Source organism: Acinetobacter sp. RIT698 (assembly GCF_009668065.1).
GTDB lineage: Bacteria > Pseudomonadota > Gammaproteobacteria > Pseudomonadales > Moraxellaceae > Acinetobacter > Acinetobacter guillouiae.
This window is the reverse complement of record NZ_WJYH01000005.1, coordinates 1-57671: the sequence shown is the minus strand read 5'-3', so window position 1 is coordinate 57671 and position 57671 is coordinate 1. Positions and strand designations below refer to the sequence as shown.

The 57671-nt window shown below is 38.6% G+C and carries 45 protein-coding genes, 8 tRNA genes and 3 pseudogenes; 23 read left to right on the top strand and 33 right to left on the bottom strand.

Annotation, left to right across the window (positions count from 1 at the left end):
• Positions 1–165: 165 nt before the first annotated feature.
• Positions 166–504 (top strand): hypothetical protein, encoded by a 339-nt coding sequence (locus GJV03_RS03570; protein WP_004722439.1) that lies wholly within the window; start codon positions 166–168, stop codon positions 502–504.
• 212 nt (positions 505–716) lie between these two features.
• Here the strand turns inward: GJV03_RS03570 and GJV03_RS03565 are convergent, their stop codons facing one another.
• On the bottom strand, positions 717–1091 hold the full coding sequence (locus GJV03_RS03565) for a diacylglycerol kinase (protein WP_004722437.1): 375 nt from the start codon (positions 1089–1091) through the stop codon (positions 717–719).
• 141 nt (positions 1092–1232) lie between these two features.
• Positions 1233–2381, bottom strand: a complete 1149-nt coding sequence (locus GJV03_RS03560; RefSeq protein WP_105713088.1) for a glycerophosphodiester phosphodiesterase — start codon at positions 2379–2381, stop codon at positions 1233–1235.
• Between the two features lie 273 nt (positions 2382–2654).
• Between GJV03_RS03560 and GJV03_RS03555 the strand changes: the two genes are divergently transcribed.
• Together GJV03_RS03555 and mgtE are read left to right on the top strand one after the other, a co-directional pair.
• Positions 2655–5753 carry a multidrug efflux RND transporter permease subunit gene (locus GJV03_RS03555; protein ID WP_154129480.1) on the top strand — a complete coding sequence of 1033 codons (3099 nt, stop codon included), beginning with the start codon at positions 2655–2657 and terminating at the stop codon, positions 5751–5753.
• 167 nt (positions 5754–5920) lie between these two features.
• On the top strand, positions 5921–7258 hold the full coding sequence (gene mgtE, locus GJV03_RS03550; protein ID WP_154129479.1) for a magnesium transporter: 1338 nt from the start codon (positions 5921–5923) through the stop codon (positions 7256–7258).
• Positions 7259–7303: 45 nt separating this feature from the next.
• Here mgtE and GJV03_RS03545 read toward each other — a convergent pair whose 3' ends face one another.
• The 7 genes from GJV03_RS03545 to GJV03_RS03515 form a co-directional block, all read right to left on the bottom strand.
• On the bottom strand, positions 7304–7753 hold the full coding sequence (locus tag GJV03_RS03545) for a DUF2726 domain-containing protein (protein WP_096733454.1): 450 nt from the start codon (positions 7751–7753) through the stop codon (positions 7304–7306).
• A gap of 62 nt (positions 7754–7815) precedes the next feature.
• Positions 7816–7891: transfer RNA gene (locus GJV03_RS03540), tRNA-Asn, on the bottom strand.
• A 242-nt stretch (positions 7892–8133) separates the two neighbouring features.
• A tRNA-Asn gene (locus GJV03_RS03535) sits at positions 8134–8209 on the bottom strand.
• A gap of 5 nt (positions 8210–8214) precedes the next feature.
• Positions 8215–8290: transfer RNA gene (locus GJV03_RS03530), tRNA-Asn, on the bottom strand.
• 74 nt (positions 8291–8364) lie between these two features.
• Positions 8365–9033 (bottom strand): hypothetical protein, encoded by a 669-nt coding sequence (locus tag GJV03_RS03525; RefSeq protein WP_154129478.1) that lies wholly within the window; start codon positions 9031–9033, stop codon positions 8365–8367.
• Positions 9034–9087: 54 nt separating this feature from the next.
• Complete coding sequence (locus GJV03_RS03520; protein WP_004722425.1) at positions 9088–9714, bottom strand: superoxide dismutase; 627 nt, start codon at positions 9712–9714, stop codon at positions 9088–9090.
• 220 nt (positions 9715–9934) lie between these two features.
• A complete protein-coding gene (locus GJV03_RS03515) occupies positions 9935–10693 on the bottom strand; it encodes a Nif3-like dinuclear metal center hexameric protein (RefSeq protein WP_056514277.1) in 759 nt (252 codons plus the stop codon).
• Positions 10694–10864: 171 nt separating this feature from the next.
• Here GJV03_RS03515 and GJV03_RS03510 point away from each other — a divergent pair, with 171 nt between their 5' ends.
• The gene (locus tag GJV03_RS03510; RefSeq protein ID WP_004722420.1) at positions 10865–12040 is read left to right on the top strand and encodes a trypsin-like peptidase domain-containing protein; all 1176 of its coding nucleotides are present in this window, start codon (positions 10865–10867) and stop codon (positions 12038–12040) included.
• Positions 12041–12120: 80 nt separating this feature from the next.
• On the opposite strand, the gene GJV03_RS03505 is transcribed toward GJV03_RS03510, so the two are convergent.
• The 3 genes from GJV03_RS03505 to radA all read right to left on the bottom strand — a co-directional run bounded on the left by GJV03_RS03505 (position 12121) and on the right by radA (position 15569).
• Positions 12121–12447, bottom strand: a complete 327-nt coding sequence (locus GJV03_RS03505) for an EF-hand domain-containing protein (protein ID WP_151956177.1) — start codon at positions 12445–12447, stop codon at positions 12121–12123.
• Positions 12448–12629: 182 nt separating this feature from the next.
• Positions 12630–13631, bottom strand: a complete 1002-nt coding sequence (locus GJV03_RS03500) for a Tim44-like domain-containing protein (RefSeq protein WP_154129477.1) — start codon at positions 13629–13631, stop codon at positions 12630–12632.
• A gap of 552 nt (positions 13632–14183) precedes the next feature.
• Complete coding sequence (gene radA / locus GJV03_RS03495) at positions 14184–15569, bottom strand: DNA repair protein RadA (protein WP_004722416.1); 1386 nt, start codon at positions 15567–15569, stop codon at positions 14184–14186.
• Between the two features lie 279 nt (positions 15570–15848).
• On the opposite strand from radA, the gene GJV03_RS03490 reads away from it, so the two are divergent.
• The 5 genes from GJV03_RS03490 (at position 15849) to GJV03_RS03470 (ending at position 20352) form a co-directional block, all read left to right on the top strand.
• Positions 15849–17249: an amino acid permease gene (locus GJV03_RS03490; RefSeq protein ID WP_004722415.1), complete on the top strand. Its 1401-nt coding sequence runs from the start codon at positions 15849–15851 to the stop codon at positions 17247–17249.
• A 155-nt stretch (positions 17250–17404) separates the two neighbouring features.
• Positions 17405–17635, top strand: a complete 231-nt coding sequence (locus tag GJV03_RS03485; RefSeq protein WP_004722414.1) for a hypothetical protein — start codon at positions 17405–17407, stop codon at positions 17633–17635.
• A gap of 33 nt (positions 17636–17668) precedes the next feature.
• Positions 17669–18913 (top strand): diaminopimelate decarboxylase, encoded by a 1245-nt coding sequence (gene lysA, locus GJV03_RS03480; protein WP_154129476.1) that lies wholly within the window; start codon positions 17669–17671, stop codon positions 18911–18913.
• Between the two features lie 13 nt (positions 18914–18926).
• A complete protein-coding gene (gene dapF, locus GJV03_RS03475; RefSeq protein WP_004722412.1) occupies positions 18927–19772 on the top strand; it encodes a diaminopimelate epimerase in 846 nt (281 codons plus the stop codon).
• Positions 19773–19923: 151 nt separating this feature from the next.
• Positions 19924–20352, top strand: coding sequence for a hypothetical protein (locus tag GJV03_RS03470; RefSeq protein ID WP_151956181.1), 429 nt, complete (start codon positions 19924–19926; stop codon positions 20350–20352).
• Positions 20353–20611: 259 nt separating this feature from the next.
• On the opposite strand, the gene GJV03_RS03465 is transcribed toward GJV03_RS03470, so the two are convergent.
• The 3 genes from GJV03_RS03465 to GJV03_RS03455 form a co-directional block, all read right to left on the bottom strand.
• Positions 20612–20989 carry a VOC family protein gene (locus tag GJV03_RS03465; RefSeq protein WP_154129475.1) on the bottom strand — a complete coding sequence of 126 codons (378 nt, stop codon included), beginning with the start codon at positions 20987–20989 and terminating at the stop codon, positions 20612–20614.
• 256 nt (positions 20990–21245) lie between these two features.
• Complete coding sequence (gene lon / locus GJV03_RS03460) at positions 21246–23675, bottom strand: endopeptidase La (protein WP_004722406.1); 2430 nt, start codon at positions 23673–23675, stop codon at positions 21246–21248.
• A 147-nt stretch (positions 23676–23822) separates the two neighbouring features.
• Positions 23823–24407 carry a 5-formyltetrahydrofolate cyclo-ligase gene (locus tag GJV03_RS03455; protein WP_056514265.1) on the bottom strand — a complete coding sequence of 195 codons (585 nt, stop codon included), beginning with the start codon at positions 24405–24407 and terminating at the stop codon, positions 23823–23825.
• A gap of 378 nt (positions 24408–24785) precedes the next feature.
• On the opposite strand from GJV03_RS03455, the gene GJV03_RS03450 reads away from it, so the two are divergent.
• Both GJV03_RS03450 and GJV03_RS03445 read left to right on the top strand, forming a co-directional pair.
• Positions 24786–25976, top strand: a complete 1191-nt coding sequence (locus GJV03_RS03450) for a putative solute-binding protein (protein ID WP_252720676.1) — start codon at positions 24786–24788, stop codon at positions 25974–25976.
• A gap of 198 nt (positions 25977–26174) precedes the next feature.
• Positions 26175–26792 carry a YiiX family permuted papain-like enzyme gene (locus tag GJV03_RS03445; protein WP_228722787.1) on the top strand — a complete coding sequence of 206 codons (618 nt, stop codon included), beginning with the start codon at positions 26175–26177 and terminating at the stop codon, positions 26790–26792.
• 85 nt (positions 26793–26877) lie between these two features.
• On the opposite strand, the gene GJV03_RS03440 is transcribed toward GJV03_RS03445, so the two are convergent.
• The 9 genes from GJV03_RS03440 to pyrC form a co-directional block, all read right to left on the bottom strand.
• A tRNA-Glu gene (locus tag GJV03_RS03440) sits at positions 26878–26953 on the bottom strand.
• Between the two features lie 42 nt (positions 26954–26995).
• A tRNA-Glu gene (locus GJV03_RS03435) sits at positions 26996–27071 on the bottom strand.
• Positions 27072–27204: 133 nt separating this feature from the next.
• Positions 27205–28104 carry a hypothetical protein gene (locus tag GJV03_RS03430; protein ID WP_105713079.1) on the bottom strand — a complete coding sequence of 300 codons (900 nt, stop codon included), beginning with the start codon at positions 28102–28104 and terminating at the stop codon, positions 27205–27207.
• A gap of 132 nt (positions 28105–28236) precedes the next feature.
• A complete protein-coding gene (locus GJV03_RS03425; RefSeq protein WP_056514257.1) occupies positions 28237–29661 on the bottom strand; it encodes an amino acid permease in 1425 nt (474 codons plus the stop codon).
• 334 nt (positions 29662–29995) lie between these two features.
• Positions 29996–30071: transfer RNA gene (locus GJV03_RS03420), tRNA-Glu, on the bottom strand.
• Between the two features lie 271 nt (positions 30072–30342).
• Positions 30343–31770, bottom strand: coding sequence for an amino acid permease (locus GJV03_RS03415; protein WP_154129473.1), 1428 nt, complete (start codon positions 31768–31770; stop codon positions 30343–30345).
• Between the two features lie 162 nt (positions 31771–31932).
• A tRNA-Glu gene (locus GJV03_RS03410) sits at positions 31933–32008 on the bottom strand.
• Positions 32009–32028: 20 nt separating this feature from the next.
• A complete protein-coding gene (rnt, locus tag GJV03_RS03405) occupies positions 32029–32688 on the bottom strand; it encodes a ribonuclease T (RefSeq protein ID WP_004722393.1) in 660 nt (219 codons plus the stop codon).
• Positions 32673–33707 (bottom strand): dihydroorotase, encoded by a 1035-nt coding sequence (gene pyrC, locus GJV03_RS03400; protein WP_154129472.1) that lies wholly within the window; start codon positions 33705–33707, stop codon positions 32673–32675. Before pyrC ends, rnt begins: the two co-directional genes overlap by 16 nt.
• Positions 33708–34232: 525 nt before the next feature.
• Between pyrC and GJV03_RS03395 the strand changes: the two genes are divergently transcribed.
• The 3 genes from GJV03_RS03395 (at position 34233) to GJV03_RS03385 (ending at position 36418) form a co-directional block, all read left to right on the top strand.
• Positions 34233–35264, top strand: coding sequence for a L,D-transpeptidase (locus GJV03_RS03395; RefSeq protein WP_154129471.1), 1032 nt, complete (start codon positions 34233–34235; stop codon positions 35262–35264).
• Positions 35265–35429: 165 nt separating this feature from the next.
• A complete protein-coding gene (locus GJV03_RS03390; protein WP_105713077.1) occupies positions 35430–36011 on the top strand; it encodes a DUF4112 domain-containing protein in 582 nt (193 codons plus the stop codon).
• A gap of 53 nt (positions 36012–36064) precedes the next feature.
• Positions 36065–36418, top strand: a complete 354-nt coding sequence (locus GJV03_RS03385) for a hypothetical protein (RefSeq protein ID WP_004722385.1) — start codon at positions 36065–36067, stop codon at positions 36416–36418.
• Here GJV03_RS03385 and GJV03_RS03380 read toward each other — a convergent pair.
• The 3 genes from GJV03_RS03380 to GJV03_RS03370 form a co-directional block, all read right to left on the bottom strand.
• Positions 36415–36609, bottom strand: a complete 195-nt coding sequence (locus GJV03_RS03380) for a hypothetical protein (RefSeq protein WP_154129470.1) — start codon at positions 36607–36609, stop codon at positions 36415–36417. The two genes, GJV03_RS03385 and GJV03_RS03380, sit on opposite strands and share 4 nt — an antisense overlap.
• A gap of 69 nt (positions 36610–36678) precedes the next feature.
• Positions 36679–37584 carry a protease HtpX gene (gene htpX / locus GJV03_RS03375; protein WP_004819720.1) on the bottom strand — a complete coding sequence of 302 codons (906 nt, stop codon included), beginning with the start codon at positions 37582–37584 and terminating at the stop codon, positions 36679–36681.
• A 315-nt stretch (positions 37585–37899) separates the two neighbouring features.
• Entirely contained in the window at positions 37900–38796 is an 897-nt protein-coding gene (locus GJV03_RS03370) for a lytic transglycosylase domain-containing protein (protein WP_056514242.1), read from the bottom strand.
• 493 nt (positions 38797–39289) lie between these two features.
• Between GJV03_RS03370 and ttcA the strand changes: the two genes are divergently transcribed.
• Positions 39290–40198 carry a tRNA 2-thiocytidine(32) synthetase TtcA gene (gene ttcA, locus GJV03_RS03365; protein WP_004722379.1) on the top strand — a complete coding sequence of 303 codons (909 nt, stop codon included), beginning with the start codon at positions 39290–39292 and terminating at the stop codon, positions 40196–40198.
• Between the two features lie 225 nt (positions 40199–40423).
• The gene (locus GJV03_RS03360; RefSeq protein WP_004722377.1) at positions 40424–40807 is read left to right on the top strand and encodes an SCP2 sterol-binding domain-containing protein; all 384 of its coding nucleotides are present in this window, start codon (positions 40424–40426) and stop codon (positions 40805–40807) included.
• An 83-nt stretch (positions 40808–40890) separates the two neighbouring features.
• On the opposite strand, the gene GJV03_RS03355 is transcribed toward GJV03_RS03360, so the two are convergent.
• Positions 40891–42000 carry a transglycosylase SLT domain-containing protein gene (locus tag GJV03_RS03355; RefSeq protein ID WP_154129469.1) on the bottom strand — a complete coding sequence of 370 codons (1110 nt, stop codon included), beginning with the start codon at positions 41998–42000 and terminating at the stop codon, positions 40891–40893.
• A 554-nt stretch (positions 42001–42554) separates the two neighbouring features.
• Here GJV03_RS03355 and greB point away from each other — a divergent pair.
• Positions 42555–43028 (top strand): transcription elongation factor GreB, encoded by a 474-nt coding sequence (gene greB / locus GJV03_RS03350; protein ID WP_004722375.1) that lies wholly within the window; start codon positions 42555–42557, stop codon positions 43026–43028.
• Between the two features lie 111 nt (positions 43029–43139).
• Positions 43140–43229 (top strand) — tRNA-Ser (locus tag GJV03_RS03345).
• A 168-nt stretch (positions 43230–43397) separates the two neighbouring features.
• Here GJV03_RS03345 and GJV03_RS03340 read toward each other — a convergent pair.
• From GJV03_RS03340 to GJV03_RS03330, 3 genes are all read right to left on the bottom strand, one after another.
• A complete protein-coding gene (locus tag GJV03_RS03340) occupies positions 43398–45548 on the bottom strand; it encodes a TonB-dependent receptor (protein ID WP_154129468.1) in 2151 nt (716 codons plus the stop codon).
• 86 nt (positions 45549–45634) lie between these two features.
• Positions 45635–47860, bottom strand: a complete 2226-nt coding sequence (locus GJV03_RS03335) for an Ig-like domain-containing protein (RefSeq protein ID WP_154129467.1) — start codon at positions 47858–47860, stop codon at positions 45635–45637.
• A 313-nt stretch (positions 47861–48173) separates the two neighbouring features.
• On the bottom strand, positions 48174–48935 hold the full coding sequence (locus GJV03_RS03330) for a type 1 glutamine amidotransferase domain-containing protein (protein WP_252715946.1): 762 nt from the start codon (positions 48933–48935) through the stop codon (positions 48174–48176).
• 396 nt (positions 48936–49331) lie between these two features.
• On the opposite strand from GJV03_RS03330, the gene GJV03_RS03325 reads away from it, so the two are divergent.
• The 4 genes and pseudogenes from GJV03_RS03325 to GJV03_RS03310 all read left to right on the top strand — a co-directional run bounded on the left by GJV03_RS03325 (position 49332) and on the right by GJV03_RS03310 (position 54966).
• Positions 49332–50438, top strand: coding sequence for an acetoacetate decarboxylase (locus GJV03_RS03325; RefSeq protein ID WP_151956192.1), 1107 nt, complete (start codon positions 49332–49334; stop codon positions 50436–50438).
• Positions 50439–50826: 388 nt separating this feature from the next.
• Positions 50827–51333 carry a sigma-70 family RNA polymerase sigma factor gene (locus tag GJV03_RS03320; protein WP_154129465.1) on the top strand — a complete coding sequence of 169 codons (507 nt, stop codon included), beginning with the start codon at positions 50827–50829 and terminating at the stop codon, positions 51331–51333.
• Positions 51334–51337: 4 nt separating this feature from the next.
• A complete protein-coding gene (locus GJV03_RS03315; RefSeq protein ID WP_154129464.1) occupies positions 51338–52345 on the top strand; it encodes a FecR domain-containing protein in 1008 nt (335 codons plus the stop codon).
• A gap of 74 nt (positions 52346–52419) precedes the next feature.
• A pseudogene (locus GJV03_RS03310) lies at positions 52420–54966 on the top strand (TonB-dependent siderophore receptor).
• A gap of 331 nt (positions 54967–55297) precedes the next feature.
• On the opposite strand, the gene GJV03_RS03305 reads toward GJV03_RS03310, so the two are convergent.
• A complete protein-coding gene (locus tag GJV03_RS03305; protein ID WP_354666831.1) occupies positions 55298–56269 on the bottom strand; it encodes a zinc-dependent alcohol dehydrogenase family protein in 972 nt (323 codons plus the stop codon).
• A gap of 116 nt (positions 56270–56385) precedes the next feature.
• Here GJV03_RS03305 and GJV03_RS03300 point away from each other — a divergent pair.
• Positions 56386–57281, top strand: a pseudogene (locus GJV03_RS03300) (LysR family transcriptional regulator).
• 162 nt (positions 57282–57443) lie between these two features.
• Here the strand turns inward: GJV03_RS03300 and GJV03_RS21695 are convergent.
• A pseudogene (locus tag GJV03_RS21695) lies at positions 57444–57610 on the bottom strand (integrase); the annotation flags it as partial.
• Positions 57611–57671: the final 61 nt, after the last annotated feature.

The window sequence follows — 57671 nt, the reverse complement described above, 5'->3', positions numbered from 1 at the left end:
ATTGGTATGATGTAATATCGTTTCGAACTAGATCAAAAAAATCCTCGCTTTATGCGGGGATTTTTTATGCAAGTTGTTTCATCCTTGTCTTTTTGTATATTTTTTATTATGCTTTTGTACTGTTCGGTAAATATAAATACAACACGAAAACTGAGGAGAACTAAAATGAAAAGATTAATCTTCATTATTGCAATCACCCAGATGCTAACGGGATGTTTAAGTATCATGGGGCAAAGACCCGAAACAAGAAATGATTTGATGCAGTCTTGGGTGGGGAGTACAGAAGAAGAACTGATCAGTAAATGGGGCCCACCGTATAGAAGCTATGCACTCCCAAATGATGCAAAAATTATTTCATATAACGATGGCTGGAATGCTTGTACAAGGAAATTTATGTTTGAACAAGGCAAGGTCACCAAATGGGGATATAGCGATTGTTCTATGCATCTCAATCGACCTGGCAAAATTGACAAGAATATCCCAATTCCAAAACCATCACTTTAATCAATTATTTATAGAGATAACTTTAAACTGAAAGTCGCTGTTCGAGTTAAAATGTCGTGGTGCTTAGACTGGAGTAGCGCAGTAAAGCAAAATTAGGCTGTTATAAATTTTTATGGATTGACATTTTACCTGTGGTGGAATGTCACTATGCTCTCTAATTTTTTTTAAAAGAATAACTTAGATAAAAAGGTTATTTGATCTAGAAAGAATACTTACCTAAAAAGAATAATGATCCAGGTAAAGAAAATAATCGCCTGAGCTACGAACTGTGCGGCACTTCCCATATCTTTGGCATTTTTAGAGAGTGGATGACGTTCTAAAGAAACACGATCAACTACAGCTTCTAATGCTGAATTAAACAATTCTACAATGATTGCCAATAAGCAGACACCTATCATCACTGCTTGTTCAACAGAAGAGACATCAACAAAGAATGTAATCGGAATTAAAACGATATTAATCCAAACAATTTGACGGAAAGCCGCTTCATTTTGGTATGCAGCTTTAAATCCTGCTAAAGAATAGCCTGTTGCATTGAGAATGCGTTTGAAACCCGTCGTACCCTTAAATGGAGAATAATCACTCATAAATCAAAGCAGCTAAAGTTTTTAAGAAGTGTATTATTCTAAACTTAAATTGGGATTAATTTTAAACAAAAAACACCAAGTTTAGAAAAAATTAAGCAATCAGTTGAATTGGTTGCTTAATTTTTTTGAATAAATCAGCTGTTACTTGGTATTTGGATTGGCTTTTAAGTACGCATCTAAAGCTTTACGACCTAAACCAGGATCATCGGTAAATACACCATCCACACCAGCTTTAAAATACATCTCATATTCTTTGTTCGCTCCAGCTTCACAACGCTTGGCTGCATCTGCTTCAGCTGTACTACATTTTAAATTGTTGGCAAGGAAGTTATTTTCAGGACGGAAAGTATACGGATGGACTTTTAAGTTCACAGCATGTGCATCTGTAACGAAAGAAGAGGGTGCAGTATAGCTATCATTAAAAATATACGGTTTCCATGGACCTACACCATCAGCATATTTGGCGACGTCTTTTAAACCTTGTGCTGTTGCCATATCGCCATAAGTGGTTTTAATCCCTTGTGCGGCATAATCTGCTGGACTGATTTTCTTATCATCATAAAGCTGAATAATTTTGGCATGCTTTAAGCTTTTATGTGCTGTCAATTGGTCTTTAAAGTACTTTAAATTATTGACTTCAAATGATTGTAGATAAATTGGCGCAATTTCACGGCTATATTGGTACTTTGCCAAAGTTTTAAGCAATGGATCTTCCATGGCTAAATTTAATTTTTGAAAATATGTTGGGTGCTTGGTTTCAATATAGAGCCCAACCACTTTACCGGTTTTTTTATAATTCTTTTCCGCCAGTTCAATAATTTGCTCAAGGGTAGGGATATTCAACTGATCATTGTATTGGGTATTGTTCGGGCGTAAAGCTGGAATACGCTCGCGTGCTTTAAGTTGATTTAACTCACTTAAAGTAAAGTCTTCTGTAAACCATCCCGTTAATGATGTCCCATCGATGATTTTTGTTTTCTTACGATCTGCAAATTGGCTGAATGTGCTGACATTGGTTGTACCACCAATTTCATTTTCATGGCGTGCAACCAATACGCCATCTTTGGTCGATACCAAATCTGGCTCAATAAAATCAGCACCATCATCAATGGCTTTTTGATAACTTTCAAGGGTATGTTCAGGGCGTAAAGCACTTGCCCCTCGGTGACCAACAATAATGATTTTAGGTTCTTTGTATTCTGGTGTGACGTTTTCTGATTTTTTATCGTCATCATTACAAGCGGTTAATAACGCCATAATACTGATCATTAACCCAGTATTTTTAATCATATTTTTCTCAAATTCTTATATGGAAACTGGCTGTAGTCTAAGTGGTTAAATTGACACTGTGATGACATCAAGATGAAAAATTGATGAAATGCTTTTGGTTGATTTATGTCTAGAAGAAAAAAATTCTTCATAGTTTCTTCATATTTAAACTTATCATTCGCTTTTCTGTTATTTTTCCTTGAGTTTTTAGTTTAAGTCACAGAATATCCATATAAAGTCGATTTAATTGCTACAACAACTTTACCTCAATCCTTTGACGCAGAACCTACTCTGATGCTCTCAAAATTTTTTATTCAACGTCCTATTTTTGCCTGTGTACTTGCAATTATTGTCATGGCTTTAGGCGTATTTTCAGTCTTGAATTTACCGATAGAGCGATATCCAGATATTGCTCCGCCAAGGATTAGTGTTTCTACAACCTATACAGGTGCAGATGCTGAAACTGTTGAAGAGAGTGTTACTCAGGTTTTAGAGCAGCAAATTAAAGGGATCGATAATCTGCTGTATTTTAGTTCGAGTAGTGACTCATCTGGTCGTGCCAGAATTAGTATCAGTTTTGAAAACGGAACGGATCCAGATACCGCACAAGTCCAAGTACAAAATAGTATTAATGGTGTACTGAACCGCTTGCCAGATGATGTACAGCGTCAAGGTGTAACGGTGAATAAATCACTTGGCGATACATTTATGGTGGTGGGCTTGTATGATGAAACAGGTAAAAGTAACAATATCGAATTAGGTGACTACTTATCTGATCATATAGAACAAGAATTATCACGGATTGAAGGGATTGGTGAAGTTGATGTTTTCGGCTCTCAATACGCCATGCGAATTTGGCTGAATCCGAATTTACTGCGTCAATATCAATTGATGCCGAGTGATATTCGCACAGCAATAGAAGCACAGAATACACAGGTTGCAGCTGGTGGCGTCGGTGATTTACCAGTAACTGCTGACCAATATTTAAATGCAAAAGTCACGGCTGGTTCACGTTTAAGAACAGTCGACGAATTTAAAAATATTATTGTTAAATCCAATACAGATGGTAGCTATATCTATTTAAAAGATGTGGCGCGTATTGAGTTGGGTGCAGAAAATTATCAGTCTTTTAATACCATTAATGGTTACCCTTCATCGGGCATGGGGATTTCTTTATCCTCTGGTGCAAATGCTTTAGCAACATCTGCACTCATCAAAGCTGAATTGGCGAAGATTTCTGAAAAATTACCTCAAGGTTATAAGATTGTTTATCCACGTGATAACACGCCGTTTGTGCAAGAATCAATTAAAGAGGTGGTCAAAACCTTATTAGAAGCCATCGTATTGGTGGTTCTGGTCATGTTTATTTTCCTACAAAGTTGGCGTGCCACGTTGGTTCCAACCATTACTGTACCGATTGTGATTTTAGGTACTTTTGCGGTACTCAATGTGCTGGGCATGAGTATTAACACATTGACTTTATTTGCCTTGGTGTTGGCAATAGGTCTGTTGGTCGATGACGCCATTGTGGTGGTGGAAAATGTTGAACGTTTGATGCATGAGCAGGGCTTAACTGCAAAACAGGCATCTATCGAGTCTATGCAGGAAATGACAGGAGCTTTGATTGGGATTACCGTGGTCTTGACCGCAGTATTTATTCCGATGGCGTTCTTTACAGGTTCGACAGGTGTAATTTATCGTCAATTCTCCATCACCTTAGTGGCGGCAATGGCCTTGTCATTGCTGGTTGCATTGATCCTAACCCCCGCACTCTGTGCCATTATTTTAAAACCCAATCCTAAACCCATGCGTTGGGCGACATGGTTTAATCGCAAACTTGAAAATCTAAGACAAGGTTATATTCGCCTGATTCAAAAGACCTTAAATTTGAAATGGGTGATTTTGACGATTTTTGTGGCTTTGATTGCTGTATTTTCACTGATCTATCGGACTTTACCCACCAGTTTTATTCCAAGTGAAGATCAGGGCATGTTGAGTGTGCAGTTCCGCTTAGCTGATGGTGCACCGATGTCGAGTAGTCAGGTGGTTGGGGAAAATATCCGAAAATATTTCCTTGAACATGAAAAACAGAATGTTGATATTGTCTTGATTCGTTATGGGCGTAATTTTTCAGGTACAGGACAAAATTTAGGAACAGGCTTTGTGGCTTTAAAGCATTGGGATGATCGCTCAGGCACACAAAATTCTGCGCAAGCGATTCGTGAACGTGCGACAAAGTATTTTAGTCAAGATCGCAATGCTCGGATTACGGTCAGTTTGCCTGCTTCTGTAAATGGCTTGGGGGATAGTGATAGCTTAGAATTTTGGATTCAGGATATTAACGGTCAAGGACGGAAATATTTAGACCAACAATTCACTACATTGCAGGCGCAAGCCAAACAGTTCCAATCCTTTGAGAATCTGGATAAAAAATCCAATCCAGATAAATCTAAGTTAAAAGTTGATGTTAATCAAAAATTGGCATTGGCAAATGGGCTGAGTCAAACCGCGATTAACAATACTTTGTCAGCAGCATGGGGTGGCTCTTATGTAAATGACTTTATTGATCGTGGACGAATTAAACGGGTGATGATGCAGGGCGATGCAGAGTTTCGTTCAAAGCCTGAAGATCTACAAGTATGGACGGTGCGTAATGCACAGAACCAGATGGTGCCATTTAGCAATTTCGCAACAACGCGCTGGGAAGGTGGACCAGATGTGGTGAATCGTTTCCAAGGTTATACCGCCTTACAAATGGAAGCCAATGCAGCGGCGCATACCAGTTCGGGTCAAGCCATGAAAGATATTCAGACCTTGATTAGTCAACAAGATGGAATAGATGTTGCGTGGAGTGGCTTGTCATTTGAAGAACAAAAATCGAGTAGCCAAGCATGGTTACTGTATTTGATTTCGATCGGCTTTATTTTCCTTTGCCTCGCAGCCTTATATGAAAGCTGGTCGATTCCAACTGCTGTGATTGCGGCAATTCCTTTGGGGATTGGGGGCAATATTATTTTTAGTAAATTGGCAGGTTTTCCAAACGATATTTATTTTCAAATTGCATTGCTGACCACGATTGGTTTGTCGTGTAAAAATGCGATTTTGATTGTTGAGTTTGCGGCACTATCACAGGAAAAAGGTAAAACAGCGATTGCTGCTGCATTAGAAGGCGCAGGGTTGCGGTTACGTCCAATTCTGATGACATCCTTGGCCTTTGGTGCGGGGATTATCCCCTTGGTTGTTGCATTTGGTGCAGGTGCTGCCAGTCGTCAAGAAATAGGGGTAAGCGTATTGGGTGGGGTGATCTTCGGAACAGTTTTAGTTTTGCTGTTTATCCCATTTATGTATGTGCTGGTTCGTTCAATTTTTAAATCAAAAGTACCCTCTGAGTAAGGGTGTTGATTGATGAGCTTCGCTTGCTCAATGCTCTTTGATGATCATTGATCAAGCTTAAAATCATACAGAACCTTTAAAATATGTTTCACAACAAAAAACATCTTTATTTTCGTGGGATTGCAGTCCAACATGTGGCAAAAGTTTGATGGAATTTGGATCATCCTATGCAATTTTCTTTGGCACTCGTTTCAGAAATAGAAAAAGCCATTAAAAACCATCAATTTGATCTCATTGAAAAACAATTTGAACAAATCAATGACGCCGATATCGCAAAAATTTTGGCAGATTTATCTTTAAATGAACAGCTGACATTGGTGGAGTATTTACCCAATGCTGCCTATATTCTTGAGTTTTTATCACTCGAACAACAACTTAAAATTTCTGAACATTTACCGAAACAGATACTGGTCAATATCATTTCTGAGATGCACTCGGACGATCGTACTGATTTATTTAAGTACTTACCTTATGCATTACAGCAATCTATTTATGCCGATTTAAGCCCTGACATACAGCAGCAGATCCAACATTTAGCCAGATATCCAGAAGAGTCTGCTGGTGCAATCATGAGTTCAGATTATGTGACATTGTCACCTGATTTGAACATGACACAAGCCATCAAGCAGATCAGGGCAATTGCCACAGATCGTGAAACGGTCTATTTGATTTATGTGGTCAATGCACAAGGCAAGTTACTCGGGGTTGTGTCCTTACGTGAAATTATTCTTGCTGAGCCTGAGCAAACCATTGCCGAAGTTATGAGTATGGATTTGATTGTTGGGGACGTTAATGAAGACCAAGAGAGCATTGCAGAGAAGCTGCATTATTATGACTTTATTGCGCTGCCAATTGTTGATGAGCAACAACGTCTTTTAGGTATTGTTACTTATGATGATGCCATGGATGTCGTCACTGAAGAAGCCACAGAAGACTTTTTAAAATCCAGTGCAGTCTCATCGTCTCCTAAAATGAGTATTAAGACAGCACCGATTCATTACCTCTATAAAAAACGGGTATTTTGGTTGGTGATTTTAGTTTTTGGCAGCTTATTGTCTGGATTTGGGATTGCTCATTTTGAAGATATTATTGCAAAAAATATTGTGCTGGTATTCTTTTTGCCGCTTTTGGTCGGGAGTGGCGGGAATGCTGGCTCACAATCGGCCACGTTAATGGTACGGGCATTGGCAACGGGTGATGTACATTTAAAAGATTGGATGTATCTGATTGGGCGTGAAAGCTTGGTTGGTTTATGTTTGGGCGGAACAATGGCAATTGCAGTGTCCATTCTTGGTTACTTTAGAGGCGATGCAATGGTCGCTTTGGTGTTAGCTTTAAGTATGATGGGTATTGTATTGATGGGTTGCTTAATAGGGATGAGTCTGCCATTTATATTGAATCGTTTAAAGCTGGATCCAGCAAGTGCTTCGGCACCTTTGGTCACCTCGATTTGTGATGCAACAGGTGTCATCGTTTACTTATGTATTGCATCGATTATTTTATAAGACATGGCTGAATAGTTAGCTTTAGAAATGCTTGGCTGATTATGTTCAATCAGCAATGTCTTTTCTTAAATCTCGACAACTGGGAATATCGGTATAGCGATATACCTGATAACCTGCTTGTTCTAACATCTCGTCACGTTGTGCATCGATATGTTCTTTGCCAAGATGACTGGGATCATCGAGTTCAATAATAGCAATCACTTCAAGCTGTTTGTCGAGTAGCACAAAGTCGGTCACTTTACGATTGAATTTGGAACGCAATTTAAATTGATTGCAATCAATTAACGCGCTAAACGCGACTTGCGCAAGTACATGATATTGAGGAAAGGCTTCATTTAAACGGAAAAACATTTTCTGTTCAAAAGGGGTGATCACACGTTTTGCATAATAATGTTTATTTCGAAATAAATACTGACCAAAGCAGGCAAGCAATAAAGCAATGGTTGCGATACTGCCAATCAATAAAAATAAAATTTGATGTAAATCGAGAGACATAAGCGATCGGTATCGTATAGACAAGAAAAAACCCACTCAATCATGAGTGGGTTTTTAAAATCTGGCTCTCCAACCTGGGCTCGAACCAGGGACCTGCGGATTAACAGTCCGTCGCTCTACCGACTGAGCTATTGGAGAATCTGGAACGCATTTTAGGGATGAAATGGGAATGGGTCAAGGAAAAATTGTTAAATTCATCATAAAAAAGCATTATTTGCTAAATATTTGATCATTCTGAATAAAAGTAAATCTGAATAAAAGCAAAGTTGTTTTAAGCGTTCTAAAATTTAGGCGTAAGCCGAAAAGCGGTTAAATCTTTTCTTTATAGAAAATAAAGATATAAAAAAGCCCACTTCATTATGAGTGGGCTTTTTAGAATCTGGCTCTTCCACCTGGGCTCGAACCAGGGACCTGCGGATTAACAGTCCGTCGCTCTACCGACTGAGCTATGGAAGAATAGATGGCTCTCCAACCTGGGCTCGAACCAGGGACCTGCGGATTAACAGTCCGTCGCTCTACCGACTGAGCTATTGGAGAATCTGATGCGCATTTTATGGATGAAAGCCAAAGTGGTCAAGTGAAATGATAAGAAAAAAGGCTTAAATGTTTTTTTATTGTCCGAATTTAAAGAGTTTGTATATATATTGATTATTTTTAAAGTTTTCCAGTTCTTTATTCGAGATTAAATGATCATAAGTGATTAAATTTTGTTGCAGCTGAAGAAGGGTTTGTATTCGTTGTGATGGTTTCATTCGGACTAAAGCACTAAAAATAATCGTGATTTCTAAGATTTGAATATTTTTAAAAAGCAAGTTTGATGAAATCACTATATTTTTAACCCTATAGGCTTTTTTCCACAAAAAATGTTGTTGCATAATGTGATCAATAAACATTAAGTCAAGTTCGTAACACATACCAAAAGAAAAGCCTCGATGTTCTTGCTGTATTTTACGCATACTGAAAGCAGAAATTTGTGCATAATTAATGGTGATTTTTATTGCATACATTTGAATTTGGCAAAACTCGGAATGAAAACATATCTGTGGTCGTCCATGTTTGATCAGCAAAGACAATGAAATAAGTTCAAACAACACAATAAACAGCCAAAATAGAACCACAAAAATAAAAGTGAAGCTGATATCGTCCGTGTCGGTAATATAGAGATAACAGGGGATCTGAATAGCGCTAAGCATTGCATAACTATAAAAGATTTTTATTGGATCTGCTTTTACCGTGTAATTAGGATTGATCATATTTGAATTGAAAAAATTGAATCGCATAAAAAGGCCATTCTAATCAGAATGGCCTTTTTACAAAAATAAAATGCTGAGATCTTATTTTTCAACACCAGCTTCTTGGCCCGCATATTTCGCGTTCGCATAGTCCCAGTTTACAAGGCTTTCTAAGAAAGTCGAAATGTATTTAGGACGAGCATTACGGAAGTCGATGTAATAAGCATGTTCCCAAACATCAATTGTAAGTACCGCTACTTTGCCATGTGCAAGTGGAGTATCTGCATTTGAAGTTTTAAGAATAGAAAGCTCGCCATTCACTTTATCAGCAACTAACCAAGCCCAACCTGAACCGAATTGAGTTGTTGCAGCAGCTGCGAACTCTTCAGCAAATTTTTCGTAAGAACCGAAAGCTTCATCAATTTTAGCAGCTAAAGCGCCAGTAGCTTTACCACCACCGTTTTTAGCCATACAGTTCCAGTAGAATGTGTGGTTCCAAACTTGTGCAGCGTTGTTGAATACACCTGCTTTAGAAGCATCGCCAGCAACAGCAACAATGATCTCTTCTAAAGTTTTACCTTCAAGATCAGTACCCTTGATTAAGTTGTTTAAGTTTACAACATAAGTATTGTGGTGCTTGTCATGATGGAATTCTAAAGTTTCTTTGCTGATGTGCGGCGCAAGATCTTCATAGCCGTATGGTAAAGCAGGTAAAGTAATGGTTGTCATGTTTTAAATTCCTTGCATTTAGCTGGGTTTTAACATTAAGTGGCTTTATTGTAATGGATTCTTTCAACAATTGTGCAAGATGTTAAATAACAATACACAATTTATTTCGATTTAATACGTATATAGAAAATCTAAAAAGTACATCGCATTTTTATGGAAAAGTGTCTAATCGGCAGAGCATTATTTGCCAAAAAATGCGCTACATTTTTTAGGATAGCGCTTAAATCGGGTTGTTGAGTTCGAAATAACTAGCGTCAATATTGAACTGTTCAGCGATCGCTTGAGCAAGTTGTTGAACACCATAGCGTTCTGTTGCATGGTGACCACATGCATAGTAATGCACATCTAACTCTTTTGCTTCATAAAAAGTACGCTCGCTGACTTCACCTGAAATATAGGCATCACAATTCATCGCTGCCGCTTTGCCTATAAAATCCTGTGCTCCACCTGTACAAAATCCGACTTTTTGAATCAATGATTTTTCTGCATTGAGATGGATGGTATCAAAACCTAATTTTTCAGTGAGAAGGTGTTTAAAATCTTCTGGTGAGATCGGGTTTTTTAAATAACCAATATTACCAATCGGATTGCGTTCGCTTGGGTCTAAAGCTTCAATGTTTTCCAGCTCAAGGATTTTGGCAATCATTGCATTATTCCCCAATATTGGATGCGAATCTAAGGGGAGGTGGTATCCAACAAGTGAAATATCATTTTGGATTAATGCTTTGATTCGTTTGCCACGCATACCTGTGATTGGATAGGGTTCGCCTTTCCAGAAATAGCCATGATGAACCAAGAGCAGGTCTGCTTGTTGTGCAATCGCTGCATCAATCGCATCCTGTGACGCCGTGACTGCACACAGGATTTTCTTTACTTCAGATCGTCCTTCGATTTGTAATCCATTGGGTGCGTAATCTTTAAATTCATGTGATTTTAAGGTTTGATCACACCACTGAATGATATCTTTGAGTAAAGCCATGAATAACCTTTATTTAAATGAAGTGTGTTAAGACCATCAAAACATATTTTAAATTGTAACTAAAGCTGAACAAAACTCTTTGTGTTTTTTATGTTTCTTGATTGAATTGCTTTACAATATACAAATTGCTTTTGCATCAACGAATTAAAAAATTCTTAGAGGAATAAAAACGTGCGGCGTTCATTTACTTGGCTCCCTTGGGTTTTACTGATACTGGTTATTATTTGTTTTGTGGTTTGGCAAAAACTTCAACAGCCCAAAGCACCGATTGCTGCTGATGGTGTGAAGATGCCTGCTGAGAAAGTTGAGCCTTTGGTCAATACATCTCGAACGGGTGGTGTGGTGTCCTATAGTGCTGCCGTTAAGGTTGCCGCACCAGCAGTGGTGAATATTTTTACCACTCAAAAAGTAAAACAAAATCATCCATTGCTCAATGATCCTGCGTTTAGAGAGTTCTTTGGAAATCAGATCCCTGAACAAAATCAAAACCAGAATGAAAACAGTTTAGGTTCTGGAGTGATTGTACGTCCAGATGGTTATATTTTGACAAATAACCATGTGATTGCTCAAGCAGATCAAATCGTTGTTGCCTTGCAAGATGGTCGCCGTGCAGAAGCCACTGTAATCGGAACGGATCCTGATACAGATTTGGCTGTGATCAAGATTGAATTGAAAGAATTACCTGTCTTGCCATTTAAATTGAGTGGCAATGAAGTTGGTGATGTTGTATTGGCAATAGGCAATCCATTTGGTGTCGGGCAAACGGTAACGCAAGGGATTATCTCTGCAACGGGTCGTTCTGATCTCGGTATCAATACTTACGAAGACTTTATTCAAACAGATGCAGCCATTAATCCGGGTAATTCGGGTGGTGCATTGATAGATGTGGCTGGGAATTTGATTGGTGTTAATACTGCAATCTTCTCACAGTCCGGTGGTTCGTTGGGGATTGGCTTTGCCATTCCTGCCAAAATCTGTCAGCAAATTTTAAATTCAATTTTAAAAGATGGTCGTGTGATTCGTGGATGGATGGGCATTAGTTTAGTTCCGCCAACGCAAGCGGATGTATTACAGCCTCGTCAACCAGGTGTTGTGGTTGCTGATGTATTGAAAAAAGGTCCTGCGGCGGAAGCAGGGATTAAAGTGGGCGATCGTATTGTTAAAGTGAATAATGAAGATATTACTTCAACCTCACATTTAATTAATTATGTTGCACTCCAAGCACCGAATACTGATATTCAAGTTGAAGTCATTCGTGGCGAACAAACCGTCAATCTCACTGTTAAAGTGGGTGAGCGTAAAGTTCAAAGTGCTGACTCACAATTTATCCCTTTACCACGACGTTAAGTCTTACGAAAATTTTAGCCCTGATGAATCAGGGCTTTTTTATTTCTGAGATGCAGATTTTCCTTAGCTCATAAGACTATTTAGTGAGGCCAATTGGCACAGGGATTAGGTAATAGGCTATGGATTGCACCAACTTCTTCATCTGAGAGCTTTGCATCTTTATTTTTATCTAAGAATTTAAATAATTTAATGTTTTTATCTTTGCCTTGAAACTGTCTGTCATCTGGCCACGGTAGTGGATCAAAGTCTTTGACTTTTAAGAACTCATTGAGTTCAAATGTATCATTCTTATTTAAATCATAGGTTTTATGGAATTTCTCCCAGTCTAAAGAAGCCGGATCACAGGCAAAGCTAAAGCTTGAAAGTGTGCTACAACTGAGAATGAGACTATAGATTATTTTATTCATCTGTTTTATCCCATTTTTTTAATTAGCTTTGATTATAAAGACAAAGTGATTTTAAACGAATGGCTGCATCTCAACAAAACTATTTCAGTCTTGATTCAATCTATTCGATAGAAAATACTATATTTTTAAAACAAAAAAACAGTGCCGAAGCACTGTTTTTATTGCAATAAAATGCTATTCAATTAACTTTCTTGTTGAATCCCAGCAACTAACCAATCTTGAGTAGACCCTGCTGGTTTAACAAAGTGCCATACTTCTGAGAACGGTACAGGTTGACTATTTAAGTCTTCGCTGACAGTTCCAGTAAAACGAACACTCACCACGTATTGTCCATTTTCTGTCGCGCTATCCAATACCAATGCATTTAAGTTTGAAAACTCAGCCACATCTTGATCTTGGTTTGCCATGATATCGCTGTACATTGACTGATAAAGATCAGCTGTTAAATAGCGTTGAATTTCAGCAATATTGCTCACCGAGTTCATTGACTGAATATGGTTAAAGCGTTGACGAGCAACACGTAAGAAAGCAGCAGGCTCAGTTCCATCCGGAAGTTGATTGCCGCTTTGCATAGAGGCTGCGCCAAACGGTGCTTGTGTTGCAGTACCACTATTGACAGATTGACCAAAAATATTGGTCGTGTCGTTTGAACTACGTGCCGTATTGTTTTGACCAAATGGCGCAGATGTTGGACCTGTGCTATTTGGTGCATACGGATTATTGCTGGCTAATTTTTTTTTTGCACCGAATTTACGGAACAAGAAGAATGCAGCACCTGCGATCAGGATTAACCAGATCCAGCTTGGAATTCCGCCTTTTTTCTCTTCTTGTTGAGCAGCTGCTTGTTGTTTCGCTAATTCAGCATCATTGGTTTGTGCTTGGGCATTACCATTATGATCATCAGCCATTGCATTTGCCGCAATCGCACCTACTGCTGCACCTGCAACACCAGCAGCAACCATTTTACCTACACCAGAACCTGATTTTTGTTGACCAGGTTGAGCAGGCGTTGGTTGTTGAGCAGGCGTAACTTGTCGAGGTTGAGAATAAGACTGACTTGAACTCGAAGAACGGCTCATGCCATGGCTTTTACCACCACCTGCACGTTTTGCTTCAGCTAAAGGTGCTATAGCCAAAGTTGCCATTAAAATACCTGCGACCAAGCCGCGCTGTCGAACTTCCATTGAATCTACCTATATTAAAAATATGTTGATGAATATGAGTGCAAGCACATTACTGTAATTGCTTTTCATAGTTCTCTTTATGCAGTCTTTTTAAGAGAATTTCAATGTTTTTAAGATTTATTTGCACATATATTCACATAAACATAACGAATATATTGCTGGGTTTTTAAAGCGTAATATGGATTTTCTAATCTATTGAAATAATTAAAACTATCAATTTAAAAAGGCTTTTATCATATCGGTGGAATTGTGCTGTGATATACAAATTTAGTGCAGCAATTTATGATAAAAATTCTCATGATTTAATGGGTAATTTATAGCGTGTAGTACCCAGCCTTTATCTTTAAATTATTTGAATAAATATCGATCGATCAACCTGTTATAAAAATGATTAAAGCAAAACTATTGTTTCAACTTTAGTTAGACATTTAATTTTTATTGGATCTATGATGGTTCATTTAATGAGGGATAAGAAGCAAATTTTATTTAAGCTCTCTATCAAAGCAAGCTTACTTCCTTGTAAGGCTTGGTCCTATTTTATAAATGGGATGCTTAGACTTCATCACTCAATTGCATGGCTTCTGTTAATGCTTCATGCAGTCGAGCCACTGCAATGATTTGTACACCTGCAATAGGCTTTTGTGGTGCATTGCCTCTAGGTACGATGATGTATTTAAAACCATGTTTTATGGCTTCTTTTAAGCGTTCTTGTCCATTGGGAACAGGGCGTATTTCACCCGATAATCCCACTTCACCAAATACAGCCAATTGTTGTGGTAAAGCTTTAGAGCGTAAACTTGAAGCACAGGCCAAAAGTACCGCAAGATCAGAGCCTGTTTCGGTAATTTTCAAGCCACCCACGACATTGACATAAACGTCTTGTCCAGAGGTTTGTACACCACCATGGCGATGCATAACCGCAAGCAACATATTTAAGCGGTTTTGTTCTAACCCCAGTGCGACCCGACGCGGTTGTCCATGCGCGTCATCAACCAGTGCTTGAACTTCAACCAATAATGGCCGTGTACCTTCACGACTGATCATCACCACTGAACCGGGAATCGCCTCATCATAACGACTTAAAAAGATGGCAGACGGATTGGCGACTTCTTTTAAGCCCTTATCTGTCATGCCAAATACACCAAGTTCATTGACCGCACCAAAACGGTTTTTGACAGCACGAATCATACGGTAGCGGGAGTCAGATTGCCCTTCAAAATACAGTACACAATCGACCATGTGTTCAAGTACACGTGGACCGGCCAAGGCACCTTCTTTGGTGACGTGACCAACAAGAAATAACGCTGTACCACTATTTTTTGCAAATCGAGTCAATAGTGCAGCTGATTCACGAATTTGCGAAACACCGCCGGGAGCAGATTGTAAGGTTTCGGTATATAAGGTTTGGATTGAGTCAAGGATGGCAACAGCAGGGCGCAATTGTGCGAGGGTATCACAAATTCGTTCTACACACGTCTCTGCCATGACTTGTAATTTATCAGTAGCTAAGTCAAGACGATTGGCACGTAAAGCCACTTGTGAAAGTGATTCTTCCCCTGTGACATAGAGTGCTGAATTCTTCGCAGCAGCCATGTGCGTTGCGGTTTGCAACAGAATCGTTGATTTACCAATACCAGGGTCACCCCCGATCAGGACGACAGAACCTGTGACTAAGCCACCACCAAGTACTCGGTCAAACTCGCCTATACCCGTAGCTAAACGTGTTTCATTGGACACGGTAATCTGGTTAAGCAAGGTGACATTGGCCGCTTGTCCTGCATACCCACCGCCCATAGGTTTGGCACGATGTGATACGACAGGTTCAATTCGCACTTCAGTCAGAGAATTCCATTCACCACAGTCTGAACATTGACCTGCCCATTTTGGATGGTCTGTACCACATTGTTCACAACGATAAACAGTTTTGACTTTGCCCATTTTGAGTGCGTTCACCTTATGAATGATGTGCTGAATGTACCAATAGCGCCATTGAAATACAATTTTTTGCTTAACATCTCGCCAAAAACTATTTTGGCACGTAAACTGCAAATCGAAGGAACGGTAAAAATAAGAAAGGTAAGGGATAGTCGTTTGACTATTAAATAAGCTAAAAGATGAAAAAACTTAGATATTTTAAGTATTCATTGAAAAAGGCTTTTTTATTTTTTTTGTTTTAAGCTACTTTTGTACAACGAAATCTGAGAGAAGAATATAACAATGTCAAATGAAAACCTCAGTTCTTCTGCGGAAACAGGTGAACTAGCAAGAAGTTTATCGAATCGTCATCTACAATTGATTGCAATTGGTGGTGCGATTGGTACAGGCTTATTTATGGGTTCAGGGAAGACGATCAGTCTTGCGGGACCATCCATATTATTTATTTACATGATCATTGGTTTGATGGTTTTTTTCGTCATGCGTGCGCTTGGTGAACTGTTACTTTCGAACTTGCAATACAAGTCATTTATTGATTTTTCTACAGATTTGATCGGACCATGGGCAGGCTATTTTGTCGGATGGACCTATTGGCTGTGCTGGATCACAATTGGTATTGCAGATCTATCTGCAATTATCTATTACTTACAGTTCTTTAATAATGGGTTGCCATTTACTCCAAGTGAAGGGGCAATGATAAGTGTTGCCGCAATCTTCTTTATTTTAGGGTTGAACCTAGTCACAGTAAAACTGTTTGGTGAATTGGAATTCTGGTTTGCGCTGATCAAAATTATTGCCATTGTGGTGTTAATTTTGGTGGGTTTCTGGATGATTTTTACCGGCTTTACTTCAGCAGCAACAGGTCAAGTGGCGTCATTTACTCATCTTTGGGATCATGGGGGAATGTTCCCGAAAGGCTTTGAAGGCTTCTTAGCAGGCTTCCAAATTGCCATCTTTGCTTTTGTCGGTGTTGAACTTGTTGGTACCACAGCAGCAGAAACCAAAGATCCAGAGAAGAACTTACCTAAAGCCGTTAACTCAATTCCAATCCGTATTATTTTCTTCTATGTATTGGCATTGGTGATTGTTATGTCAGTTACACCATGGAATATGATTGATCCTAAAGTTAGCCCATTTGTGAACTTGTTTAGTCAAGCGGGAATTGCTGCGGCTGCAATCATTATGAACTTGGTGGTCCTTTCTTCTGTAATGTCTTCAATGAACAGTGGTGTATTCTCAACAAGTCGTATGCTGTTTGGTCTTTCTCGTGAAGATCAAGGTCCTAAAGCATTTGGTCTGTTAAATAAACGCGCAGTTCCAGCGAATGCTTTATATTTCTCTGGTGTATGTCTATTGGGTGGTGCGGCATTACAATATTTCGTTCCAAACACAGTCGAAGCATTTACTTTAGCAACCACACTATCCACGATCTTGTTTATCTTGGTATGGATTATTATTTTGTGGAGTTACTTGGTGTACTACAAAACACGCCCAGAACTTCATGCAAAATCAGTGTTTAAACTACCCGGTGGACCGATTACTTGTTATATCGTGATCATTTTCTTTGTTGGTACGATTGGTATTCTTGCATTAGAACCAGATACAATGAAATCATTGATGGTCAGTCCGATCTGGCTCATTATCCTTGCAATTGGTTATTTCTGTTTTTATAAGAAAAAATAGTCATTAACGATTTCAATGATATTGATAAGAAAACGTCAGTAATTTACTGGCGTTTTTTTTATTCTCATTTTAAGCTTTAAGGCTTCCGCTTTGGTCTATATTTTAGATTCAAGGTATAAGGTATACTGACGAAAATTTTGGAAATAGGTGAACAAATGCGTTTTGCAATTTGTGGCATCGGTTTAGTTTTAGCAAGTACAGTGTTGGTGGGTTGTGGTCAATCAGGCAATTTGCAGTTGGCAAACAGTCAAGACTATGACAAACGTGCCAAATATTTGCTCTATTCAAAAGATGCCAATAAAGCTGCCCAAAGCAAGGCAAAAGTGCAAGATCAGACAGCCGTTGCAGATCAATCTGTGCCAGCGTCTCAAGCCACTTCAAACTAAACCTAATTACACTTTCATTGAAAGGATAGATTCATGAGTTTCTCCCGCATTCATGGGGTATTGCATGCAGAGCAATGTTCTTTAGATCAACTCGCGCAGCAATATGGCACACCGCTTTATGTTTATTCAAAAGCAACTTTTGAAAAGCATTATTTGGATATGGATCAGGCATTTAGCTTTATCGATCATCAAATTTGTTTTGCGGTGAAGTCAAACTCAAATCTTGCGGTATTGAATGTATTGGCAAAATTAGGCTCAGGCTTTGATATTGTCACAGGTGGTGAGCTTGCGCGAGTCCTTGCCGCAGGTGGAGATGCTACAAAAATCGTATTCTCAGGTTTAGGCAAACAAGAAGCAGATATTCAAAAAGCCCTAGAAGTCGGGATTGCGTGCTTTAATGTGGAATCCCATGCTGAACTTGATCGTATCCAAAAAGTTGCGGCAGGTTTAGGCAAAAAAGCTCCGATTTCGTTACGGGTAAACCCAGATGTAGATGCGAAAACACATCCTTATATTTCGACAGGTTTAAAAGAAAATAAATTTGGTATTCCATCAGATTCAGTTTTTGAAACCTATCAATATGCAGCGTCTTTACCCAACCTTGATGTGATTGGGATCGATTGTCACATTGGTTCGCAATTAACTGAAACACAACCTTTCGTAGATGCGCTTGACCGCGTCATTATGATGATTGCAAAATTGAAAGAATTGGGCATCCAGCTTAAACACATCGATATTGGTGGTGGTTTAGGGGTGACCTATAAAGATGAAACACCGCCAAGTGTTGCTGAATATGCCAATGCAATGCGTCCAGCTTTAGAGAAATTAGGCTTAAAAGTCTATATGGAACCGGGGCGGAGTATTTCAGCAAATGCTGGGGTATTGGTGACTAAAGTTGATTTGTTAAAACCAACCAACTATCGTAATTTCGCGATTATTGATGCTGCAATGAATGACTTGATTCGTCCATCGCTTTACCAAGCGTGGATGGACATTCAACCTGTGGTATCGCGTATAGATGTTGAAGCAAAGACTTGGGATATCGTGGGCGCCATTTGTGAAACGGGCGATTTCCTTGGGAAAGAACGTGAACTTGCCATTCAGGAAAATGACAATCTTGCTGTTTTAGGTGCAGGTGCGTATGGTTTTGTCATGAGTTCAAATTATAACAGCCGTGGTCGTGCTGCTGAAGTCATGGTCGATGCTGACCAATCGTATGTGATTCGTAAGCGAGAAACGATTGAATCACTTTGGGAAAATGAAAGCTTATTGCCTTAAGGAGCCATTTTAAATGTTATTAGAATTTACCAAAATGCATGGTCTGGGCAATGACTTTATGGTGGTTGATTTAATCAGCCAGCGTGCATTTTTTGATGCAATGACCATTCGCCGTTTGGCTGATCGCCATTTCGGGATTGGTTTTGATCAACTGTTAATTGTTGAACCACCAGATTTTCCCAATGTTGATTTCAAATATCGTATTTTCAATGCTGATGGTTCAGAAGTAGAGCAATGCGGCAATGGCGTACGTTGTTTTGCACGGTTTGTTTATGAACGTCAGTTGACCAATAAAAAGCGTTTTAAAGTTCAAACCAGCGCTGGTATTGTCGAACCTGAGTTGGGTGAAAATGGTTGGGTGCGCGTCAACATGGGCTATCCAAAATTTTTACCCAATGAGATTCCATTTCTTGCAGAAGAGCCAGATGCATTGTATGACATCGCATTGCAAGATAATGAATTGCTGACTATTGATGTGGTCAATATGGGCAATCCACATGCAGTGACAATCGTTCCCGATGTTTTAACTGCAGATGTTGCCAAAATTGGTCCTCAAGTGGAAGCACATGCACGTTTTCCGCAACGAGTAAATGCAGGCTTTATGCAAATTGTTGATGAAAAGCATGCGCGCTTACGTGTGTTTGAACGTGGTGTGGGCGAAACGATGGCATGTGGTACAGGCGCTTGTGCAGCCGCAGTCTCTGGAATGCGTCGTGGCTTACTGGCCAATAATGTCGAAATTGAGTTGGCTGGTGGTAAATTACAAATCGAATGGAAAGAAGGCGATGTGGTTTGGATGACAGGGCCGACGGCAACCGTTTATGAAGGTCGTTTAGATTTACGTTATTTCCAAGGTTGATCTGCTTTTCTTTTTACAGCTTAGAGCAAAGCCCTGAATTAATTTCAGGGCTTTTTTATCTCTAACTGCTTAGTTTTTGGATTAAAAAAGACCAGATAAATGTTTATACTGTTTAGAGATCTAAATAAATAATCACAAGGAAAAATAAACAATGGCAATAGATCGTATTGATTGGCATGGCGAATCCGCAGAGCAAGCAGGCTTTCCATATGAAAATGGTGGAACACATATTGGAATTTATTTGGCCTGGATTATCAATAACCAATTGGAAGGTGAGTTTCACCAAGAAGAAAGTGCCGATGAATTAGAACAAGTACGCACACGTCAAATGACTGGACGACAGTTTTTGATAAATATGTGTGATGAAAAATTTTGGGAAGAAGATTTAAATGAACAAGGCTTTGAGTTTACCCAAGCCTATTATGAGAGCCATCAATATTTTAAAGATTATGATGAAACCTTAGTTGATGCTAGAGGTTTGACAGATACTTATGCTGTGGATGATACATGGGACAATTATGATTTGATGGCAGTCGTGATTAGTCAAAAATATGCACAATGGCAGCAGAACCGTTCATAACTCTATGCGCTTTAAGCCAATAAATACTTTCTCTAAGATAAGCTTTTGTATCAGTCTCGAATTTACCCATAAAAAAACACAGTCCAAAATGGGTAGGACTGTGTTTTAACGTAGATCTGTCTGGAGACCAAATCAACGTTAAGTAACCACACTTACAGCGCGCATACTTGTATAATTTATATATGAGGATACTTGTGTATTTTTCAACCAATCTAGTTGCCAATTTTAAATTAGCAACAGTTGTTGAGTTTACTCACGATTAATTCATTGAATGAATACCAAACATATTGCCTTCAGTATCAATGGCTAAAACAATATGCCCATGAGGCCCAATCGACATTTTTGTTTGATGAACTTGACCACCAGCGGCTGCTACTCGGGCTTCTTCAATGGCACAATCTTCACTACTAAAATAGACAATTGTACTGTTTCCACCAGCAGAAATGCCTTCCATTTTAACCAATGAGCCTGTTGCGCCGTATTGGCTTATATCCGATGGAAATGTCCACATTTCCACCGATGAATCGTTTGGATCACTAAGTAAACTCAGCTCAGAACCAATCACCGTTTGATAAAATAATTTTGCCCGTGCCATATCATTGACATAGATTTCGAACCAACACACTGGATTTGACATAAACGTGTCCTTTTATTTTGCTGTTATCGGTTTTATAACCATACATGGCTGTATTTATAAGCTTAAGGGCAGTTGAGCCTTTAAACTCTATTTTTAGACTTTATTGTGATTAGCTTATGACAAACTTAACTCAAGCGTAGCTGTATTTTGTAAATAAGTTTATTTTTTAATCAATATTCTAAGGGAAACTTAAAGAAACAATAGATTATAAACATAAAAAAAGAACGCCGAAGCGTTCTCTTTTTCGATCATTGGATCAATGACGTGCAGCTTTTTTACCTTCATCAACCGCTTTAACGATTGGTGCTTTGACCAATGGCGTAGGTTGCTCAACCAAAGCAAGTGGAAGAATCTCATCGATACTTTTCACAGCTTTAATTTCCAAACCATCTTTCACGTTCTGAGGAATTTCAGCTAAGTCACGAACGTTTTCTTGTGGGATAAACACCAGTTTAACGCCACCACGATGTGCTGCTAAAAGTTTCTCTTTTAAGCCACCAATACGCATTGCTCGACCACCTAAGCTGGTTTCACCTGTCATTGCAATATCAGGACGAATTGCAATCCCCGTGAATGCCGAAACCAGAGCAGTGGTTAATGCTAAACCTGCAGATGGTCCATCTTTCGGTGTTGCACCTTCAGGTAAGTGAACGTGTACGTCAGTTTCTTCAAAACGAGAAGCTTCAATACCCAATTCATCAGCACGTGTACGAACCACAGTCATTGCCGCAGTAATCGACTCTTTCATTACATCGCCGAGTGAACCCGTGGTAATAAATTTACCTTTACCTTTTACTGCTGCAACTTCGATGGTCAATAACTCACCACCGACAGAAGTCCATGCCAAGCCATTTACACGACCCACTTGAGCTTCTTCTTCCGCCATACCGTAATCAAATTTATGCACACCTAAATATTCAGGTAAGTTTTCAGCAGTGACATCAATATGTAAGTTTTTCGCTTTCTTACTGACTGATTCTTTTACCACTTTACGTGCAATCTTCGATACTTCACGTTCAAGGCTACGTACACCAGCTTCACGGGTATAACGACGTACGATGTCACGAATCGCTTCTTCATGAACAGTCAATTCTTTGCCACGTAAACCATTGTTCTTGATTGCTTTTGGAACAAGGTAACGATCAGCAATATTGACTTTTTCGTCTTCGGTATAACCCGGCAAACGAATTACTTCCATACGGTCTAATAAAGCCTCAGGAATATTCATGCTGTTTGCAGTACAGATAAACATTACTTCAGACAAGTCAAGATCAAGATCTAAGTAGTGATCGTTAAACTTGTTGTTCTGTGATGGATCAAGTACTTCAAGCAGGGCAGAAGCTGGATCACCACGATAATCCTGTGCCATTTTGTCAACTTCGTCGAGCAAGAACAGAGGGTTCTTAACGCCAACTTTGGTCAATGACTGCACAATTTTACCCGGCATCGCACCAATATAGGTACGACGATGACCACGAATTTCTGCTTCGTCACGGACACCACCGAGTGCCATACGAACGAATTCACGACCAGTTGCTTTGGCAATTGATTCCCCGAGTGAGGTTTTACCAACACCAGGAGGACCTACTAAACAAAGGATTGGACCTCGAAGTTTTTTCACGCGTGATTGCACCGCAAGGTATTCAACAATACGTTCTTTAACTTCATCCAAACCATAGTGGTCTGTATCTAAAATTTCCTGAGCTTTGGCTAAGTTAATGCTGACTTTGCTGGCTTTATTCCAAGGCGTATCTAAAATAGCCTCGATATAGTTGCGTACCACAGCAGCTTCACTTGACGCAGGTTGCATTGCTTTGAGTTTACGGAATTCGTTTTCAGCTTTTTTACGCACATGTTCAGGTAAATCAGCTTCCGCTAAACGTTTTTCAATTTCAGCAACATCATCTTCCGCACCACCATTCATATCGGAAAGTTCACGCTGAATGACTTTCATCTTTTCATTGAGGAAGTATTCGCGTTGGTTCTTTTCCATTTGGCGTTTTACAGAGTCATGCAATGTTTGCTCAATCTGTTGTTCTTCAGATTGTTGCAATAAATAAGTCATTAGCTCTTGTAAGTGTGCTTCAAACTCATCGTGCTCTAGGAATTTTTGTTTTACATCGATATTTAAAGGTACACGGGTTGCAACAAAGAACAACAATTGTAATAAATCGTCGATTTTATTTGCTGCTGCAATCAATTCACGTGCATTACGTAATTTGGCTTCTGCATACTGTGAAAACAGTGCACGTAATTCTTCTACACGTGTTGCTTGAGTATCTTTATCTACAGATATCGTCATTGGGCTTAATGCATGTTCAGCCGATAAGTATTCATCATTGTCGATGATTTCAACCAGCTTAGAACGATGTAAGCCTTCAATCAGTACCTTGATACAGTTTTCATCATTTTCATGATTCACAACTTGTACAATCTTCGCGACGGTACCATATTGATATAAGTTGTCGTGATCAATTTCTTCTGTAAGCGAATCTTTTTGCGCAACTACAAATACTAAATTGTCACTGTTACGAGCCACATCAACTGCATTGATCGATTTTTCACGACCCACAAATAGCGCAATTTGCATATGTGGGTACACAACCACGTCACGCAACGCTAAAAGCGGTAATACACTTGGAACCTGTGGCTCTAAGTTTTCTTGATTCATAATAATCTCAGACATGGGCACTCCTAATGAGTGACAACGGTGTTGCCATGTTTTTTATAGTGATGTGTATTTCAAAAATTACAAGGGCTTTGCCAAATAAAAAGTTTAAAAAATCGCAAGTATCTGATTAACAAATAAACCTATTTGCATTTATTGGTCAATTTAACGGCGAAAATAATAGGTTTTTGCTGGGGTAATTAAGCTATCTAAGGGCTGATCCCATGGATTTCTTTTTAACTCGTGGGTGAGTAACTGAAAATTATGCGCTAAACCGAGTCGATGTGGGCGGTGTGCAGCTGATGCAAGCGTTCGATCATAGAAACCGCCTCCCATGCCCATACGGCTACCTTTTAAATCACAAGCCAATAAAGGCATAACCACCAGATCGAGTATTGAAATATGTTTAGCACGACTTGCCATGGGCTCTAACATCCCAAGACGATGTAAAGAAAAGCGTCGATTGCGAAACTGCCGATTTGATATTTTGACCCAAACCAGTTTTTTGTTCATATTACAGATCATGGGCAAATACACGGTTTTTCCAATCGCACAGCAATATTCGATAAGCAATTTGGTTTGAATTTCACCAAAAGCATCTAAATATAATCCGATTTTCTGCGCATTGAAAAAATGGCGATGGCGTAGCATCTGTTTAAAGCATTGCAATTCAATGACCATTTGTTGATTGCGGGTCAGCTTTTGTCGTTGTTGTCTTAAAGATCTACGCAGTTGTGAATTTTGATCCATGTTTTGAATGCTAAAACTAAACTGTTGCCAGTATACAATGAATTGATAAACAGCATTTATAACGAAATGGTCAAGATGTTATTTTGATTATCTTTTATTCACTAGAGTTTGCGATAAATGGGCAGTTTTAAGCTATTATGCTAATCGTTTGATAAAACAAGATTAAATATTGATGTTCTACATTTTAAGTCCGGAGTATCTATTCTGACAAATGTAGGATTTTGCTCAGTCAATTGCAAATGAAAGCACTTCAATTAGGCTGAGAAGAAATTCACGTGAGTGATAATTATGGATAAGCACGAAAATAAACAGGAAAACACCATGCAAAGTCAGCTAAAACAACAATCTCATACCTTGTCACGACGGTTTGTTATCTCAATGCTTGCATTGGCAAGCAGTTTACCGCTGATGAGCTATGCCGCTCCAGCAGCGCCAAAACTGGATCTTGAGTTATCTGCACATTCAAAGAATAAAATTAAAACCTTAATGAATGATCCAAAAGTTTGGCAACAGATTCCCAAAACAGTCACGCTGTGTGTGTATTCTCCTGATGGCGCCAATAGTGAAGCTTTTGAACAAGCGACCAGTTATATCAGTGAACTGCCACGAATTACACAGATTGCTAAGGAATTTGGGGTGGATATGAAAATTACCCGTCCAACCAAATTGTCGATGCATATTGATTTAAATTATCCAAAATTAAAGAAAACCGCTTCTACGGATATTAATTTAAGAGTTTATACCGATGAACGTGTATTGACTGAGGATTTCCGCAGTAAACGCTGTGATGGTGCTGGAATCAGTAACATTCGTGCACGTCAGTTTAATCCGTTTGTCGGCAGTATTGATGCTATTGGGGCAGTACAAAACTATAAGCAATTAACCACCGTGATCCAGTTACTTGCACGGCCTGAGTACGATGCAAAAATGGTCAATCGTGATTATGAAGTGGTGGGGATTGTTCCTTTAGGTGCTGCGTATATCATGGTCAATGATCGCCGTATTGATACCTTATCAAAAGCAGCAGGGAAAAAAGTGGCGGTCATGAACTTTGACGGTACTCAAAAGAAGTTGGTGCAAAATGTTGGTGCACAACCTGTTTCAGTTGATCTATTAACTGTGGGTGGAAAGTTTAATAACAAAGAAGTCGATATTATGGCGGGGCCTGTTTTGTTATTTAAGCCTTTAGAATTGAAAAAGGGTATGACGGATAAAAATGGCAATGTGGTCGGTGGTATTATTCGCTTTCCTTTGATACAGGTCACAGGCACATTAATCATGCATCGGAATAAGTTCCCTGCAGGTATGGGACCAATCGCACGGGAAATGATTTCTAAACAACTCAGCCCAGCATTTCAGTTTGTCGATAAACTGGAGCGAGAAGTTCCAGATAAGTATTGGTTTGATATTCGTGAAGCAGATAAACCAGGCTATATTAAGATTATGCGTGAAGCACGTATTCAGATGACCAAAGAAGGCTTCTATGACCCAACAATGATGAAAATTTTGAAAAAGGTTCGATGTGGTCAAACCCCAAGTAGTTTTGAATGTGCTTTAAATGATGAATGATTGGGTTTTGCTCTTGTCTTGATGAGGTATATAAGTCAAAAGCAAAATCACAAACAGCTGATGTTTTTGATTTGAATTAAAAGCTAAAGGAGCAAAATGAAAGTTTATTTTGCTCCTTTTTTATTGCAAAGTTTAGGCAATGCTTTACTACTCTGTTAGATTAAATCCAAGATAAAGAAGATCAAAATTAAGATTTAAATGATGTTAAGAAAACCGTTCAAACTCTTGTTGCTGGCAGTGTTGTTTTACGTTAACTCGATATATGCCGCACAGTATCAGACAGGGGATATTATTTTTCATACTTCTAAATCTGTACAAAGTCTTGTGATTCAAAAAGCCACCCATTCGCCATATAGCCACATGGGAATGATCGTGATGAAACAAGGTCAAGCTTTGGTTTTGGAGGCGATTCAGCCTGTGAAATATACACCGCTTCAACAATGGATCAATCGCGGTGTAAATAAAGCCTATGTCGTAAAGCGTTATCAACCTCAATTAACTGCAGAGCAACAGCACAAGTTAGTCAAACAGGCCGAGACTTATTTAAATAAACCCTATGATGTTTATTTTGAATGGAATGATGACGCAATTTATTGCTCTGAAATTGTATGGAAAGCTTATCAATACGCTTTAGGAATAGAATTGGCGCCCTTGGAAAAATTACAAAGTTTTGATCTCACAGATCGAAGTGTTAAAGCACTTATGCGACAACGCTATGGACAGCATATTCCATTGCAAGAAACTGTGATTGCGCCAAGTGCAATTTTTAATTCAAAGAAACTGAAAATGGTTGACTCGGTTGCTGGCTTGAATTGATTGGAAATATAGCAGGCATAAAAAAACCTGAGTCATTATGCTCAGGCTTTTTATAAGAAGCGGTATATACATACATTCTTGAATGTGGCGACCCTACGGGGATTCGAACCCCGGTTACCGCCGTGAAAGGGCGATGTCCTAGGCCTCTAGACGATAGGGTCAATAAATTGAGGCAGACACTTGAAACTAAACCATTAAATTAATGGCGACCCTACGGGGATTCGAACCCCGGTTACCGCCGTGAAAGGGCGATGTCCTAGGCCTCTAGACGATAGGGTCGTTTCAGAGGTGGGCGTATATTAGGGTGAATACTGGCAGGTGTCAAACTTTTTTCCACAATAAAAACTGAAATTGCGTTTATATGGATAAAAACAAAGCAATATGAGCAAAGTGGTTAAAATTAAGACCATTATTACGGCTTGGGGTACACAATGGGATCTAAAATATTTTTAATCACCGCAGGATGTTGTAAGTAGCCTGCGATTTGATGAGGAGTATGAATAAACGTTGAAATCGCGGTATTTAAAATCGCGGGTTGAAAGTCAAAGGGCGCGTTGATCAAAGGAAAAGCAGTTAAAAAATCATCTGGTGAATAGAAATTATGCCAATCACCATTTAGACAATTTGGTCTTTTGACTGGTGGTGCCAGTTTAGACTGAATCACTTTAAAGGCGAGTGGTGAGCCTAAGGTAATAAAGCGTTGTATCTGGTAGTTTGTTTGCAGCTGTTGTAAAAGATTATAGGCAATCACGGTTCCTAATGAATGCGCAACGATAATATGCGGTTGATCGGGTTCTAAGCTAGCGAGTATCCGTTGATGGACTTCATCCATAAACTGAGGATTGGCGAGGTATAAATAAGTTTCGATCAGGAATTTATGAATCAGACTTTCATGAAGTTTTGGAAAATTATTTAAAATTAAAGAGAACTCTTTGAGCGCTTTATCTTTTAACAATTGCGAAGCCAAATACAAGCGGTTGGACAGTTTTAAGTCATGTTCAGGCATGAAGTAGGGCAGTATTGGAATTGCGGGAGGGATATTTGAAGTTGTCGTGGGTGACGTTGTTGTATGTTTATGAAAGTGAAAGTTTACCCATGATTTAGGCAGAAAGCTTTCTAAGTCAAAGCGATTGCTTAATTGGTGTTTACTGATTAAATCGCCATAAAAAGCCAAGCGAATATCTAATTGTGCTGTTGAAATAGGCAGTTTAAGTTCATCGATTCCCTGTTGAAGAATATCAATCCAATGTTGCTTTAAACTCTCAGCATTATAATTCTGCTGGTTCATACCATGAATAAAAATAATCTTCATTGGGGTTTTTTATAGATTGTTATGTTTAACTATTAAATTACGAGCTTAAACTGATTTTGACTATCTATGAATGTACAAAAAGTGTAGCCAATGGCTACACTTTTTGCTTAGGCATGATCAGTAAGATTTTGTTTAGGATTGTGATTGATCTTTATATAAGAATGCGTAGCTGATATAGCAAATCGCAATAAAGATTAAACAACAAATAAAGCCAACTACCATCTCAGGGTCAAATACCATACTGATACAGGTAATTAAACAGAAGATAAAACCTAAGATCGGCACAATTGGAAACAATGGTGCAGCAAAGCCTAATTCAGCTTTGGTATGACCTTGTTTGTACCATTGACGTCTAAAATTAAATTGGCTCAGACAAATACTCATCCACACCACAACCATGGTAAACGCAGCCACACCCAACAAGTTTTTAAAAATAGTCTCAGGTGCAAATTGTTCTGAAAGCAGACCAGGTAACGCACCGAACATGGTGACAATCACAGCAATATATGGAATACCGCGTGCATTGACTCTAGAAAACAGTGCTGGAAGCTGTTTCTTGGCTGAGAGCGACCACATCATACGTGATGCCGCAAATAGCCCTGAGTTGGCCGCAGACAACAACGCAGTGATGATCACAAAACGGATAATGTCTTCTGCGTATGGAATACCAATATGATCAAATACGGTAACAAATGGGCTGCTACTGACCCCTTCAGCATGTAATCCTGCCATTTGGTGAGGCAGCAGTGCACTAATTACGATGATAGTACCGACAAAGAAAATCAATAAACGCCAAATAGCAGTATTGATGGCTTTAGGCACATTTTTCGCGGGATCTTCAGTTTCACCCGCAGCAACGCCAATCAACTCAGTGCCAGAGAAGGCAAAGTTCACGATTAACATGGTGGTGAAGATTGGGAATAGACCTTGTGGGAACCAGCCTTCATCGGTCAAATTACTAAATAACGGTGCTGAAGTATGTCCCTGATAATTTAAAATACCAAAAATTGCCAAAAGGCCAAAAAGAATAAAAGCGATTACCGTGATGACTTTGACCAAAGAGAGCCAGAACTCAGATTCGGCAAACCATTTGGTTGAACTCATATTTAAGCCAAACACGATTGCTGCAAAAATCAGCGTCCATAACCACATCGAGATATGCGGAAACCATTCTTGCATTAACAAAGCCGCAGCAGTAAATTCAGTGCCTAGTGTTGCTGACCATGTTAGCCAATACAGCCAAGTAACGGTGTATCCAGTACCTGGACCAATGTATCGTTGTGCATAAGTACCAAACGAGCCAGACTCAGGCATATGAACTGCAAGTTCACCTAAGCACAGCATCACCATATAGGCAATTACACCACCGAGGATGTAAGAGATAATGGCACCAATCGGACCTGTTTGTGAGATCACCTCACCAGAACCTAAAAAAAGCCCTGTACCGATTGCACCACCAAGCGAAATCATCACCAAGTGACGAGTACTCATTGCTCGTTTGAGTGGTGAAGAATTAGATGATACCTGAGCATCATTTTGATTTGGTGATGACTGCATAAGCTTCAGATGGAAATAAAACAAGAAGCGCGCTATTTTAGCCCAATTCATAAATAGTGCAATGATTGAGTGTTGCTAATGCTCAATAAGCAATACTATAAATCACCGCGATTTTATGGTTTTTATAAATAAATATTTAAATCAATTATTTATATTTAACTCTGCACTGATTATTTTAAATTAAAAATCCAGATTATTGATGAAAAAACAATCTTTTAAATATGAAGGGGTGGTGGTTTTTAACTGCTTTAAATACGATAGATATAAAAAAGCCTGAGTCGTATTGCTCAGGCTTTTTTACGAGAAAGTTTTATTTTAACAACCTTCTCAAATATGGCGACCCTACGGGGATTCGAACCCCGGTTACCGCCGTGAAAGGGCGATGTCCTAGGCCTCTAGACGATAGGGTCGTAATGAGGTGATGCGTATATTAAGGATAAAAGACATTTTTGTCAAAATGGATTTATCGAAAAAGCGTTTAACTGATGAATCTATAAGCGAATCATTATGTATTTGTTTTTAATTTAGCCAGAAAGCTATTTTTTGCTTTTTAGAAGAATCCAAATCAAATAAAAACGGCTTGATTTATATATGAATCACTTAAAAATTATGCTACGGATTAAAAGCCTAAAATAGAAAAGCCCGTATGAATACGGGCTGATCAGTGATTTACAATGCGACTTAATTTTTCTGATGATAAAGCCAGTAATAAGTTGCATAACATGCTGCCATAAACACTAAACAACCAATAAAGCCAGAAAGCATTTCCGGATCTGCTGCCATACTTAAACCGGTTGCGGTACAAGTGATAAAGCCAAGAATTGGTACAACGGGATACCACGGCGTTTTAAATTTTAAATCAGCCAGTGTTTTACCGCTGGCTAGCCATTTACGACGGAAATTAAACTGACTCCAGCAAATACTCATCCACACGATAACCATGGTAAATGCTGCCACACCGAGTAAGTTTTTAAAGATCACATCTGCGCCAAATTGCTCCGACAGTAAACCGGGTAAACCCCCAATCATGGTCACAAAAATTGCAACAACAGGGGTGCCTGATTTGGTCAGTTTGGAAAAAACTCGAGGTAATTGTTTTTGAATTGAAAGCGCCCACATCATACGAGATGCCGCATATAGTCCTGAATTAGCAGTGGACAAAAGCGCTGTAATGATCACAAAACGCATGATGTCTTCTGCGTAAGGAATTCCAATCAAGTTAAATACAGAAACAAAGGGACTATTACTGATCCCTTCACCATGCGCGGCTAGGCCAGCATCTTGATAGGGCAATAATGAACTGATGACAATAATGGTACCAACAAAGAAAATCATTAACCGCCAAACCGCAGCATGAATTGCTTTCGGGACATTTTTTTCAGGATTTTCAGTTTCACCAGCAGCAATCCCAATCATCTCAGTACCATTAAAGGCAAAATTTACAATCAGCATGGTGGCAAAAATAGGAAATAAACCATTGGGTAACCAGCCATGTGCGGTTAAATTACTGAATAAAGGTGCAGTTTCATGACCATGGAAGGGAATTAATCCAAATATTGCGGTTAGGCCGAGTAAGATAAATACCAGTACTGTTGCAACTTTAACAAAAGACAACCAAAACTCGGACTCTGCAAAAAAGCGTGTTGAGGTTAGATTGGAAATCAAGACGGCAACAATAAAGACCAAGGTCCATAACCAGATGGAGGTTGTTGGAAACCATTCCTGCATCAGCATGGCTGCCGCTGTAAATTCAGTCCCCAAGGTGGCAGACCAGCCAAGCCAGTACATCCATGACACCATGTAGCCTGTGCCTGGTCCAATATTTTTAGCTGCAAAAGCACCAAAAGATCCGGTCACAGGTTGATTGACTGCAAGCTCGCCTAAGCAAAGCATTACCATATAGGCAATTAAACCACCGATAATATAGGCAATCACTGCTCCAATCGGCCCAGCTTGTGCAATCACTTCACCTGAACTTAAAAATAAGCCTGTACCAATCGCACCGCCTAATGACAACATGATCAGGTGGCGTTTGGTCATGGATCTTTTTAAGACAATAGCTTGCCCATCAGCGACAGTGTGCTGATTCGATTGATCAGGTGATTGCATATTTGATGTCATTGAACTTTAAAGAGATATTTTAGATTAAAATGCCAAAATTGACAAAATAAAATAAACTATCAGCTTCTAAAGTCTAAAGAAAAGGGATGAAATAAAATAATTGAATCAAGAAGATCAAAAAAAGAGAAAGAAATTATAAAAATAATTAGATGGCGACCCTACGGGGATTCGAACCCCGGTTACCGCCGTGAAAGGGCGATGTCCTAGGCCTCTAGACGATAGGGTCGTTTAGAAGATGGCGATATCTTATTGATCCGCCACCAAATTGTCAAGTAAGTGAGGTGCGAGTTTGTTCAAAATATAGCAAAACAGTTCAGCTGTCTTTTGAGTATCGTACAAGGCAGAGTGAGCCTCTTTACCATCGAACTCAATTCCAGCTTGAATACATGATTTAGCCAAAACAGTTTGACCAAACATGACCGCACTTAAAGTCACAGTATCAAATACAGAAAAACTATGAAAAGGGTTTTGATTTTTACTGCCAGTTCGCGCAATTGCAGCTCTTAGGAAGCCTAAATCAAAATGGGCATTGTGTCCGACCAAGACCGCATGGGTACAATGTTGTTGACGACGTACTTCATTAACCGCCTTAAAAATACGCTTTAATGCTGTTTTCTCGTCTTCAGCCATTGCCATACGCATTGGATTAAATGGATCTACACCAATAAAGTCCAAAGAGCGACGATCTAAATTTGCACCTTCAAAAGGATTGATGTGTGCATGATGTGCTTCACCTGGAACAAATTTTCCTTCAGCATCATACACAATCGGGATGCATGCGATTTCAAGCAATGCATCGGTATCTGCATTAAAACCTGCTGTTTCAACGTCAACCACAACGGGTAAAAAACCACGAAAGCGTTGTCCAATCACAGGTAATGTTTCAGTTGTCACACCTTTCTCCATTGGATGGTTTTTCCAGCATAAAGTGGAATAATGTGTTCACCATCCAAATAATCTAAACTTTCAGGGATTACCTGATCTTCTTTCACAAGGGTAATCTTATTTGTGTTGCGAGGCAAACCATAGAAGTCTGCACCAAACATACTGGCAAAACCTTCTAGGCGTTCGATTTTGTTGACTTGATCAAAAGCCTGAGCATAAAGCTCAATTGCTGTAGGTGCACTATAGCAACCTGCACAACCACATGCATTTTCTTTGGCATTTTTAGAATGTGGCGCACTGTCAGTACCTAAGAAAAATTTAGGGCTGCCGCTAGTGGCAACTTCAAGTAAAGTTTGTTGATGGGTTTGACGCTTTAAAATCGGTAAACAATAAAAGTGAGGTTTTATGCCACCGACCAACATATCATTACGGTTAAACAGTAAATGTTGTGGTGTGATCGTCGCAGCAACATTACGATCTTGTTCAAGCACAAAATGCGCAGCTTCACTGGTGGTAATATGTTCTAACACCAATTTTAATTTCGGAAATTGTTTAAGTAACGGTGAAAGTACTTCGTCTAAAAAGCGTTTTTCACGGTCAAAAATATCCACATGCTGATGGGTAACTTCACCATGTAACAATAATGGTACTTGATGTTCTTCAAGTTGTTCAATTACTGCATAGACTTTACGAATGTCACTGACACCATTATCCGAGTTGGTTGTTGCACCAGCAGGATAGAGTTTAATTGCATTGACGAATTGAGACTCTTTAATTTTGCGAACTTCATCTGGAGAAGTATGGTCGGTAAAATACAGTACCATACGTGGGTCAAAATCAGTCCCTTCTGGCACATGTGCCATAATACGGTCACGATAAGCATTCGCTTCATCTACAGTTTTCACAGGTGGAACGAGGTTCGGCATACAAATCGCACGGGCAAATTGTTTGGCTAGATCTGGAACTGTACGTTTTAAGGCAAGACCATCACGCAGGTGGGCATGCCAGTCATCTGGCTGAAGCAAAGTGATCGTATTCAAGGCAATTCTTACTGACAAAATAAATGAGATGATAATCTATAACACTTTAAAATGATAACAGCTATTTCTAATCAATAATTCAAATTAAATGATTAAAAACAAATCTAAAGCTTATATTTTGTTCGGATTGGTCATGTATGTGTCATGATTGGGTGCTAATGCTGAGTAGAAAATCTACAACTGTATAACATGGCAATGATTTTCAATTGCTTATTTTGAATTTATTTTAAAATTACCGTTTTTAAATGATTAAATAGTCAAAATGTACTATTGCATATTTTTCTTAAAAAATGATAATAAAGTCATACAAAGATAAACTTCGAACATACATAACTTTCATTTTATGAATAAACACGCTATTGACCTTATACAATTGTGTTTAAAGCCTTGAGAATATAAATGATCGGCTCAAGGTGTGTGTGACGTCGCTTTTATTGTCTGAGATCAGTATACTATGTATCTGTAATACAATAGTTTATTAGATAAGTACATCAATTATAATATTGAGTTAATAGAGAGCTTTATATGGGCAAGTTTCTGCCAAACCTGATTTGCATCATGTGTCTTGTGGGTTTAAATATTCAAAGTCAAATTTTTGCCAAACAAAATGTTAAAGCTGATAAAAGTCAAGAAGCGATAAAAGCGGACTTAAAACAAGATTGGTCAGTCAATAGTATCAATACAGCCAATTGGTCTGAAAATATTGGCAGAGGACAATTCCCCGTTTATGCACGAGCACAAGTGATGCTCAATAATTTACATGCTTCACCTGGGCCAATCGACGGTAAAAGTGGCAAGAACTTTTTAAAAGCACTTGCCGCGTATCAACAGATTAAAAGTTTACCAATTAGTGGTGAACTGGATAAACAGACTTGGGACAGTTTGTTAAAAAATCAAAAAACTGCAGCATTTGGAACTTATCAAATTACGGCAGAAGATATTAAAGGGCCTTATGCAAAAGCAATTCCGCGAAATTATGCCCAACAAGCAAAAATGCCGGGTCTGTATTACACCCGTGTGAGTGAAATGCTAGGTGAAAAGTTTCATATTGATGAAGACTTTCTTAAACAACTCAATCCAAAAGCTAACTTTAAAAAAGTAGGCGAAACTATCAATGTACCGATCGTACGTAATGATTTGCCTGAAGGTGTGGCCTTAATTATTGCGCATAAGCCTGCTCGACAACTTTATTTATATAATAGTACAAATCAAATGATTGCATCTTTTCCTGCCACAATTGGGGGTTCTGGTACACCATCCCCGAAAGGGACGCATAAGGTCATTAAAGTTGCCGCAAACCCTGTCTATGGTTATAACCCGAAAAACTTTGTTCAAGGGAGCAACCGTCAAAAGCTGGCATTACCGCCTGGCCCAAATGGTCCTGTTGGTAATATGTGGATTGCTTTAAGTAAACCGACATTTGGTATTCATGGTACGCCGAATCCTTCATTAATTTCAAAGACCGCTTCTCATGGTTGTATTCGTTTGACCAATTGGGATGCCAATGATTTAGGTCGCAAGGTTCAACCGGGGACTGTGGTTAAGTTCTTAGATTAATCCCGCTGTATATCCGAAAAGGCTGAGTACTTTAAAAGAGGGCTCAGCTTTTTTTATTGCGTAGATAAAATTTTGCTGCTGTAAATATTAAACTTATACACAACATACTGAATTTATTGGGTATGATCAATTTAACTTAACCATGTCAAAAAAATTGAAATCTTTATGGGTACAGAAAAAAAATTATCTACTCAAGAAGTCATTAAACTTGAACGAGATTTGGCTAAATTTGCCAATATGATGGATTCGGTGGTACGTATTCCATTTACCAAGCAAGGGGTTGGGGCTGATGCTGCACTCAGTACCATACCGATTGCTGGTGATGTCGCGGGTTTTGTGCTGACTTGCTATGCAGTTTATAAAGCCAAACAGATTGGCGTGCCTCAAGCTAAACTCAATGGAGTATTAAAACTGGCTGTGATGGATGGGGTTGTGGGATGTATACCGATTGCTGGAACCTTATTCGATATTTTTATTCGGCCCAGTCGTAGAGCTTTAGACGTTGTACATGACCATATTCAAGAAGAATATCAGATTTATAGCGATGATCATGTGGTTCACCCATTTTTACATGAGAAGCTAGAACAAAAGCAACAGCATTCCGCATTTTGGCGTAACCCTGTCATTGCTTGGATTTGGATTCATATTCCCGATATTTTAGGCTTGATTGTTTTAATCCTGATTGGACTTGCGATGTGGTTTGGCGTAAATATGTTGTGGGATTGGTATCAAAGCTATCGTGCTTAAATTCCAACATTGAATTGATTTGAAAATGTAGATATTAAAATACAGAGGTGATCATGCAAGATTATATTTCGGCAAACCTTCCTGCTATTGATTTTGATCATACTCGTAAATTTTATGCATTCTTAGGTTTTCAGTGTGATTATCAGTCCACAGAATGGATGATCTTAAGTAAAGACAGTTTGCTGGTTGAGTTTTTCCATCACCCCAATTTAAATCCAAAAGAATCATGGTTTAGTGCTTGCTTAAGAACACATGTCTTGAAAGATCTGTTTCATTTTTGGCAAGGTTTAGATTGGGCACAATTCCCAGAAGCACGAATAACTGAAATTCAGTATCTCGAAGAAATTGATATGTTTTGTGTGATTGATCCGAATGGAAGTTTAATTCGTTGTATTCAGTTAGATTAATCCCCCAAATTGGTATTGGTATTGGTATTGGTATTGGTATTGGTATTGGTATTGGTATTGGTATTGGTATTGGTATTGAAAGAAAGTAAGAAAGTAAGAAAGTAAGAAAGTAAGAAAGTAAGAAAGTAAGAAAGATAGAAATTGCGCGGTAAATATTGGATAAAGCAAAAACTAAAATATGATCTACCCATAAACAAAGCCTCCATATTGGAGGCTTTGTTTTTCTATGAGATCACTACGATTGAGCGAGCGTGTATAGATTAAGGTAAATTGAGTTGGCGTAAAGCGGCAACACGTTGCTCGATGCTTGGGTGAGTTTGGAATAAAGCAGCCAAACTAAAACCTTGCTCTTTACCTTCTGCGATCGCAAAAGCTTTCATTTCTTTCGGCATTTGATCTGGCATTTCAGATTCAGCCTGTAGACGCAATAAAGCGGAAATCATGGCTTCTTTACCTGCAAGTTGAGCACCAGCTTCATCTGCACGGTATTCACGATAGCGAGAGAACCACATTACGATTGCCGAAGCCAATATACCGAAGACGATATCAAGCACGATGGTAATTGCAAAATAAGCCAGTCCAGGCGCTTCACCATCTTGACGGCCAAAGACATTACGGTCAATAAAATCACCAACCACACGGGCAAAGAACATTACAAAGGCGTTCACTACACCTTGAATAAGGGATAATGTGACCATGTCACCATTAGCAACGTGACCAATCTCATGCGCAAGCACGGCACGCAATTCATCTTTGTTCATGCGTTCAAGCAAACCTGTTGAAACCGATACAAGTGCATCGTTTTTATTCCAACCTGTGGCAAACGCATTCGACTGATAAGATGGGAAAATACCAACATCTGGCATTTGAATACCAGCACGTTGTGAAAGTTGAGCAACCTCTTGTAATAACCAAACTTCGGCTTGGTTACGAGGAGCATTCGGGTCAATTAATTCAGTACCTGTGGTTTTTAGCGCCATCCATTTGGACATAAATAGGGAGATTAAAGAACCTACCATACCAAACACTAAACAGATGACCATCAGGTTGCCTAATTTAAGACCGCCAGCGCCGTAGTAACTACCAACACCTAATAATGATAGGATAATGCCAGCTACAACCAGTACCGCGAGGTTGGTTAGCAAAAACAAACCAATCCGCATCATGGAGAGAATCCTCTTATAAATAATAAATAATATGATGTATTAAAATAAATCATGAAATTCAATATGAGGTTTAGATGATTAAAATTCAAGAATAAGAGGGAAAAATCTAGCTAGCAAAAAATGACAAATTCAATTGAAAGGGATAGTGGATAAAGAATTTATTTAAAAAAATAGGCAAGTTAAAAAAAGATTCTCTGTATTAGAGAAAACATTATTTTTTTCAGCAATTTGTTGAAAATATGTAATTGCACAAATTACGTGCTTTATTTTCTATTTCAATAGGGCTATTAATTGGATTCTAAGTGCAGATAAGCATTAGTTGCCAATGGTGATTTGTGCTGTCGCACTGGCATGTGCTGTTGAATAAGAACCCGCAGGTGCATCTGTGTAAGTCCCATCAGAAGCAATAATAATTGGTCGAGAACTATATTTTACTGGTTGAATATTTGAACTGTTGCTGATTTGTGGTGTCGGCTCTACTTGATTGGAGAAATCATTTTGATTTGATTGGGCAATGATTTGTCCAGTACTGGTTGAAGTGCCAATATTATTTGCAGATAAATTTAAACCACCAGCATAGAGGTTGTTTAAACGACTGGTGACACGTTTGACATAGTCTTGGGTTTCACGGAAGGGAGGAATACCGCCGTATTTGTCCACATTCCCTTCACCCGCATTATAAGCCGCTAAAGCTAAACTGGTATTGCCATTAAAGCGTTTCATTAACCAACTGAGATATTTGGCACCACCAAAAATATTCTGCTGTGGGTCATACGAGTTGGACACATTGAAGCGACGAGCCGTTGCAGGCATCAGTTGCATTAAACCTTGCGCACCAACAGGAGAACGGGCATTGGTATTAAAGCCAGACTCGGTATGCATCACTGCTTTGATTAAGCCTTCAGACACACCATGCGTCTGCGCAGCTTGACGGATAATACTATCAAAGGAATTTTTACTTTTACTATAACTTGGCAGTACTGCAGATTCTGAGCTGCCCCAATTGCTATAACTATGAATATTACTGTCTTTATAATAAGTCACTTTGACTTTTTGCAGTGAACGATCCGAATTTTTGCGATTGGTCAGTAAGGTTGTCCCATTTTGGTCTTTGTAGAAATAAATTTGACCTGCAAACGTTTGCGATGTAAATGAGGCAAAGCTCATACACCCTAAAATAGACACTAGCGAACCCGTAATTAATTTTTTCATTTTGTAGTAATTAAAATATTTCCCCAATTTTTGGGAGTTTAACAAAGTTATTGAACAAGAAAAACTATGAATTGAGTTTTAACAATACAATCGCGAAAAAGCAAGTGCTATTTGTTGGCATATTAATCAAAAAAAATTTTATATTTTTTTTAAAATATATTTATTGACTATGCTAAACAATTGAAAAATATATATAAAATATAATGGTTAAAAAATGATCAATCTAAAGAGAATGCCCATCATTGCGTGAGAAAACTTTGTCAAGCCCCAAACAATCCACAATTTTATCCACAGGTTTTGTGGAAAACTGTGGAAAAGTCCAAAAGATAAGCACTTCGGCTAAAAAATGAACTGAGCCGTCTATTTTAAATGTGGAAATACGACAGGAAGATGACCAGATAAAAATTGATGCAAAATAAAAAAATCTTTAGATGCGGTTAACGTTCAAATCAGATAAAATTGCCCAGTATTTTTTTATGGGTTTATCTCGTCTATGTACTCGCCAGTTGAGTCCGAACAAGGATTTAATTTTAAACCAGAGCTTCCAACAAGTTCAGCTTATTATCGTCTTTTGAAAAAACTTCGTCGTCAAGTCGGCCATGCAATTCGTGACTTTAAAATGATTGAGGAAGGCGATAAGGTAATGGTCTGTGTTTCTGGTGGGAAAGACAGTTACACCTTGCTTGATATTTTGTTGCAATTTAAACGTATTGCACCGATCAACTTTGATGTTGTCGCAGTGAACTTGGATCAAAAGCAACCTGGTTTTCCTGAAGATGTGTTACCGAAATATTTGGAAGAAAACAATATTCCTTATTATATTTTGGAAAAAGATACTTATAGCATCACCAAGCGTTTGACACCTGAAGGGAAAACTTACTGTGCAGTGTGTTCACGTTTACGTCGTGGTTCACTCTACGGTTTTGCGCAAGAGATTGGTGCGACCAAAGTGGCATTGGGTCATCATCGCGATGATATCATTGCAACATTCTTCTTGAATCTATTCCATGGTGGTAGCTTAAAAGCGATGCCACCAAAATTATTGTCTTCGGATAAAAAGAACATTTTGATTCGTCCTTTGGCTTATGTTGAAGAAAAAGACATCATCAAATATGCTGAAATTCGTAAATTCCCGATCATTCCATGTAACTTATGTGGTTCGCAGGAAAACTTACAACGTGCCATGTTAAATGACATGCTACGTGGTTGGGATAAACAATATCCAAAACGTTTGCACAGTATTTTTGGTGCATTGCAGAATGTTTCACCATCTCAATTGGCTGACCGTGATTTATTTGATTTTGAAAAATTGGATGAAGAACGTGAATTCGATATGAAATGTGATACGGAAGAAATGAAAAAACGTTTAGATGTTGTAAATCTTAGTTTTGCAGCAGATTGATCTTTTTTGCCAATTAAATGAACGAATCGGGCATTCATATTGAGATGAGTGCCTGATTTAAAAAAATAAAACGATAAAACCGATAAAACATGAACAGTCCGTACAAAAAACTTTAGCCCAAATTGAAATTATCATGCTATAACATTGGGCAAGCAAAACTGCTTCAACCTGATGTTGTCTGGATAGATAACACAATAAATTGAATAAATAATTTGAGGAATGAACATGCCTGCATTTTTAACTGATGATTGGTTTGCAAATGTTGAAAAATTAACTGCTGAAGCAGGTGATTTAAACTTACCACCAGCACTTTCAGGTTTAGCAATTAATTTGGTTGTTGCAGATGCAGATGGCAACACAGAGCTTGCTTTAGACGGCGGAAAAATCGTCAAAGGTAGTTCTGCAAATGCGAAAACAACATTGAACATGGATGCTGAAACACTTCGTAAAGTATTCTTAGAATTTGATATGGCTGCTGCTATGCAAGCATTTATGACAGGCAAAATCAAAGTTCAAGGTGATATGTCTCAATTGATGGCTTTACAAACAGCTAAGCCAAGCCAAGAGCAAAAAGATTTATTTAAGAAAGTATTAGAGCAAACTGCTTAATCTTTTTACAATAAAAAAGCTTACCCGAGAGTAAGCTTTTTTATTGCCTGGTTTTTACAAATCCAATCGATTTAAAATACAGATTAAATTTCTAGTAATCGAGGTGTGGTCTTAATGTGTTCTAAATAAGCCCGAATACGTGTGACATACTGTACCGCTTGTTTATAACGACCATTACTTGCTTGATTACGTGTCAAATAATTATAAAGATTCATCCAGTCATTGGGATCTTTACCTTGTGCTTTGATGCGCTTTTGAATACCTTCAACTGCACCAGGCCCCATATTGTATGCAACCAAAGCATACCAATGACGATCTGGATTACGAATATAAGAATAACGACTCAACATCATATCAAAATATTTTGCGCCGCCTTGGATACTCTGAGCGGGGTCACTTCGATTACTGACACCCATTTCTTTGGCTGTGGTATTGGTCAACATCATCAAACCACGGACACCTGTGGGAGAAACAGAGTCTGGTTTTAAATATGATTCTTGATAACCAATTGCAGCAAGTAGGTGCCAATCTAAGCCATATTGCTGTGCAGAGCGCTTAAAGCTGGCTTTATAAATCGGTAGACGAGAACTTAAGTCACGTTGAATCACGTTCCAATCGTCTTTCTTGACGACATTAAGATTATAAAATGAGGCAAGTTGCTGGGTTGAGCCATTTTGTTTGCTTTGGCAAATGAAACCACTTGCTGTTGCTGTTAATGGATCTTCAGCTTGTTTAAACACCCAATTTAATTCTGGGTTTAAACCATTACTTTTTAAACTGTTGAAATCACCACAGCTTGCTGAAAAAGAGGTTAAGCGTTCTGCTTCGATGCTTTGCATATTTGCGGTGGTAATCGCAAAATTCGCCTTACCTTGAGCAACCATTTTCAATGCCGTTGCATTGTCAGAAACAGTTTTAAACTCAAGTTTAACATTTAAACTTTCAGCATAGTTATGGGCTAAGTCATAGCCGAAGCCATGCTTATAGTCTCCATCCTTAAACACGATGCTTGGATTGGAAACCGCAACTACAGTCAATTTACTCGAATTAACTACAGCATTGTATTGATTGTTCTTACTCGCATTAATACTAAAAGGAATTAATGCAGTGGATAAAACTAAAGTTTTGATTGGCAGCGCACGAAAAAATGAGTTAAGGCTAAGCCTCGACCCAGAGGTTGAACTACTGTGCATGTTGTCTCCGCTACAAGTAATTTATTGCCCTAAAAAGTAATAAGCACAAAAACGCTTAAAAACTTCTTATAGTTGGTAAATTCAATAAGGGTGGGCAGTCATGAACGTCATTCAAAAAATGACATGTGGGATAGAAAGATTTTGCAGAAAAACTACAAAATTAAAAAAATAAACTCATAAAACATGTGCGCATAATATAGGCGGTTTTTAGATCTGTCAAACTTTGTATGAAAAATGATCAATTTAAAATATTTAAGATGATGATTTTTAACAGAATATTTTTTTAAAAAATGCAGAAATTTTAAAACTGAAATACGCTGCCAAAAACTGTAAGCAAATGTTCCAAATGTAAGTTAAGAATTACCACTTTTAAAAGGTTTTCTGATTGAATTTTCTGTCTGAATTTAAATAGGAAAAAAACGATTTTATTGCTTTTTAAAACTTAAAATGCGCTATTTTTGAGCTGACATTTTTACGCTATTGGCTGTAGACTGTAGCAACTTTTTTTAAAAAATAAGTATCAAGTGCATATGTATTTTAAATGGTTTTAAATCATGAAATCTAATTTAATTACCCGTTCAGGGCATGATCTGTTGGTTGCAGAGTTACAACATCTCTGGCGCGAAGAACGACCTGAAATTACCAAAAAAGTGACATGGGCTGCCAGTCTGGGTGACCGTTCTGAAAATGCTGATTACCAGTATAATAAGCAGCTACTTCGAAAAATCGATCGTCGTGTACGTTATTTAGGGAAGCGTTTAGAAGAATTACGAATTATCGATTTTTCTCCAGAACAAGCAGGTAAAGTGTATTTTGGTGCTTGGGTTGAAATAGAAAATGACGAAGGTGAACAAAAAACCATACGTCTGGTCGGAGTAGATGAAATTTATGATCATCATCCGCAACATGTCTCAATTGATTCACCGATGGCAAGAGCTTTACTGTCTAAACAAGTTGATGATGAGGCAGAAGTGGATACACCATCAGGGAAAAAACGTTGGTATATCAATTCAATTCGTTATGAATAGCTTGAATATTCATCAAATTAGCGAGATTTGACTTTATTTTGTACATTTGATTGAAGAAATACTGAAAAAGATTTGCCAAGTTGCAATTTTATTTATATGATAGCCGCCATTGGAAGCGTGGCAGAGCGGTTTAATGCACCGGTCTTGAAAACCGACGAGGGTGTGAGTCCTCCGTGAGTTCGAATCTCACCGCTTCCGCCAAATATTTAAAAGACCCTTAAATTTTTAAGGGTCTTTTTTTTTGCTTTGATTTTGTTTAACGGACCTTGTATAAACTTTGGATTGAAATAGAACAGATCAGATTGATTTAGATGATCATTATGTTGAATCTCTTTTCACAGACGAGGGAAACAATCCAAAAATTTACATTCATTTATAATTATTCCATTTAAATTCAGCATTGATAAAATAAGTACGTTCCAGGCCATTTAAACCACTATACGCAGCCCTATAGGTGGTATTGCCGAGATTACGGATCCCTGCACTTAAATTGACATATTTATGATTAAAACCCGCATACAGGCTACCAATGGTATAAGAATCAAAGCCGCCTTTTTGTATGACTTGAGGTTCATTAAATACGGTCTGAATTTTTCCTTTCACCCATGGCTGTAACGGCAATTGGCTAAAGGTATATTTATAATGGCTGTTAATATCAATTGGATGTGCCGCAGCTTGTACAAAAACATCTTCAGAATCAATTTTATTAAAACTGCCTGAAATACCAAAGTCATGCACTTCATCCATATAATTGGCACTGAATTCCATACCCCAATTATTGACTTGGTCGGCATTATAATATCGGGTGGTGTCTTGGAAAAAGTCAGATTCACGATCATTAAAATCGCCTGTCGCTATATTGCATTTACCGATACGAATACAACTTTCCAAACCAGCCCGATCAATAACTCTACGATTGGTTTTCGTCCAAATATATTGGTCAAAGTCGCTATAAAACACACTGGTATTTAACGCCCAATGATCATTGAGGTATTTCCAAGCCACTTCGGCATGGTAGCCTTCTTCAGGTTGTAAAGCTAAACCTCCACCCAAAAAGCCACCAAATGTATAGCGTTCATACAAATCAGGTGCGCGGAAAGTACGGCTGATGTTGGCAGAAATATTTTGAGTATCGGTGAGGTGATATTGTGCTCCAAGCGCCCATGTTGGCTCGATTATGGTTTTTTCAGGGGTAATTCCCGAAATACCGATGAGTTGTGAGGCAAGTTCAGCATTTGCACCTGGCAGTAATTTTTGTCGGGTTGCCCAATAATTGGCACGTACTCCTGCAAAACCTGTCCATGTGCCGAAGTCATATTCTAAATTGGTAAAACCTGCATAATAATCTTGTTCAGAATACACCGCAGTGACGGCTTTATCTAAAACAGCTTCCAGACCAAAACTGGCTTGTAATTGATGCCAGTTTAAAAATAGATTGGCGTTAAAATTATCACTGTCTAAGGTTTCAGTATAACCGCCTTCTTGTTGGCGTTCTAATAAGGACTGTTTGTTATATTTAAATGAGAAGTTATTAAAAATACCCAGATTGTCTTTACGATAAGTGATGGATTTAGATTCACGCTCTTTACGTGCCAACAGCATCACCATTGCATCTTGCATGGTACTGCCATGTGCTGATGCAATATCTTTACCGATCCATTGGTCATAATCGAGATCAATTTGGCTATCTGTAGCAAATTTTCCTGATAATTTGGCACTCAGTGATTCGGCGTCATAACCCAAATCTTTGACGGTTACTGTGCTATTCACTGCATTTAATGCATTGGTTTTACTAATCGCATATTTTTTATCAGCATTACCACGGACCCGATAGTCATTGGACGATTCTTTGGTATAAGTCACCTTTGCACCAAAATTATCCATGCCTGCATTTAGACTGGTGGTGGAACTGGTTTTGTCATAACCCTCATCATAAGCGAATTTTTGACTGACCCCGATGCCTTGACTCATTTGTACAGGTTTGGTCTTGACGATAATGACGCCACCTGATGCACCCGGGTCGTAAATCACCGCAGGACTACCTTTTACCACTTCAATCATTTCAACGTTGTTAATATCCACCTGATTGATTTCACCAGAACCTGAATGGTCTAAACCTTGATTGGCGATTTTGATGCCATCAACAACACTGACCACGCGTTGCCCAGTCAGACCACGAATTTTTACATTTTTACCGAAAGCCCCAGTTTCGGTAATGGAAACACCAGGAATATCCCGAATCGCTTCTTTGACATCGGCTAAGCCTTCCTGCTGAATTTTTTCCTGACTGATGATCTGTTTGGAATAGGGTTTGTTAAACATTTCTTGTTGATTTTGTCGCTCTGCCTTGAGGACTTTTTCTGCTGTGACTTCAATGACAGGCAGTTTAGTGGGGGGTTCATCATTTATGTCGGTATCTTTCTTATTTTCTGCTGCATAGAGATGATAGAAAGGAGAGTATCCACCAGCAATACACAGGGTCAATAATAGATATCGTGGGAGAAAGGGAGGTGTGTGCATGACAGAAATCCAGTCAAAATAAACGCAGGGTTGCAGCCCCATTTTAAGAATGGAAACAGCAACCCGATTGAATGAGTACGTATGGCTTAGTCAGTAATCCAGGAACCATTAATTTCATTGACTTTTTTCAATGATTTTTCTTTTTCTGAGAAGCCACTGGTCAGTAAAGGAACACCCGTATGAGTACCTGTCATATGCAAGCCAAATAGACCACCAATCCCAGCCAAAGTGACATTACCTGAAGCGTCAGCAGTGACATTGGTAATTCCACCTCCACCCTCTAAATCCTTGATGTTACCCATGAGTTTGCCCGTGGTGGCATTGACAATACTACCGACTGTGTCAGTTGGATCTGTTGCCTGATTGGCACGTTTATTCCATAACAATACATTGCCTTCATAAATGCCATTGGCACGGAATGCGGTGCGTTCAAAGTACATACGGCCAATCGTTGGGGTGACGCTGGTTTTGCTGGCTGTTGGCGCATTGAGTGGTAATTTATAAACGTTATAAACACGGGTTGCTGCTGCAGTTGGATTGGTCTCATTGATATAGACATAATCACCGACTGCCACCGCAGGTACTCGCATTGAAGTAAAGTATGGAATATCCTGATCAATGACAGCATTATCCAACGCTGTTTTTGTGGTTGTGGTTGCAGTATTTAACCAGCCTTGTTGATAGTTAAGGTTCATCTTGTCTTTAGATAACTTGGCCGCTTCGACAAATAAATAACCATTTTTGACCGCAGTAAGGTTCAGGTTATATGACAAAGCCACATTGCTTGAATTATTGGCTAAATCCGTACCAGTGCCATTATCATAAATCTTGCTTGCGCTGGTGCCTGTCAATTTCAGAATTTCGGCATTTTTAAAGACATAAGCGTTTCCAAATATGGAATGGGTGATCGCTGCATTTTGTGTATCAAGGTTATAATTAATCAATAAATAACCAGTATTACCTTCTGCCAAATTATCGACTACATTTGGCATGTTAAAGAAATTACTAAAGATACCCGCACCACCATGTCCACCACCAAATTTAAGTTGATGATGTTCAGGATTATAATTTGCAGGATATTCTGCACCTGTTACATTCGCTAAGGTTTTTGCAGTTTTATCATAAGCATAAAGTGTTTTTACCCCTTCTTTTGCCAGATAAATATGGCTATCATTTTGCACTAAGAAGTAGTATTGACCTGTTCCTCCACCAATATCAGTACAGGTGACCAAATCAACGGTGCAGCTTTGTAAACGTGCAGCTTCATTACTTGCGGTTGGGTAGCTTCCTTTGACATAGGCAGCACTGTAGTTGACCAATACTGAATCAGTTTTACCAGTCGTGTTATTGACAACCGGCTTAATGGTTCGACCTTGTGTCACTTTGCCATCTGATAAACGCACAGTGATATAGGCATTTTTAATATTGTCAGACAGTTCGCCTCTAAAAATATCGGGTAGCTTGGCAAAAGTACGCAATTGCACATAAGAATTATCAATATCTGTTTCATTGAGATACATGGTTTGTGTATCGCCAATCACTTTCATTTCTGCGGTTTTTAATGCTGCTGGTAATGCTGCACTACTAAAAATGGTGGCTTGACTGTTTGGATTACTTGCATCAAATCGTTTTAGAATATTGTCGGTATAGAATGTATATTCAGTTGCTGTTGTTGCACCAGCTGTTGTGTAATTACGCGTTTCTTTAGATGCATTTGGGTCAAGGAAAATCGCATATTCTCGTTTTTTATAAACTGTTTTATCGCCATCTTTTGCCGCACTCATCACAAAGACACGATTGCCTAAAATCACATTGCTGATACTGCTGTAATACTCCTGTTTGCCGTTGTTAGGGTCATAACGGACAATTTGAGAATTACCTGTTTCAGGGTTGGCGACTTTGTAGAATTGATAATCAAACACCGACTCAACTTGGGTATTAATCGTAATGCTCAGATCTGTGCTCAGTGAACCATCACTGACACTCACCACAAGTGTATCTGCGCCAACCACATTGCCTGCAATATAAGTAATCACACCTGTTTTACTGTCAATGCTGGCAGTGCCTAATTTTGGCGCTGTTTTTATGCTATAGGTAAGCGCGTTGTTCTCAGCATCTTTTGCCGTTACGCTAATTTTTTTACTGTCTAGGGTTTGTACGGTCACTGGGCTGATCGCATCAATTGTTGGGGCAGTATTGCTCGGTTTGCTGTCTCCACTACCACTGCCACCCCCACCACAACCTGTAAGAATGGTACAGATTGAACTGGCAATCAGGGTTTTATGACCTATTTTCATTTTAGATAACAACATTGCTTTATCCTTTGCTTGATAAAAAAATGGACAATCATCGTGGCTAGAAAGGACAATGCTTTGTTGGCTATATGATAATGATAATTATTTACATTAAAAATACTAATCTAATACAAAAACTGAGTCAACATAATATTTCTGTTTAGCATATTGATATTTATTGTGAATTAATGAAATGTCTTTTAATTTGATTAGGATTATGTCTGTTTTTTAAGCGTTGAAAATTTTTATTGGTGTCACACAAGTACTTTAAGATGAAGTGATATTTTGCAAGCTTTCACTTACAAAATATGTCCAATCTAGCTAATTTCATTTAATGTATAGTCACCAATTTTTTTATCACTTCTTCGCCTACTTCACGTGGTGATTGAGGATTTTGACCTGTAATAATGCGGTCATCGACAATGGCATAAGAGGTAAATGGGAAGAATCCTTGAGAATATTTTGCACCTTTTGATTTCAACTGATTTTCAAGGAAAAAGGGTACTTGTTTTTTCATCCCTGAAAGCGATTCTTCACGATTTGAAAATCCTGTCACTTTACGGTTTGCAATGAGTGCTTTGCCTTGTTCATCTTTTAGGGAAAGTATACCTGCCACACCATGACATACCGCGGATACTACACCGCCTTGACGATAAATTTGTTCAGCTAGTGCGGTTAATTCAGGATTATTTGGAAAGTCCCACATCACGCCATGACCGCCAGTAAAATATATTGCTTTATAGTCAGACGCTTTTACCTCACTTGGCTGCAAGGTGTTATTTAACCGTGACATAAACGCAGGATCGGCTAAATAAGCGCGTGCTTGTTTATCCATATAGATCCATTTTTGACTACGTTCATCCAGTGGCACTGCACCTCCTTTAGGGCTAATAAAATCCATTTGGTAACCCGCTTTATGCGCAACGTCATAGAAATGTGTGAGCTCAGTCACCCATAGCCCTGTAGTATCTTTACGTGAAGGGTATTTGTCATGATTGGTCATCACAACCAATATTTTTCCTTTAGATCCTGACAAAGATGGGTTCGAAATTGATTTTGAACTGCTGTTATCATTCGCAGATGCAAAAGGCATTGAAAATAATGCTGCTAAAACAACCAATAACTGTTGAATTATACGATGCTTAATAACCCCAATATTTGTCATCAAGATTTCCTGTGAGTTGTTTCATCGTGAGTATAAGATTAAAGTTAGCTTTAAGGTCAAGCCTGTTTTTTAATCTTTTGTCTATTTTAGATTAATGGCATTTTACCAATAAAGTGCTGTCTCTTTGCGTTATTTAGCATTTGCTTTAATTTGATCTTTTGCAAGTGCAATCAAATATATTCATCATTTTAAATTTAAGCTGCGGTTTTTTGTGCATGAATTTTAATCACAATTCAAATTGAATTAAAAAACAAATAAACCCTATTGACCTTGAAGTCCACTTTAAACATAGCATGAACTCAATGCTGAATTAGAGTGAAAGCTATGTTGAAATTTTTTAATTTAAATCGAACAACTCAAATACTTTTTATGAGTTTTGCATTCGTACATTCTGCTTTTGCAGCAAATGATCTTACACCAAACAATCAGCTCAGTTACATCTCACATTTACAAGAGAATACAGCGATGCAAAACATAAATACTGTAACGACCAATCGAGTTAATGCAAAGCAACCAACCACTCAGTATCCAAATGCAAAAGCGTTTGTAGAGGTTGAATTTGGACCGCATAAGGTATTGGTTCCTAAAGGTGGTTTTTATGACCGATTTCATATGCAACCAAATTTAGATGAGGTCGCAAAAGAATCTGGTGTGGGCAATATTGATTTCTTTAGAAAGATTCCTAAGCAACTGGTTGAAACACGTATAGGTCAAGTGTGGTCGCCAAACTATTATTATAAAACCAGCAATGTTCAACTGTTGATGCTTGCACCATTAGATAAGTTAACAGCAAAGTTGCCTGCTAAAGTTGAACCCTTAAGCCCAATACCTGGATATGGATTGGTCTCACTTACTTTTTTTGCCTACGATGTCTGTGATAATGATCCTTATGATGAAGTATCTGTTGCTGTTGTGGTTCGCCGTCCTCATGCAAAAGGCGCCAATATTTCAGAGTTAATCAAATCTGCACGTACACGCGATTATTATGGTTATGTCCTTGCGCTTCCTGTCGATACTGAAATTGCACGTGTCCGTGGTGTTTATGGTTATAATTTACCCAAGTGGCTCACTGCAATTGATTTAAAAATAGCTGATCAGGTCCAAGCGCACTTGTATGATACTCAAGGCAATCTCGACATCAGCCTATCTGCGCCAACACCAAAACTTAAAATTGTAAAAAATCAATCACAGCAAGAAAAGAAAACCATGCTGAATCAAGTTGATGGTATTTGGTATCGTTCATATGTTCAGGCAAATAACCAAAATTTTGCTCAAAAGTTATTTCCAAAACATGTTGAGTTAAATCGTTATGGTGGTCCAGTCAGTCAATTATTGGATCAACTCGGTGCTAAAAAAATCTTACGAATGGATGTGATCAAAGATGCTCAGTTGGCACTACATATGCCAACACCGATTGCTGAATGGAATTAATAAATAAAAATAAAGCGTGATGATTTTACATCACGTTTTTTTTCATATCGAAAATATCAATTTCTTGTCTTTTTTCGTTTAATTGATGCGATCTTTATTTAGTGCACAGTTATTTTAATTGAGTTAAAAGCACAATCAAAATCCCTATAAATTAACCATGATGAAAAAATAATACTTCCTTAATAGATGATCTTTAATTCTTAAAAATTTTAATTTCATCCGTGGAGTTTATGCCATTGTCGATGATAAGCCTTTATGGATGATATGTAGCTTGAGTTTGTGCAAAAAAAGCGAATTGGGCGAGGACGTGGTTTAGATGAAAATAATGATTGAATTTAGCGATTAAATTACTGATAATAATTATCATTCGCTTAAATAAAATTTTTCCATGTCTGCGTCGCTTCCCAATCATTATATTGCTCAACTTTATCAAGAACATCATTCTTGGGTATATACATGGCTATATAAAAAGTTAGGCAATAGCTCTGATGCAGCTGATTTGGCACAAGATACTTTCTTAAGAGTGATGGCACGACGACAGCAAATTGAATTATTGCAACCACGTGCTTATTTGACCACTGTAGCCAAAGGCTTGATGATCAATTGGATTCAACGGAAGCATATTGAGCGAGCATATTTAGACGTGCTGGCGCTACAACCTGAACTCGAAGAAATCTCTCCAGAACAGCACTGTTTGATTATCGAAAGTTTGCTTGAAGTGACACAATTGCTAGAGCAACTACCTGCGGTGGTACGCGATACTTTCCTCTATGCGCAGCTTGAAGGGCTGAAATATGATGAGATTGCAGTCAAATTGGATATTTCCCTAAGTTCAGTCAAACGCTATATGAAAAAAGCGTATGTACATTGCCTGTCTGCCATGCTGGACGACTAAGCGAATGTCAAAGCAGAATGAATCTGAACAACAACACAATCAAAAATCAGACTCAAAACAAGATCAACAACAGACGCAACAAATTTTAAATGAAGCGGCTGATTGGTGTATGCGTTTAAGCCAAGGTGAGTTGAGTCCGCAAGAATTACAGCAATTACAGATCTGGCAGCAGCAAAGTTCAGTGCATGCCAAAGTTTGGCAAAAAATGCAGCAACTGCATCATACTTTTGATCAACTGCCAACCGAAGTGGCACGACCTATTTTAAAGCAAAGCATATCATCTTCATGGAGAAAACGCCGTCATTACATGTGGGTTTTGGCTGGTCTATCGTTACTGTATTTAGGCTATAGCTTAAATCAGCAGCAACAATGGACGGCAGACTATCGTACAAAAGTGGGTGAAATTGAAAAAATTAAACTCCCCGATGGCGGTGAACTGTATTTAGACAGCGCATCGGCAATTGATCTGGACTATAGCGCTAAGCAACGTAATGTCGTGCTAAGAAAAGGTCAGATCTGGATTAAAACTGCAAAAGATCAACAGCAACGCCCATTCTTTGTGCAAACTCAACATGGGCAAATGCAGGCTTTGGGTACTGAATTTTCAGTAGAGCTTGATTCAAAGCAGTCTTGGGTGTTCGTTGAGCAAGGTGCGGTGAAATTACAACCACAACGTCATCCAACTCAGGCAGTGATTGTTGCGGCGGGTCAGCAAAGTTATTTGAATCGCGAGCAGGTCGCCGAGGTTACAAGTGCTGATCTTACACGCAACAGTTGGACGCAGGGCTGGATGATCGTGAATGATCTGCCGTTGTCTGAATTCGTACAGCGTATAGGAAAATATCAAAAAGGTTATATTGCTTTAGATGATGATATTGCTCAGATTAAAATATCTGGGACTTATCCAATCAATGATTTACCAACGCTATATAGCATGTTGGCTGTCACCTATAAGTTAGACATCAATCGCTATGCACAGGGCTATTGGGTCAGTATTGGTGAAAAAAAATAATTTAATGCTGACACTTTTTTAAAACTCAACTGGCAAGGCTAATAAGAGAACTCATTGGTATTCAATAGGGGGTTATGGTGTCTCTAGCATTGCAACACGCAAAAAATTTGAAAAAACCGAAACCATATAAAATAAGCCGCGAGAAAAAAATGCGTTATTCGGTCATGCATTTATTGGTACTGAGTAGCATGTTGGGTGTCAGTGCATTTAGCCATGCTGAAACAGCATTAACTCAAAAGCATTATCAAGTGGCTTCAGGGGATTTGGGACAAGCGCTTTCTAATTTTGCTCTACAGTCTAATATTGCATTGTCTTTTGATCCGAAACTGACGCAGGGGTATAAAACAAACGGTTTAAGCGGCAGTTTTGATATTGCTCAGGGTTTTCAACAGTTATTAAAAGACACAGATCTACAGCTTGTTCAACAAAGTCCACGGGTGTGGCGAATTGAACGACGTCAGATGTCGAAAACCACAACAGTTGCAAACACGGCAACGGATTCAGCCGTGGCAACAAATTCTCACGTGGACAATCCAGCAGCGAAACTTGAGACCATTGTCGTGACTGCCAATCAGTTGGGGGAAATTACTGAAAATAGTGGTTCTTATACGTCAGGTAAAATTGCCACTGCCACGCGTTTAGTGCTTACACCGAAAGAAACACCACAAACCATTAGTGTGATTACGCGACAGTTGATGGATGATTTTCAGTTAAATAATATTGATCAAGTCATGTCGCATACACCCGGGATTACCGTATCAGCTTACGACAGTGAACGGACCAGTTATTACTCACGCGGTTTTGCCATTAATAATTTCCAATATGATGGCATTCCTTCAACGACTCGAAATGTCGGTTATGCCGCGGGTAATACGCTCAGTGACTCTGCTATTTATGACCGTATCGAAGTCCTTAAAGGGGCAACGGGCTTACTTACAGGGGTAGGTTCTTTGGGTGCAACCATCAACTTGGTACGAAAAAAACCAACCGCAGAGACTCAAGCATCGCTGAGTTTAAGCGCTGGTTCTTGGAATAATTACCGTGCTATGGCAGATGTCAGTGGTTCACTGAATGATGAGCAAAGTATTCGTGGACGTTTTGTGGCTGCGGGTCAAGACAAAGAATCTTTTATGGATCGTTATGAACGTAAAAGTGCTGTATTTTATGGCATTGTCGAAGCAGATTTAGGCGATAAAACTTTAGTTACACTGGGTGCAGATTACCAGAACAATGACCCTAAAGCATCGACATGGTCAGGCTCTTTCCCTTTATTTAATGGTGCTGGGGAACGTAATCCAGATCCAGATCGCTCCTTTAATAATGGTGCCAATTGGAGTGAATGGAAACAATATACCCGTACCATTTTTGCCAATGTCCATCATAAATTTAATGATGATTGGGCACTGACTCTGCAATATGACCATAAAATTAATGGCTATGATGCAACACTAGGCACTATCCAAGGCTATTATCCTAAATTAGATGGTTCTGCTAATCTTTGGCCTTCTCAATATATCGGTCGTACCGTCAGTGATTCATTGGAGTTGTATAGCACAGGTAAGTTTGAGCTGCTTGGTCGGCAACATGATTTGGTCTTAGGCGCAAGTGGGGCTTATTCACGTTGGAAGGGGAAAGATTGGTATGGTGGCATGCAGGGTTATGATTCACATATTCCCGATTTTAGCCAATGGGATGGCAATATTGCACAGCCAAATTGGGGTGAGCCAAATGCCTATACCCATGACCGTACTACTCAATATGGTGCCTACGCCAGTACTCGTTTAAATCTGGCGGATGATTTAAAGGTGCTCTTAGGTACCCGTATGATCAACTATAAAATGAAAGGTTTACAAGGTGTAGTCGAGGAAAAGAACCGCTTCATTCCCTACGTTGGGGTCGTCTAGGACATCACTGATCGAGTCAGTGCTTATGCCAGTCTTAGCGATATCTTTATGCCTTATGATATCTGGTATAAGTCTTCAACCAATAAAATCCTAGATCCAGACGAAGGTAAAAACTACGAAGGCGGCTTTAAGTTTCAATCCGATGATGCCAAGTTAAATGCCAGTATCGCTTATTTTGAAATCCATGAATCCAATCGTGCCATTGAGGACATTGTTTATAATGGTGCGCCAAGTAATCCCGCTGTTGATTTTGCATGGATTGGTGCGAAAGCCAAAACTAAGGGGGTAGAGATTGAAGCTTCTGGTGAGGTTTTCCCCAATGTCCAAGTGCAAAGTGGTTATACCTACAAGCAAATTAAGGACAATGATGGTGAGAAGATTTCAACATGGGAACCAGAACATCAATTTAATGTCTCAACCCAGTATAAATTTGATCAGCAACTCGATGGTTTAAGTGTGGGTGGGAATGTTCGTTGGCAGAACCACGGATGGCAAACGGTGTATAACAATGTCAAAAAGCGTAGTGAAGTGATTGATCAGAAAGCCTTTGTATTGGTCGATCTAATGGCCAACTACCAGTTTAATGAACAGTTAAGTACTGCGATTAATTTAAATAATATTTTTGACCAACACTACTTTACCAACATCGGCTTCTATAACTCTGGGGTGTATGGTGAGCCACGTAATTTTATGCTTAGTGTGAAATATAAGTATTAAGTCGTAAATGAAGGTGGGGAGGAAACTGCTCATCTGAAACCTATACTCAACTAGACAACTCAACCTCCCTTTTTGAAAAGGGAGGTTGAGTATACAGTCTCGCTATTCTTATTCATGCATTTCGACGTATACGTCTCATGCTCAATTTTAGCCTACAACGTAAGCTATTTATGAAATGTCACAGCAGCTAATAGAAAACTAAATTAAAAATATTTTATATCAATGTATTATTGTTTTAATTTGACAGTCGCTACTTCCGCCAAATATTTAAAAAGACCCTTAAATTTTCAAGGATCTTTTTTTGACTATGTTTAGTCCTAAACCGAGCTAGTTAAATAATATCAATGACTACTTTGATTGACGCTGCCCCACTTTCTAAAAAATCATGCGCTTCAAGAGCATTTTCCAAACTAAAAGTATGATGATCAACAATAGGGCGAATTTTCCCTGACTCAACATATTCAGTCAGTTGTCGCAAAATAGCACCATGGTGTGCTCGACCTTGACCAGTGAGTAGCGGTAAGAGGACGAAAACACCTGAAAGCGTTGCAGCTCGTAAAGATGAAGGGGCTAAGTTTATTTCACTAAAGGCGTAGCAACTAGAAATGTGCCCATATGATTTAATTGCTGATAAGGACGTAGCAAGAGTATTACCACCAACAGTGTCATAAATAATATCAAACCCCTGACCCTCAGTATGTTTTTGAACATAATCATCAACACTTTGTGTCTCATAATCAATAGCTATTGCTCCGAGATCTTCAATCACTTTACGACTGTGTGCTTTACCTGTTGCATATACCTCCGCACCTTTAGCTTTTGCAAGCTGCACAACCATATGACCAACACCTCCAGCACCACCTTGAACTAAGACGGAATCCCCCTTTTTAACTTGAGCTCTATCCACTAGACCTTCCCACGCTGTTAAAAAAACCAAAGGTAAAGCAGCAGCTTCACGCATAGATAAATTTTTAGGTTTAATTGCAAGTAAATCTGCATCTACAGCAATATATTCAGCTAAGGTGCCTTGTAATCCTCGGACACCACCAGCCAAACCATATACTTCATCTCCAACGATAAAGTTTTTAACATTTTCACCTACCTTTATAACCTCACCAGCAAGATCTGTTCCGAGTATGGCGGGGAGAATAGGATCTGCATAAGGTGCTGCCCCTTCACGGATTTTATAATCGATAGGGTTAACACCACTACTATGAATTTTGACCAAAACTTCATGCGAATGAATCTCAGGAATTGGAATTTCAACCAGACTAAATTCCTTGATATCATAGCTTTTCAAGATTTATGCTTTCATTGCTATACCTGTAATAACAAAGTTAAAAATTAAATATACTTAAATAATAAATCAAAAAAAATGATACAATTTGGATTTCTTAATTCCATATTTTGGAATAAGTTATGAGTAATTATTTCGAACTGATTAAAATTTTCTGTACAGTGGCGAATACTGAAAATTTCAAAAAAGCTGCCGTAAAGTTGGGGAAATCGCCTCAATCAATTACACGTGCCATACAGGAATTAGAGGATCAAAAAGGAGAAATTCTTTTTTATCGGAGTACACGTGGCCATAAAATTACCCGTGCAGGGGAAGAGTTGTTAATACAAGCTCAGCCTTTACTAAAACAAATTAATGAATTGGTGAAAAATAGTACTCATGAATCCAATCAGAATATTTCTGGTCATATTCGTTTAACGATGCCAACTGCATTTGGTCGACACTTAGTTATACCTTTAATTACAAGGTTTCAGACTGAATATCCAAATATAAAGGTCAGTTGTATTTTGACTGATGAACACAGTGATGTAATTGAAAATCAAATAGATATTGGACTTCGTGTTGGCTTTTTAAATGACAATCGCTTTGTGTCACGAAAAGTTATGAATATCGGTTTTCGTGTAGTGGGTTCACCAGAGCTCATAAAAAGAGTTGGACAGCCTTATCAGATTGGCGATTTAGATAATTTTCCTATTATTGCCTTTGAAAATTTATCTTTAAATCAATATTGGTTTTGGGGGTTTGAATATGATCAAACTTTTTTACCTAGCTCGCCATTTTTTCAACCAATGACCTTGATGCTTATTGTCAGGCAATAGTTGATGGTATTGGTTTTGCTCATATTCCAGAATTTTTGGCATTACCGATGATTCAGCAAGGTACTGCTATAGAAGTCATGAAAAATGTTAAGTCATCTCCATGGGGATTGTATTTATATCGCCCACAATTGGGGCCAACACCAAAACGAATTAAATTGCTCTATAACTATTTGGCTGAAAATTTTATAAAAAGTGATTGATAAATTATAAATATATAAATTTTAAAAGTTGCCATATTTGAGGTTGGTTATAGTCATAAGCATAAATTTAGAGTTTAAGTAAATTATTACTTCAATTTTATAGATGAACATACTTGGTTAATGCTCTCGTTAATGCTTTATGTTTTTAAGATCTTTTTCATGTAGATATGCAGTTTCAACTTTATATGAAAGTTTATGTTTTAGATCATCTTCATAGAATCCACAATAATAATCAATTTGATTTACCAACCCATCACGGAATGTAGAGCTATAGATCGAAAACCATGCGTAGTCGTCATCCGATTTTGTTTTGGATCAATATAGCTTAAGCAAAATCCTCTCTAATTTACTCCCTTTAGCCACATTTTTGATGTGGCTTTTCTATTTTCA

What these genes read in the sequence shown, in the direction of transcription:
- GJV03_RS03570 (WP_004722439.1), top strand. Translation starts at nt 166, where the DNA reads ATGAAAAGATTAATCTTCATTATTGCAATCACCCAGATGCTAACGGGA.
- GJV03_RS03565 (WP_004722437.1), bottom strand. Translation starts at nt 1,091, where the DNA reads ATGAGTGATTATTCTCCATTTAAGGGTACGACGGGTTTCAAACGCATT.
- GJV03_RS03560 (WP_105713088.1), bottom strand. Translation starts at nt 2,381, where the DNA reads ATGATTAAAAATACTGGGTTAATGATCAGTATTATGGCGTTATTAACC.
- GJV03_RS03555 (WP_154129480.1), top strand. Translation starts at nt 2,655, where the DNA reads ATGCTCTCAAAATTTTTTATTCAACGTCCTATTTTTGCCTGTGTACTT.
- mgtE (WP_154129479.1), top strand. Translation starts at nt 5,921, where the DNA reads ATGCAATTTTCTTTGGCACTCGTTTCAGAAATAGAAAAAGCCATTAAA.
- GJV03_RS03545 (WP_096733454.1), bottom strand. Translation starts at nt 7,753, where the DNA reads ATGTCTCTCGATTTACATCAAATTTTATTTTTATTGATTGGCAGTATC.
- GJV03_RS03525 (WP_154129478.1), bottom strand. Translation starts at nt 9,033, where the DNA reads ATGCGATTCAATTTTTTCAATTCAAATATGATCAATCCTAATTACACG.
- GJV03_RS03520 (WP_004722425.1), bottom strand. Translation starts at nt 9,714, where the DNA reads ATGACAACCATTACTTTACCTGCTTTACCATACGGCTATGAAGATCTT.
- GJV03_RS03515 (WP_056514277.1), bottom strand. Translation starts at nt 10,693, where the DNA reads ATGGCTTTACTCAAAGATATCATTCAGTGGTGTGATCAAACCTTAAAA.
- GJV03_RS03505 (WP_151956177.1), bottom strand. Translation starts at nt 12,447, where the DNA reads ATGAATAAAATAATCTATAGTCTCATTCTCAGTTGTAGCACACTTTCA.
- GJV03_RS03500 (WP_154129477.1), bottom strand. Translation starts at nt 13,631, where the DNA reads ATGGAAGTTCGACAGCGCGGCTTGGTCGCAGGTATTTTAATGGCAACT.
- radA (WP_004722416.1), bottom strand. Translation starts at nt 15,569, where the DNA reads ATGGGCAAAGTCAAAACTGTTTATCGTTGTGAACAATGTGGTACAGAC.
- GJV03_RS03490 (WP_004722415.1), top strand. Translation starts at nt 15,849, where the DNA reads ATGTCAAATGAAAACCTCAGTTCTTCTGCGGAAACAGGTGAACTAGCA.
- GJV03_RS03485 (WP_004722414.1), top strand. Translation starts at nt 17,405, where the DNA reads ATGCGTTTTGCAATTTGTGGCATCGGTTTAGTTTTAGCAAGTACAGTG.
- lysA (WP_154129476.1), top strand. Translation starts at nt 17,669, where the DNA reads ATGAGTTTCTCCCGCATTCATGGGGTATTGCATGCAGAGCAATGTTCT.
- dapF (WP_004722412.1), top strand. Translation starts at nt 18,927, where the DNA reads ATGTTATTAGAATTTACCAAAATGCATGGTCTGGGCAATGACTTTATG.
- GJV03_RS03470 (WP_151956181.1), top strand. Translation starts at nt 19,924, where the DNA reads ATGGCAATAGATCGTATTGATTGGCATGGCGAATCCGCAGAGCAAGCA.
- GJV03_RS03465 (WP_154129475.1), bottom strand. Translation starts at nt 20,989, where the DNA reads ATGTCAAATCCAGTGTGTTGGTTCGAAATCTATGTCAATGATATGGCA.
- lon (WP_004722406.1), bottom strand. Translation starts at nt 23,675, where the DNA reads ATGTCTGAGATTATTATGAATCAAGAAAACTTAGAGCCACAGGTTCCA.
- GJV03_RS03455 (WP_056514265.1), bottom strand. Translation starts at nt 24,407, where the DNA reads ATGGATCAAAATTCACAACTGCGTAGATCTTTAAGACAACAACGACAA.
- GJV03_RS03450 (WP_252720676.1), top strand. Translation starts at nt 24,786, where the DNA reads ATGCTTGCATTGGCAAGCAGTTTACCGCTGATGAGCTATGCCGCTCCA.
- GJV03_RS03445 (WP_228722787.1), top strand. Translation starts at nt 26,175, where the DNA reads ATGATGTTAAGAAAACCGTTCAAACTCTTGTTGCTGGCAGTGTTGTTT.
- GJV03_RS03430 (WP_105713079.1), bottom strand. Translation starts at nt 28,104, where the DNA reads ATGAAGATTATTTTTATTCATGGTATGAACCAGCAGAATTATAATGCT.
- GJV03_RS03425 (WP_056514257.1), bottom strand. Translation starts at nt 29,661, where the DNA reads ATGCAGTCATCACCAAATCAAAATGATGCTCAGGTATCATCTAATTCT.
- GJV03_RS03415 (WP_154129473.1), bottom strand. Translation starts at nt 31,770, where the DNA reads ATGCAATCACCTGATCAATCGAATCAGCACACTGTCGCTGATGGGCAA.
- rnt (WP_004722393.1), bottom strand. Translation starts at nt 32,688, where the DNA reads ATGGAGAAAGGTGTGACAACTGAAACATTACCTGTGATTGGACAACGC.
- GJV03_RS03395 (WP_154129471.1), top strand. Translation starts at nt 34,233, where the DNA reads ATGGGCAAGTTTCTGCCAAACCTGATTTGCATCATGTGTCTTGTGGGT.
- GJV03_RS03390 (WP_105713077.1), top strand. Translation starts at nt 35,430, where the DNA reads ATGGGTACAGAAAAAAAATTATCTACTCAAGAAGTCATTAAACTTGAA.
- GJV03_RS03385 (WP_004722385.1), top strand. Translation starts at nt 36,065, where the DNA reads ATGCAAGATTATATTTCGGCAAACCTTCCTGCTATTGATTTTGATCAT.
- GJV03_RS03380 (WP_154129470.1), bottom strand. Translation starts at nt 36,609, where the DNA reads ATGGGTAGATCATATTTTAGTTTTTGCTTTATCCAATATTTACCGCGC.
- htpX (WP_004819720.1), bottom strand. Translation starts at nt 37,584, where the DNA reads ATGATGCGGATTGGTTTGTTTTTGCTAACCAACCTCGCGGTACTGGTT.
- GJV03_RS03370 (WP_056514242.1), bottom strand. Translation starts at nt 38,796, where the DNA reads ATGAAAAAATTAATTACGGGTTCGCTAGTGTCTATTTTAGGGTGTATG.
- ttcA (WP_004722379.1), top strand. Translation starts at nt 39,290, where the DNA reads ATGTACTCGCCAGTTGAGTCCGAACAAGGATTTAATTTTAAACCAGAG.
- GJV03_RS03360 (WP_004722377.1), top strand. Translation starts at nt 40,424, where the DNA reads ATGCCTGCATTTTTAACTGATGATTGGTTTGCAAATGTTGAAAAATTA.
- GJV03_RS03355 (WP_154129469.1), bottom strand. Translation starts at nt 42,000, where the DNA reads ATGCACAGTAGTTCAACCTCTGGGTCGAGGCTTAGCCTTAACTCATTT.
- greB (WP_004722375.1), top strand. Translation starts at nt 42,555, where the DNA reads ATGAAATCTAATTTAATTACCCGTTCAGGGCATGATCTGTTGGTTGCA.
- GJV03_RS03340 (WP_154129468.1), bottom strand. Translation starts at nt 45,548, where the DNA reads ATGCACACACCTCCCTTTCTCCCACGATATCTATTATTGACCCTGTGT.
- GJV03_RS03335 (WP_154129467.1), bottom strand. Translation starts at nt 47,860, where the DNA reads ATGTTGTTATCTAAAATGAAAATAGGTCATAAAACCCTGATTGCCAGT.
- GJV03_RS03330 (WP_252715946.1), bottom strand. Translation starts at nt 48,935, where the DNA reads ATGCCTTTTGCATCTGCGAATGATAACAGCAGTTCAAAATCAATTTCG.
- GJV03_RS03325 (WP_151956192.1), top strand. Translation starts at nt 49,332, where the DNA reads ATGTTGAAATTTTTTAATTTAAATCGAACAACTCAAATACTTTTTATG.
- GJV03_RS03320 (WP_154129465.1), top strand. Translation starts at nt 50,827, where the DNA reads ATGTCTGCGTCGCTTCCCAATCATTATATTGCTCAACTTTATCAAGAA.
- GJV03_RS03315 (WP_154129464.1), top strand. Translation starts at nt 51,338, where the DNA reads ATGTCAAAGCAGAATGAATCTGAACAACAACACAATCAAAAATCAGAC.